Annotated in this window: 58 protein-coding genes and 1 pseudogene (2 of these 59 running past the window's edge); 20 read left to right on the top strand and 39 right to left on the bottom strand. The window is 72.6% G+C overall.

Translation table 11 applies throughout. The features are described 5' to 3' along the window. The 14 genes from AB0C78_RS07755 to AB0C78_RS07690 all read right to left on the bottom strand — a co-directional run. Positions 1-728, bottom strand: the 5' portion of a protein-coding gene (locus AB0C78_RS07755) for a helix-turn-helix domain-containing protein (protein ID WP_360743293.1). The gene continues 493 nt to the left of window position 1, outside the view; only the first 728 of its 1,221 coding nucleotides appear in the window; the start codon lies at positions 726-728; its stop codon lies beyond the left edge, outside the window. Between the two features lie 226 nt (positions 729-954). Then, positions 955-1,743 (bottom strand): SAM-dependent methyltransferase, encoded by a 789-nt coding sequence (locus tag AB0C78_RS07750; protein WP_360743290.1) that lies wholly within the window; start codon positions 1,741-1,743, stop codon positions 955-957. A 92-nt stretch (positions 1,744-1,835) separates the two neighbouring features. After that, positions 1,836-2,393 carry a hypothetical protein gene (locus AB0C78_RS07745; RefSeq protein WP_360743287.1) on the bottom strand — a complete coding sequence of 186 codons (558 nt, stop codon included), beginning with the start codon at positions 2,391-2,393 and terminating at the stop codon, positions 1,836-1,838. 14 nt (positions 2,394-2,407) lie between these two features. Then, on the bottom strand, positions 2,408-2,938 hold the full coding sequence (locus tag AB0C78_RS07740) for a hypothetical protein (RefSeq protein WP_360743284.1): 531 nt from the start codon (positions 2,936-2,938) through the stop codon (positions 2,408-2,410). A gap of 14 nt (positions 2,939-2,952) precedes the next feature. Next, positions 2,953-3,459: a hypothetical protein gene (locus AB0C78_RS07735; protein WP_360743281.1), complete on the bottom strand. Its 507-nt coding sequence runs from the start codon at positions 3,457-3,459 to the stop codon at positions 2,953-2,955. Next, positions 3,456-4,019, bottom strand: coding sequence for a hypothetical protein (locus AB0C78_RS07730; RefSeq protein ID WP_360743278.1), 564 nt, complete (start codon positions 4,017-4,019; stop codon positions 3,456-3,458). The genes AB0C78_RS07735 and AB0C78_RS07730 overlap by 4 nt, the downstream gene beginning before the upstream one ends. After that, a complete protein-coding gene (locus AB0C78_RS07725; protein ID WP_360743275.1) occupies positions 4,019-5,278 on the bottom strand; it encodes an MlaD family protein in 1,260 nt (419 codons plus the stop codon). Before AB0C78_RS07725 ends, AB0C78_RS07730 begins: the two co-directional genes overlap by 1 nt. A gap of 4 nt (positions 5,279-5,282) precedes the next feature. After that, complete coding sequence (locus AB0C78_RS07720) at positions 5,283-6,431, bottom strand: MlaD family protein (RefSeq protein ID WP_360743272.1); 1,149 nt, start codon at positions 6,429-6,431, stop codon at positions 5,283-5,285. Beyond that, a complete protein-coding gene (locus AB0C78_RS07715; protein WP_360743269.1) occupies positions 6,428-7,462 on the bottom strand; it encodes an MCE family protein in 1,035 nt (344 codons plus the stop codon). Before AB0C78_RS07715 ends, AB0C78_RS07720 begins: the two co-directional genes overlap by 4 nt. Beyond that, the gene (locus tag AB0C78_RS07710) at positions 7,462-8,484 is read right to left on the bottom strand and encodes an MCE family protein (protein WP_360743266.1); all 1,023 of its coding nucleotides are present in this window, start codon (positions 8,482-8,484) and stop codon (positions 7,462-7,464) included. Before AB0C78_RS07710 ends, AB0C78_RS07715 begins: the two co-directional genes overlap by 1 nt. Continuing rightward, a complete protein-coding gene (locus tag AB0C78_RS07705) occupies positions 8,481-9,521 on the bottom strand; it encodes an MCE family protein (RefSeq protein WP_360743263.1) in 1,041 nt (346 codons plus the stop codon). The genes AB0C78_RS07710 and AB0C78_RS07705 overlap by 4 nt, the downstream gene beginning before the upstream one ends. Further along, positions 9,518-10,804 carry an MCE family protein gene (locus AB0C78_RS07700; protein WP_360743260.1) on the bottom strand — a complete coding sequence of 429 codons (1,287 nt, stop codon included), beginning with the start codon at positions 10,802-10,804 and terminating at the stop codon, positions 9,518-9,520. The genes AB0C78_RS07705 and AB0C78_RS07700 overlap by 4 nt, the downstream gene beginning before the upstream one ends. Continuing rightward, complete coding sequence (locus tag AB0C78_RS07695) at positions 10,801-11,637, bottom strand: ABC transporter permease (RefSeq protein ID WP_151545729.1); 837 nt, start codon at positions 11,635-11,637, stop codon at positions 10,801-10,803. Before AB0C78_RS07695 ends, AB0C78_RS07700 begins: the two co-directional genes overlap by 4 nt. A gap of 1 nt (position 11,638) precedes the next feature. Then, positions 11,639-12,370 (bottom strand): ABC transporter permease, encoded by a 732-nt coding sequence (locus AB0C78_RS07690; RefSeq protein ID WP_151545734.1) that lies wholly within the window; start codon positions 12,368-12,370, stop codon positions 11,639-11,641. A 296-nt stretch (positions 12,371-12,666) separates the two neighbouring features. Here AB0C78_RS07690 and AB0C78_RS07685 point away from each other — a divergent pair, with 296 nt between their 5' ends. Further along, positions 12,667-13,065, top strand: coding sequence for a hypothetical protein (locus tag AB0C78_RS07685; protein ID WP_360743257.1), 399 nt, complete (start codon positions 12,667-12,669; stop codon positions 13,063-13,065). 18 nt (positions 13,066-13,083) lie between these two features. Here the strand turns inward: AB0C78_RS07685 and AB0C78_RS07680 are convergent, their stop codons facing one another. From AB0C78_RS07680 to AB0C78_RS07650, 7 genes are all read right to left on the bottom strand, one after another. Then, on the bottom strand, positions 13,084-13,695 hold the full coding sequence (locus tag AB0C78_RS07680; protein ID WP_360743254.1) for a hypothetical protein: 612 nt from the start codon (positions 13,693-13,695) through the stop codon (positions 13,084-13,086). 23 nt (positions 13,696-13,718) lie between these two features. Then, entirely contained in the window at positions 13,719-14,252 is a 534-nt protein-coding gene (locus AB0C78_RS07675) for a hypothetical protein (RefSeq protein ID WP_360743251.1), read from the bottom strand. Positions 14,253-14,263: 11 nt separating this feature from the next. Further along, positions 14,264-15,505 carry a lipase family protein gene (locus AB0C78_RS07670; protein WP_360743248.1) on the bottom strand — a complete coding sequence of 414 codons (1,242 nt, stop codon included), beginning with the start codon at positions 15,503-15,505 and terminating at the stop codon, positions 14,264-14,266. 83 nt (positions 15,506-15,588) lie between these two features. After that, the gene (locus AB0C78_RS07665) at positions 15,589-16,731 is read right to left on the bottom strand and encodes a DUF6801 domain-containing protein (RefSeq protein ID WP_360743245.1); all 1,143 of its coding nucleotides are present in this window, start codon (positions 16,729-16,731) and stop codon (positions 15,589-15,591) included. 153 nt (positions 16,732-16,884) lie between these two features. Beyond that, positions 16,885-19,503 carry a DUF6801 domain-containing protein gene (locus AB0C78_RS07660; RefSeq protein ID WP_360743242.1) on the bottom strand — a complete coding sequence of 873 codons (2,619 nt, stop codon included), beginning with the start codon at positions 19,501-19,503 and terminating at the stop codon, positions 16,885-16,887. A 193-nt stretch (positions 19,504-19,696) separates the two neighbouring features. Further along, a complete protein-coding gene (locus tag AB0C78_RS07655) occupies positions 19,697-20,323 on the bottom strand; it encodes a hypothetical protein (RefSeq protein ID WP_360743240.1) in 627 nt (208 codons plus the stop codon). Positions 20,324-20,599: 276 nt separating this feature from the next. Next, positions 20,600-21,931 carry a DUF6801 domain-containing protein gene (locus tag AB0C78_RS07650; protein ID WP_360743237.1) on the bottom strand — a complete coding sequence of 444 codons (1,332 nt, stop codon included), beginning with the start codon at positions 21,929-21,931 and terminating at the stop codon, positions 20,600-20,602. Positions 21,932-22,271: 340 nt separating this feature from the next. On the opposite strand from AB0C78_RS07650, the gene AB0C78_RS07645 reads away from it, so the two are divergent. Continuing rightward, on the top strand, positions 22,272-22,694 hold the full coding sequence (locus AB0C78_RS07645; RefSeq protein WP_360743234.1) for a hypothetical protein: 423 nt from the start codon (positions 22,272-22,274) through the stop codon (positions 22,692-22,694). Between the two features lie 6 nt (positions 22,695-22,700). Here AB0C78_RS07645 and AB0C78_RS07640 read toward each other — a convergent pair whose 3' ends face one another. Beyond that, positions 22,701-23,657, bottom strand: coding sequence for an alpha/beta hydrolase (locus AB0C78_RS07640; protein ID WP_360743231.1), 957 nt, complete (start codon positions 23,655-23,657; stop codon positions 22,701-22,703). Between the two features lie 309 nt (positions 23,658-23,966). Here AB0C78_RS07640 and AB0C78_RS07635 point away from each other — a divergent pair. Continuing rightward, positions 23,967-24,107, top strand: a pseudogene (locus tag AB0C78_RS07635) (DivIVA domain-containing protein); the annotation flags it as partial. Positions 24,108-24,156: 49 nt separating this feature from the next. On the opposite strand, the gene AB0C78_RS07630 reads toward AB0C78_RS07635, so the two are convergent. The 3 genes from AB0C78_RS07630 to AB0C78_RS07620 form a co-directional block, all read right to left on the bottom strand. Further along, entirely contained in the window at positions 24,157-25,281 is a 1,125-nt protein-coding gene (locus AB0C78_RS07630; protein WP_360743228.1) for a hypothetical protein, read from the bottom strand. A 57-nt stretch (positions 25,282-25,338) separates the two neighbouring features. Next, a complete protein-coding gene (locus tag AB0C78_RS07625) occupies positions 25,339-25,590 on the bottom strand; it encodes a hypothetical protein (protein WP_360743225.1) in 252 nt (83 codons plus the stop codon). A gap of 219 nt (positions 25,591-25,809) precedes the next feature. Then, positions 25,810-26,214: an ATP-binding protein gene (locus AB0C78_RS07620; protein ID WP_360743376.1), complete on the bottom strand. Its 405-nt coding sequence runs from the start codon at positions 26,212-26,214 to the stop codon at positions 25,810-25,812. A 116-nt stretch (positions 26,215-26,330) separates the two neighbouring features. Between AB0C78_RS07620 and AB0C78_RS07615 the strand changes: the two genes are divergently transcribed. The 6 genes from AB0C78_RS07615 (at position 26,331) to AB0C78_RS07590 (ending at position 28,450) form a co-directional block, all read left to right on the top strand. Next, positions 26,331-27,143 carry a helix-turn-helix transcriptional regulator gene (locus tag AB0C78_RS07615; RefSeq protein ID WP_360743222.1) on the top strand — a complete coding sequence of 271 codons (813 nt, stop codon included), beginning with the start codon at positions 26,331-26,333 and terminating at the stop codon, positions 27,141-27,143. Then, entirely contained in the window at positions 27,140-27,325 is a 186-nt protein-coding gene (locus tag AB0C78_RS07610; protein ID WP_360743219.1) for a DUF397 domain-containing protein, read from the top strand. The genes AB0C78_RS07615 and AB0C78_RS07610 overlap by 4 nt, the downstream gene beginning before the upstream one ends. Positions 27,326-27,432: 107 nt before the next feature. Further along, entirely contained in the window at positions 27,433-27,633 is a 201-nt protein-coding gene (locus AB0C78_RS07605) for a DUF397 domain-containing protein (protein ID WP_360743216.1), read from the top strand. A 107-nt stretch (positions 27,634-27,740) separates the two neighbouring features. Then, positions 27,741-27,941, top strand: a complete 201-nt coding sequence (locus tag AB0C78_RS07600; RefSeq protein WP_360743213.1) for a DUF397 domain-containing protein — start codon at positions 27,741-27,743, stop codon at positions 27,939-27,941. A 106-nt stretch (positions 27,942-28,047) separates the two neighbouring features. Then, a complete protein-coding gene (locus AB0C78_RS07595; protein ID WP_360743211.1) occupies positions 28,048-28,254 on the top strand; it encodes a DUF397 domain-containing protein in 207 nt (68 codons plus the stop codon). A 1-nt stretch (position 28,255) separates the two neighbouring features. Continuing rightward, positions 28,256-28,450: a DUF397 domain-containing protein gene (locus AB0C78_RS07590; RefSeq protein ID WP_360743208.1), complete on the top strand. Its 195-nt coding sequence runs from the start codon at positions 28,256-28,258 to the stop codon at positions 28,448-28,450. Positions 28,451-28,485: 35 nt separating this feature from the next. Here the strand turns inward: AB0C78_RS07590 and AB0C78_RS07585 are convergent, their stop codons facing one another. Further along, positions 28,486-28,677: a hypothetical protein gene (locus AB0C78_RS07585; RefSeq protein WP_360743205.1), complete on the bottom strand. Its 192-nt coding sequence runs from the start codon at positions 28,675-28,677 to the stop codon at positions 28,486-28,488. 202 nt (positions 28,678-28,879) lie between these two features. Here AB0C78_RS07585 and AB0C78_RS07580 point away from each other — a divergent pair, with 202 nt between their 5' ends. The 3 genes from AB0C78_RS07580 (at position 28,880) to AB0C78_RS07570 (ending at position 30,230) form a co-directional block, all read left to right on the top strand. Beyond that, complete coding sequence (locus AB0C78_RS07580) at positions 28,880-29,080, top strand: DUF397 domain-containing protein (protein ID WP_360743202.1); 201 nt, start codon at positions 28,880-28,882, stop codon at positions 29,078-29,080. A 144-nt stretch (positions 29,081-29,224) separates the two neighbouring features. Continuing rightward, positions 29,225-29,677, top strand: coding sequence for a GNAT family N-acetyltransferase (locus AB0C78_RS07575; protein WP_360743199.1), 453 nt, complete (start codon positions 29,225-29,227; stop codon positions 29,675-29,677). 160 nt (positions 29,678-29,837) lie between these two features. Then, the gene (locus tag AB0C78_RS07570) at positions 29,838-30,230 is read left to right on the top strand and encodes a hypothetical protein (RefSeq protein ID WP_360743196.1); all 393 of its coding nucleotides are present in this window, start codon (positions 29,838-29,840) and stop codon (positions 30,228-30,230) included. Positions 30,231-30,453: 223 nt separating this feature from the next. On the opposite strand, the gene AB0C78_RS07565 is transcribed toward AB0C78_RS07570, so the two are convergent. Further along, positions 30,454-31,170 (bottom strand): SDR family NAD(P)-dependent oxidoreductase, encoded by a 717-nt coding sequence (locus AB0C78_RS07565; RefSeq protein ID WP_360743193.1) that lies wholly within the window; start codon positions 31,168-31,170, stop codon positions 30,454-30,456. 169 nt (positions 31,171-31,339) lie between these two features. Between AB0C78_RS07565 and AB0C78_RS07560 the strand changes: the two genes are divergently transcribed. After that, positions 31,340-31,951: a helix-turn-helix domain-containing protein gene (locus AB0C78_RS07560; protein ID WP_360743191.1), complete on the top strand. Its 612-nt coding sequence runs from the start codon at positions 31,340-31,342 to the stop codon at positions 31,949-31,951. On the opposite strand, the gene AB0C78_RS07555 is transcribed toward AB0C78_RS07560, so the two are convergent. The 3 genes from AB0C78_RS07555 to AB0C78_RS07545 form a co-directional block, all read right to left on the bottom strand. Continuing rightward, a complete protein-coding gene (locus tag AB0C78_RS07555) occupies positions 31,935-33,680 on the bottom strand; it encodes a multicopper oxidase domain-containing protein (RefSeq protein WP_360743188.1) in 1,746 nt (581 codons plus the stop codon). The genes AB0C78_RS07560 and AB0C78_RS07555 overlap by 17 nt on opposite strands. 220 nt (positions 33,681-33,900) lie before the next feature. After that, complete coding sequence (locus tag AB0C78_RS07550) at positions 33,901-34,377, bottom strand: hypothetical protein (RefSeq protein WP_360743185.1); 477 nt, start codon at positions 34,375-34,377, stop codon at positions 33,901-33,903. After that, a complete protein-coding gene (locus AB0C78_RS07545) occupies positions 34,374-34,865 on the bottom strand; it encodes an RNA polymerase sigma factor (protein ID WP_360743182.1) in 492 nt (163 codons plus the stop codon). The genes AB0C78_RS07550 and AB0C78_RS07545 overlap by 4 nt, the downstream gene beginning before the upstream one ends. Positions 34,866-34,954: 89 nt before the next feature. Here AB0C78_RS07545 and AB0C78_RS07540 point away from each other — a divergent pair, with 89 nt between their 5' ends. Continuing rightward, positions 34,955-36,151 (top strand): FAD-dependent oxidoreductase, encoded by a 1,197-nt coding sequence (locus AB0C78_RS07540; RefSeq protein ID WP_360743179.1) that lies wholly within the window; start codon positions 34,955-34,957, stop codon positions 36,149-36,151. 59 nt (positions 36,152-36,210) lie between these two features. Here the strand turns inward: AB0C78_RS07540 and AB0C78_RS07535 are convergent, their stop codons facing one another. Further along, positions 36,211-36,873: a DNA alkylation repair protein gene (locus AB0C78_RS07535; RefSeq protein ID WP_360743373.1), complete on the bottom strand. Its 663-nt coding sequence runs from the start codon at positions 36,871-36,873 to the stop codon at positions 36,211-36,213. A 113-nt stretch (positions 36,874-36,986) separates the two neighbouring features. Next, the gene (locus tag AB0C78_RS07530; RefSeq protein WP_360743176.1) at positions 36,987-37,391 is read right to left on the bottom strand and encodes a PPOX class F420-dependent oxidoreductase; all 405 of its coding nucleotides are present in this window, start codon (positions 37,389-37,391) and stop codon (positions 36,987-36,989) included. Positions 37,392-37,708: 317 nt separating this feature from the next. Between AB0C78_RS07530 and AB0C78_RS07525 the strand changes: the two genes are divergently transcribed. Next, positions 37,709-39,772 (top strand): hypothetical protein, encoded by a 2,064-nt coding sequence (locus AB0C78_RS07525; RefSeq protein WP_360743173.1) that lies wholly within the window; start codon positions 37,709-37,711, stop codon positions 39,770-39,772. Between the two features lie 33 nt (positions 39,773-39,805). Here AB0C78_RS07525 and AB0C78_RS07520 read toward each other — a convergent pair whose 3' ends face one another. Both AB0C78_RS07520 and AB0C78_RS07515 read right to left on the bottom strand, forming a co-directional pair. Next, on the bottom strand, positions 39,806-40,645 hold the full coding sequence (locus AB0C78_RS07520) for a metal-dependent hydrolase (protein WP_360743170.1): 840 nt from the start codon (positions 40,643-40,645) through the stop codon (positions 39,806-39,808). Beyond that, positions 40,642-42,210, bottom strand: coding sequence for an NAD(P)/FAD-dependent oxidoreductase (locus AB0C78_RS07515; protein ID WP_360743167.1), 1,569 nt, complete (start codon positions 42,208-42,210; stop codon positions 40,642-40,644). Before AB0C78_RS07515 ends, AB0C78_RS07520 begins: the two co-directional genes overlap by 4 nt. Positions 42,211-42,376: 166 nt before the next feature. Between AB0C78_RS07515 and AB0C78_RS07510 the strand changes: the two genes are divergently transcribed. The 3 genes from AB0C78_RS07510 to AB0C78_RS07500 all read left to right on the top strand — a co-directional run bounded on the left by AB0C78_RS07510 (position 42,377) and on the right by AB0C78_RS07500 (position 45,992). Continuing rightward, the gene (locus AB0C78_RS07510) at positions 42,377-43,522 is read left to right on the top strand and encodes a serine hydrolase domain-containing protein (protein ID WP_360743164.1); all 1,146 of its coding nucleotides are present in this window, start codon (positions 42,377-42,379) and stop codon (positions 43,520-43,522) included. A 417-nt stretch (positions 43,523-43,939) separates the two neighbouring features. Next, positions 43,940-45,253, top strand: coding sequence for a helix-turn-helix domain-containing protein (locus AB0C78_RS07505; RefSeq protein ID WP_360743161.1), 1,314 nt, complete (start codon positions 43,940-43,942; stop codon positions 45,251-45,253). 169 nt (positions 45,254-45,422) lie between these two features. Then, positions 45,423-45,992: a DUF4232 domain-containing protein gene (locus tag AB0C78_RS07500; RefSeq protein WP_360743158.1), complete on the top strand. Its 570-nt coding sequence runs from the start codon at positions 45,423-45,425 to the stop codon at positions 45,990-45,992. A gap of 4 nt (positions 45,993-45,996) precedes the next feature. On the opposite strand, the gene AB0C78_RS07495 is transcribed toward AB0C78_RS07500, so the two are convergent. Beyond that, a complete protein-coding gene (locus AB0C78_RS07495) occupies positions 45,997-47,133 on the bottom strand; it encodes a hypothetical protein (protein WP_360743155.1) in 1,137 nt (378 codons plus the stop codon). A gap of 211 nt (positions 47,134-47,344) precedes the next feature. After that, on the bottom strand, positions 47,345-48,556 hold the full coding sequence (locus AB0C78_RS07490) for an acyl-CoA dehydrogenase family protein (RefSeq protein ID WP_360743152.1): 1,212 nt from the start codon (positions 48,554-48,556) through the stop codon (positions 47,345-47,347). A gap of 377 nt (positions 48,557-48,933) precedes the next feature. On the opposite strand from AB0C78_RS07490, the gene AB0C78_RS07485 reads away from it, so the two are divergent. Continuing rightward, a complete protein-coding gene (locus AB0C78_RS07485) occupies positions 48,934-49,335 on the top strand; it encodes an ATP-binding protein (RefSeq protein ID WP_360743370.1) in 402 nt (133 codons plus the stop codon). Here the strand turns inward: AB0C78_RS07485 and AB0C78_RS07480 are convergent. From AB0C78_RS07480 to AB0C78_RS07470, 3 genes are all read right to left on the bottom strand, one after another. Then, positions 49,319-50,923 (bottom strand): AMP-binding protein, encoded by a 1,605-nt coding sequence (locus AB0C78_RS07480; protein WP_360743149.1) that lies wholly within the window; start codon positions 50,921-50,923, stop codon positions 49,319-49,321. The two genes, AB0C78_RS07485 and AB0C78_RS07480, sit on opposite strands and share 17 nt — an antisense overlap. Before the next feature lie 101 nt (positions 50,924-51,024). Continuing rightward, on the bottom strand, positions 51,025-52,239 hold the full coding sequence (locus tag AB0C78_RS07475) for a helix-turn-helix domain-containing protein (protein WP_360743146.1): 1,215 nt from the start codon (positions 52,237-52,239) through the stop codon (positions 51,025-51,027). 206 nt (positions 52,240-52,445) lie between these two features. Then, complete coding sequence (locus tag AB0C78_RS07470) at positions 52,446-54,047, bottom strand: MDR family MFS transporter (protein WP_360743367.1); 1,602 nt, start codon at positions 54,045-54,047, stop codon at positions 52,446-52,448. 207 nt (positions 54,048-54,254) lie between these two features. Between AB0C78_RS07470 and AB0C78_RS07465 the strand changes: the two genes are divergently transcribed. Further along, positions 54,255-54,593, top strand: partial view of a TetR family transcriptional regulator gene (locus AB0C78_RS07465; protein WP_360743143.1) — the 5' portion only. The gene runs 258 nt beyond the window's last position; 339 of the gene's 597 nt are visible here — the first part of the coding sequence; it begins with the start codon at positions 54,255-54,257; its stop codon lies off the right edge, out of view.

The following is a 54,593-nucleotide window of genomic DNA, read 5'->3' as shown; positions in this document are numbered from 1 at the left end:
GGGATGAGCAGGCACGGCTCCGGCGCCGCGAAGTCGCAGAGCAGCCCGTCGGCGGCCGGGGCGGGCGTCCGGGCGCCGTGCTCGCGGCGCTGCCGGGCGACCGCGGCCGCGACGGTCGCGGGCAGCGGCCAGCGGGCCTCCGCGGCGAGCGCGGCGACCCGCGCCTCGTCGGCCGGCGGGTCGGCGAGCAGCAGGTGCAGCAGCCGGGCGCGGCGCCGCCGCTCGGCGGCGCGCAGCTCGCCGCCGTCCGCGCCGTCCGCGCGGGCCGCCACCTCCGCGGCGTACCCGGCGGCGATCACCTCCGCGACCGCGTCCATGTAGCAGAACTGGGCGTCGACGACGAGGCTGAGCGCGCCGAGGTCGAGGTCGAGGCCGCCCGGCACGGCCGCGAGCGTCCGCCACGCCGCGAGCGCGGACCGGCGCAGCGCCTGCTGCACCTCGACCGGGTCGCGGCCGTCGCGGGCGAGGTGCCGGCCGACCCGCAGGTAGAACGCCGCCACCCGCTCCCACCCGGCGCCGGGGTCCTCGACCAGGTCGCAGAAGTGCCGGATCCCCGCGGCGATCCCGGCGCGCGCCCGCCCGGCCTCCTCGTCGCCGAGCGGCGGGTCGCCGCGCCGCAACTCGTTCAGGACCTCGTCGGCCGCCCGGTCCACCTGCGGCCGCAGCCGTTCGGCCACCCATGCCGGGACGGCCTCGAAGGGCCGCACGTCCAATCCCGTTCGCACCACGCGTCGATCCCCCTGTCCCAGGCCCGCCGGTCGGCGGCGCTCCCAGGATCGCGGATCGCGGCCCGATTCCGATTGTCGCTGGAATAAACCGTTGGGGGCACTTTCATGGAGTCGACTGACAAAAGCGCGGGCCCGGTGACGAGCGCGTTTCGCATTTTCCGAATGACCGGTGAAATCGTCGCCCGGGCCCGTCCCGGACGGACCATTTCCTTCGCGCCGGGCCGGATCAGGGTCTCCGGGCGATGCCGGCGAGCATCTTCCCGCGCAGCTCGGGCCCGTCGACCCGCCACCGGGACGCCTCGACGAGCCCGGGCGGCAGCAGCGGCCAGTCGCCGAAGAACGCCTCGATGGACTCCCGGGTCCGGATGGTGACGCCCGCCGTCGCCGTCCGGTAGGGGTCGGTGATCTCGGCGAGCTCGGCGCCGGTGTAGCCCTCGGTGCTCGGCGTCGAGACGGCGAGGTACCCGCCGGGGGCGATGCGGTCGCGGTAGGCGGCCACGACGGCGTGCGGGTCGTCCTCGTCGGGGAGGAAGTGCAGGACCGCGAGCATCAGCACGGCGACCGGCTCACCGGGTTCGAACAGCTCGGCGACCTCGGGAAGGGCGAGCACCGCGTCCGGGTCGCGGATGTCGGCGTGGACCGCGGCGACCCCGGCCGGCTTGGCGCGCAGCGCGGCGTTGTGGGCGGCCACGAGCGGATCGTTGTCGACGTAGACGACGCGCGCGCCCGGATCGGCCGCCAGGGCGATCTCATGGACGTTGGGCGAGGTCGGCAGGCCGGTGCCGAGGTCGAGGAACCGGCGGACGCCCGCCTCGGCGAGGGCGCGGACGCCGCGTTCCAGGAAGCCCCGGTTCGCGCGGGCCATCATCCCCGCGAGCGGCTGCGCCTCCAGCAGCCTCGCGCCGGCCTCGCGGTCGGCCTCGAAATTGTCCTTGCCGCCGAGTAACCAGTCATAGATGCGCGCGGGGCTGGGACGCGTGACGTCCATGCCCACCGCCGGCCGTTCGCCGCTCATCCCCGCCGGGCCTCCTCTTCGCGCGGAACCGTCCCCCCGGACACACCGACGATAAACAGGAATGCGCGCCGGAGCCATCGCGCGGATCGCGGTCACCGATTCTGGAACGTGTCAATGCTCGTGATCCGCCATTGGCGGGAATGGCGGACGGCGGTGACGGCGAGCATGGCGGGGGACGTGGTGCTCTTGCCGTCGGCGACGCGGGTCGTCTGCTGGTCGGCGTAGACGAGCAGGCGGGCGCGGCCGTCGCGGAGGGTGATGACGGCGCTGTCGGTGACCTTGGTGCTGAGGACGGTCCGCTGCCGGGGCGCGTCGGCGCGGACGCGGCCCATCAGCGCGGCGTACTGGCGGACGGCGGCGCCGGTGAGGCAGGTGCGGGCGGCGGCGTCGGTGCGGCCGGGGTCGGTGTAGGTGTAGGAGAACAGCCGGCCGACCATGTCGGCGGCGGCGCCCTTGACCTCGCTGGTGGCGGCGCTGTCGGTGAGGGCGGCGTTCCGGGCGGCCGGGTCGGCGCGGACGTCGCGGGCCTGCCGGTACATCCAGATCCCGGACGCGGCGAGCAGCACGGCGAGCAGGCCGAGGACGGCGGGCGAGGCGGCGGCGGCCTTCCAGCGGGCGCCGCCGAGGATGGGGGTGGTGTGCGCGGCCATGGCGGGCCGTCCTCTCACGTCGTGCCCGTCGGGGCCTGGCCGAGGTCGCTGAGCCGCCAGCCGCCGGCGGTGCGGGCGAGGCGGCCTTCGAGGCGGTTCTGCTTGGTGACGGGGGCGCCGCCGGGCGGGGTGACGGTGGTCTCGACGGCGACGAGCACGCTCGCCTTGCCGGAGCGCTCGTCCAGTTCGGAGACCGCCGCGTCGAGGATCCTGGCGGTGGTGACGGTGCGGGCCTTGCGGACCCGGTCGGTGAACCCGGCGCGGTCCTGGGCGATCTGCCGGTGGAGGTCGCCGGTGGTGGAGTCGAGCCAGGTCTTCAGCCCGGCGTCGACGGTGCGGTAGTCGAGGGTGTTGAGGTTCTGGACGCCCTGCTCGGCGCTCTGCAGGACGTCGTCGCGGGTGCGGGAGTAGGCGTAGGCGCCGTCGTGGGCGGCGGTGTACCAGTTCCAGCCGGCCCAGGCGGCGAAGAGGGCGGCGAGGACGGCGAGGCACGCCGCCGTCCTCCGCACGGTGTCCGTGCTCTGCAGGCTGTCGGATTCCGGCATGGCGGGCCTCCGGGTCACGCGGACTTCAGCTCGGTGATGCGCCAGTGGCCGTCGTCGCGGTGCGCGGTGACGGTGAGCTGGGCGGCGGCGGGCGTCCCGTCGGGCTTTCCTGCGCGGGTGGCGGTCTGGTCGAGGAAGACCAGCAGCCGCGCGGTGTCGCCGACGAGCGAGATGACGCCGGCGCGGGTGACGCGGGTGGTGAGCGTGACGCGCTGGGCGGGCGCCTGCCGCGCGACCTGGCCGAAGAGCTTCGTGTACTGCGCGGCGGCGGACCCGGTGAGCACGTCGGACGCGGCGCGCCGGGCGGCGTCCACGTCGCCGGGCGTGTAGCTGAAGATGCGGCTGAGCGCGGTGGACACGTCGCCGGTGACGTCGGTGGTGGCGACGCCGTCGAGGACGGCGCGGTCGTGCGGGCTGCCGTCATCGCGGAGCCGTCCGGCGATGGGGTGCAGCAGGAGAGCGGCCAGGACGAGCCCGAGCGCGACCCCGAGCGGCTTGTAGAGGCCGAGGAGGCGGTTCATCGGGCACCGGCCGGGATCGAGGTGAGCGATTCGAGCTTCCAGCCGGCCGCGGTGCGGACGGCGCCGGCCTCGAAGCGCTTGCGCTGCAGGGTGGGCGCGCCGCCCTGCGGGGTGAGGGTGACCTGCACGGACGCGATGACCTGGGCCTTGCCGCCGGCGGTGTCGAGCGAGGTGACGGCGGCGCCGGTGACGGTCGCGGACGCGCTGGTCCGGGACGCGCCGATCTTCGCGCGGTTCGCGGGCTCGTCGCGCTGGAGCTGGTCGTGCAGCGGGCCGGTGGACGCGTCGAGCCACGCCTTGAGCCCGGCGGACGGGTCGGACCGGTCCATGGTGTTGAGCGCGGCGATCTCGCGGCTGCTGCTGCGCAGGACGAGGTCGCGTTCGCGTTCGGGGCCGCTCGCGCGGTCGCCGCCGGCCGGGAAGAGGGTGAAGGCCGTCCAGCCGAGGAAGGCGGCGGCGGCGAGGATCGCGGCCCAGCCGATGAGGCCCCACCCGGCGAGCAGGGGGCGGCGCTTGGGGCGGGGGCGGGGCCGGGGTTCGGCCTTCAGGGTGGCGGCCATCAGTGCCCTCCGTTCAGGCCGAGCAGGGCGCTCATCCCGGACGGCCCGGGCGCTACGCCGGGCAGCGCGAGCGCGCCCGGCAGGGCCGGGTTCGCCGGCGCGGCGGAAGCACCGCCGAGGACGGAGCCGGGGCGGACGGCGGCCGGGACGGGCGGGTGCGGGGCGTTGGCCGATCCGCGCACGTTGACCCCGCTGGACGCGGGCGCCGTGCAGCGGGCCGCGGTGTTGAGGGCGGGGCCGGGGGACGTGTCGAGCCCGTTGCGGTACCGCGTCCCGCCGTATCCGGACGTGCAGGGCAGCGGGTTGAAGAACGTGTTGACCATCCCGAACCTGAGGCGGCCGTCGTGCGCGACGGTCAGGCCCATGGACACCGCGTCGGGGAGCTTGGCGAGGAGCTGTTCGAGGCCGTCCGTGCGGGGCTGCAGGACGCGGGAGGTGGTGAGGAGGTTCGCGACGAGGACGCTCATCGACGGGTCGAGGTCGCGGACGAGGCCCTGGAACTCGCCGGCGGCGCCGGGCGCGGTGGTGACGAGCTTGCGGAACGCGGGGTCGGAGGCGCGGAGCTGCTGCGACAGCAGCCGGGCGTTGCGCCCGAACGCCTTCAGGGCGCCCGATTCCTCGTCCTGGGTGTTCAGGACGGTCTGGCTGTCGCCGATCAGGGAGCGGGTCGGCGCGATGTTCCGGTCGGCGGCCTCGGTGAGGGTGTGGCTGTTGTCCAGCAGGACCTGGAGGTTCGGGCCCTCGCCGGCGAACGCCCGGCCGAGCTCGGCGACGACCGTCCGCAGCGACCCGGTCGGGACGGACGCGGCGAGGTCGTTCACGCTGGTCAGCAGGTCGGTGACGGGCGCCGGGGTGGTGGCGGAGGAGCGCGGGATGACCGAGCCCGCGGCGAGGTACGGGCCGGTGCCGGTGCGGGGCCGCAGGTCGATGTACTGCTCGCCGATCGCGGAGCGGTTGGCGACGACGGCCTGGGTGTCGCGCGGCACCTTGGGCGCCGACTTGCGGATCCGCAGGTCGGCGATGACGCCGTCGCCGGTGAGGTCGAGGCCGCCGACGCGGCCGATCGAGGTGCCCCGGTAGGTGACGTCGGCGTTCTTCGCGAGGCCGCCCGCCTCGGGCAGGTCGACCTTGACGACGTAGTAGTCCTTCAGCCCGACGTATCCGCCGAGGTCGGCGTAGTTCAGGCCGACGTAGCAGATCGCGAGCGCGCCGACGATCAGGAAGACGATGTTCTTGATCCTGGTGCCGATGGTCAGCATCCGGTCAGCCCCCCTGCCCCGCCGGGCCGCCCGCGGGCGTGCCGTCGCCGCTGCTCGGCAGCGGCGTCACCGGCGGGACGATCTGGGTCCCCGGCTGCGCGGTGACCTGGAGATACACGTTGAGGTAGTCGCCCTTGACCGCGGGCAGGACGGCGTCGGTGAACGGGTAGGTGAGCAGGACCTGCAGCGCGTTCGGCAGGTCGTGCCCGGCGTCCGACAGCTTGCGCAGGGTCGGTTCGAGCGCCTTGAGGTCGGCGACGAGGTCCGCCTGGCTCCGCTTGACGGTCGTGACGGCGACGCCCGAAAGGTCGTTCAGCGAGTTCAGCATCCGGACGAGCGCGCCGCGCTGCTCCTCCAGCACCTTCAGGCCAGGCTCGATGTCGTCGAGAGCGACGCCTATCTGCCCTTGGCGCGCGCGCAGGGTGCCCGACAGCCGGTTGATGCCGTCCAGCGCGTCGGTGATGCCCTGCTTGTTGGCGTCGAGGTCGCCGACGAGCCTGCGCGCCTGCTCCAGCAGCGACCGGATCTGCGGCTCGTTGCCGTCGAGGGCCTTGTTCATCTCGGTGGTGATGGTGCGCAGCTGCGCGATCCCGCCGCCGTTGAGCAGCATCGACAGCGCGCCGAACACCTCCTCGACCTCTGGGTTCCGGTTGGTGCGCGACACCGGGATCACCGCACCGTCCGCGAGCCTTCCCGTGCTCGCGGACGGCGCGGGCCCGCCCGGCGCGGCACCGCCCGGCGCGGCGGCGCCCCCCGGGAGTCCGGTGCTCGCGGGTGCGGCGCTGAGCTGGACGAACTTCTCGCCCAGCAGGCTCGACTGCTGCAGCTGCGCGGACGCGTCCGCGGGCAGCCGCACATCGCCGTTGATCTTCATGGTGACCTCGGCGGTCCAGCCGCCGGGCGGCAGCGCCACCTTCACCACCCGGCCGACGGCGACGTCGTTGACCTTCACCGCGGACTGCGGGACGAGGTTCAGCACGTTCGCGAACTCCGCCTTCACCGTGTACGGGTGGTCGCCGAGGTCGGCGCCGCCGGGCAGCGGCAGGTCCTGGACGCCGCCGAACCCGGCCGGGCCGCAGCCGCCGAGCGTCGTCGCGGCGAGCGCGGCGAGCAGCGCCGCCGTCCTCGCCCGCCGGGCGTTCGCCCTGGTCATGGCGCTCCCTTCGGCGAGCCGGCACCGGGCGCGGCGGCGGGCGCGGCGCGTCCGGCGGCGGGCAGCGGCAGGCTCATCTCGGCGAGGTCGCCGCGGCCCATCAGCGTCCGGCTCTTCGGGTCGTAGGCGTTGAGGACGTTGGTGACGGCGAGCGGCAGGTCGTCGAGCGCCTCGGCGAGGGACCGGCGCTGGTCCACCAGCAGCTGCGTGATCTTCGCGAGCTTCTGCACGTTCGTGCTGATCTGCTCGCGGTTATCGTGGATGAACACCTTCACCTTGGCGAGCGCGGCGGCGAGCGCCTTGAGCGCCGCGTCGAGCTCGTCCCGGTCGTCGGCGAGGAACCCGGTCACGTCGGCGAGCTGCTGCTCGGCCTGCCGGACCTGCCCGTCGTTCGTCTTCAGCATCGAGGTGAACGTCGACAGGTTCGAGATCGTCGCGAACAGGTCCTTCTGCGAGCCGGACAGGGTCTTGGCGGCCTGCGCCATCCGCTCGGTCGTGGTGCGGATGTCCTGGCCGTTGCCCTGGAGGTTCTCGGCGCCGGTGCCGAGGACGCGGGACAGCGCGCCGTCCTTGTTCACGCCGCCCGGCCCGAGCTCCTTCGACAGCTTGGTGATGCTGGCGTAGATCTGGTCGAGCTCGACGGGCGTCGCGGTCCGTTCGACGGGGATCGTCGCGCCGGTCGCCATCTTCGGGCCGCCGGTGTAGGCGGGCGTCAGCTGGACGTACCGGTCCGCGACGAGGCTCGGCGCGATCGCGACGACGTTCGCGCCGGCCGGCACGTCGATCCCGTGGTCGACCGTCAGCACGGCCCTCACCTGCGTGCCCTCGGCCCGGACGGAGTTCACCGTGCCGGCCTTCACGCCGAGGATCCGCACGTCGGAGCCCTTGTAGACGCCGACGGCGTCGTGGAAGTAGACGGTGATCCGGGTCCCGGCCGGGGGCCGCAGGACGAGGAACGCGACGGTCGCGGCGGCGATGACGGCGAGCCCGGCGGCGACGAGCGACGCCGGCCCGGCGAGTTTGCGCAGCATCAGTGCCCGCCCTTCCTGGGCGGCATGCAGCCCTTCTCCGGTGTCGTCTTGGGCGCGTAGTCCTTCGGGACGAGCCCGCACAGGTACCCGTCGAGCCAGCGGCCGTTGCCCATGGAGTTGCCGAGCAGCCGCGTGTACGGGCCGGCGGTCCTCAGCGCCCGGTCGAGGCTGTCCTGGTTCCTCTGCAGCAGGTCGGTGACGCGGCCGAGCGAGCGCAGCGTCGGGTCGAGCTGCTTCTGGTTGTCGTCGACGAGCCCGCTGATCTGCTGCGAGAGCGACTGCGTCCCGACGAGCAGCCCGTGGATCGCCTCGCGGCGCCGGCCGATCTCGTCCAGCAGCAGGTTCCCGTCGCGCAGCAGCGCCTGGACGTCCTCGGTCTGGCCGGAGACCGTGCCGGTGATCTGCCGGGTGTTCGCCAGCAGCCGGGACAGCTGCGCGTCCCGCGATGAGATCGTCTTCGAGAGCGCGGACACGCCGCTCAGCGCCTGCCGGACGCTCGGCGCGGTGTGCGCGAACGCGCCGGAGATCGCGTCGAGGCTCTGCGCGAGCTTGACGGAGTCGAGTTGCCCGGTCGTCGTGGCGAGGTCCTGGAACGCCTGCGTCACGTCGTAGGGGGACGTGGTGCGGGTCAGCGGGATCGTCCGTCCGGGGTCCTGGCGGTGCGGGCCGAGCGGGTCGACGGCGAGGTACTTGTCGCCGAGCAGCGTCTTGATCGCGATCGCGACGGTGCTGGCGTCGCCGACCCACGTCCGCTTCACCCGGAACGTCACCGCGACCTTCGCGCCGTCCAGCCGGACCCCGGTGACCTCGCCGACCTTGACGCCGGCGACGCGGACCTCGTTGCCCGGCCGCAGCCCGGCGGCCTCGCCGAAGTCGGCCCGGTAGGTGGTGCCGCCGCCGATCAGCGGCAGGTCCTTGGCGTTGAACGCGGCGAGCCCGGCGGCGACGAGCAGCGCGATCGACACGATCGCGACGAGGACCGGGTTGCGCTCCCGGACCGGCTTCAGCCGCGGCCGCCTCATGATCCGCACCTCGCCGCGTCCGAGTGCACGCCGGTCGGCGCCGGGTGGGTCTCGCCCGGGTACTGCTGGTAGGTCACCCCGGTCACGGACGCCTCGCACATGTAGAAGTTCATCCACGACCCGTACGAGCCGATCCGGCCGATCGCCGCCATCTTCACCGGCAGCGTCCGCAGGAACTTCTCGACGGTCGGGGAGTCGTCGTTGAGGTTGGTGGACAGCCGCCCGAGCTGCGCGATGTCCTGCTTGAGCGGGGCGCGGCCCTCCTGGAGGAGGTCGGTGGTGGCGCCGGCGAGGTCGTCGAGGGCGCTGATCGCGTTCCCGATGGACGTCCGGTCTCCGGCGAGGCCGGACACGAGCCGCCGGAGCGTCGTGATGAGGTTCGACAGGTTGTCACCGCGCCCGTTGATCGTGTCGAGGACGGCGTTGAGGTTGTCGATGACCTGCCCGATCACCTGGTCCTTGTCGGCGATGCTGCTGGTCAGCGACCCGACCGTGGACAGCAGGTCCTCGACCGTGCCGCCCTCGCCCTGGAGCACCTGGACGATCGATCCGGCGAGCTGGTTGACGTCCTTCGGCGACAGCGCCTGGAACAGCGGCTGGAAGCCGTTGAACAGCTGCGTCAGGTTCAGTGCGGGGGCCGTCCGCTCGACGGGGATCGTCGCGCCGGGGTTCAGGACGCCGGCGTCGCCGGTACCGCGGCCGATTTCGAGGTACCGCTGGCCGATCAGGTTCAGGTACTTGATCGTCGCGGTGGACGAGGCGGGCAGCCGGTGCCCGCGGTCGACCTTGAAGGTGACGAGCGCCTGGCGGCGCCCGGCGACCCGGATCCCGCCGACCCGCCCGACCTGGACGCCGGCGATCCGCACGCTGTCGCCGTCGCGCAGCCCGGACGCGTCGGTGAACCGCGCCCGGTAGGTGACGGAGCCCCCGCCGCCGGTCTGCGCGATGGTGAGCGCCAGCATCCCGGTCGCCACGACCGTCACGACGACGAACGCGAGCGACTTCCACAGCGGGCCGAGCAGCCCTCTCCGGTTCATCGGATCCGCACCTCCGTGCCGCGGTAGACGGGCCCGAGGAGCACGCTGCTCCAGTCGGGCAGGTCCTCGGGGACCTCCTGGAGGCCGGGTGCCAGCAGCTCGTTGACCAGGCGGTTCTCCTCCGGGGAGTTCGGCAGGCCGAGCGCGCCTGGCGCGACGGCGACCGGGGTGGCCGCGTTCGGCGGCGCCGACCTCACGGTGGCGCCGGCCGGGTAGCAGTGCGGGCCGCTCTTGTCGGTGTAGCGGGGCGTGTCCTTGCCGGGGACGTAGCGGCCCTTGTTCTGGACGGTCGTCACGTCCACGTGCAGGCCGGGCCGCTTCGTCCCCTTGCCGAGGACCCTGTCCATCAGCGGGATGAAGTCGTTCAGCATCCGCAGCGTGCAGGGCATCTCGGGCGAGTACTTCTGGAGCACCTGCAGGGAGGCGCGGCTGTCGGCGGCGAGCGCGATGAAGTTCGCCGAGTTCTCGTGCAGGAAGTCCGACATGTCCTGCGAGGCTCCGGTGACGGTCGCGTACAGCCGGCTCAGGTCGTCCTTCTGCTGGACGATCGAGCGGGTCGTGTAGCTGAAGTCGTTGAGCGCCTGGAGGATGTCGGGCGCCGCCTCGCTGTAGTCGTTGCTGACGGCGACGAGCTCCCGGATGTCCCGGTTCAGCGCGGGCAGGCTCGGGTTGATCTTCTTGAGGTAGGCGTCGAGCTCCACCAGCGTCCTGCCGAGTTGCTCGCCGCGCCCGCTCAGCGCCTGCGACACCGCGGTCAGCGTCGCCGACAGCTGCGCCGGCTGGACGGCGGTGAGCAGCGGGTACAGGTTGTCCATCACCCGCTGGAGCTCGATCGCGTTGGACGAGCGGTCCTGGCTGATGGTGCTGCCCGCGGTGAGCCGCGCCGGGCTCGGCTGCGCGGGCGGGATCAGCGCGACGAACCGCTGCCCGAACAGCGTCGTCGGCAGCAGCTGCGCCGAGACGTTGCGCGGCAGCAGCCGCACCTTGTCCGGCTGGATCGCCAGCCTCAGCGTCGCGACGCCGCCGTCGGACGACACCGTCCGCACCTCGCCGACGACGACGCCGCGCAGCTTCACGTCCGCGTGCGGGTGCATCTCGCTGCCGGCGCTCGCCGTCTTGAGCGTCACCCAGCTGACCTTGGTGAACGCCTTGTCGTAGATCGCGATCGACAGCCAGACCAGCAGCGCCGGCACCAGCAGGAACGCGACCCCGGCGAGCCGCCGCCCGGCGACCGCCTCGCCGCCCGCCCGCTTGCGCATCCGGGCCTCGCGCCGGGCGTTCATCCGGCCACCTTCACCGTCGTGTTGGTGCCCCAGACCGCGAGGCTGAAGAAGAAGTCGCTCACGCTGATCAGCACGATCGAGGTCCGGACCGCGCGGCCGACGGCCTTCCCCACCCCCGCGGGGCCGCCGGCCGCGCGGTAGCCGTAGTAGCAGTGCGACAGGATCACGAGGACGCTGAAGACCAGCACCTTCAGGAACGACAGCACCACGTCCGTCGGCGACAGGAACAGCCCGAAGTAGTGGTCGTAGGTGCCCGCGGACTGCCCGTTCACCTTCACGGTGACCTCGCGGGACGCGAGGTACGCGCACAGCAGCCCGACCGCGTACAGCGGGACGATCGCGACCGCGCCCGCGATGATCCGGGTCGTCACGAGGTACGGCAGGCTCGGGATGCCCATCACCTCCAGGGCGTCCACCTCGTCGCTGATCCGCATCGCGCCGAGCTGCGCGGTGAACCCGGCGCCGACCGTCGCCGACAGCGCGAGGCCCGACACGACCGGCGCGATCTCCCGCGTGTTGATGTAGGCGGACGCGAACCCGGTGAACGCCGACGTCCCGATCTGCTGGAGCGCCGAGTAGCCCTGCATGCCGACGACGACGCCGGTCGCGAGGGTCATCGCGACCATCACGCCGATCGTGCCGCCGATCACGCCGAGGCCGCCGCTGCCGAACGCGACCTCCGACAGCAGCCGCTGCACCTCCTTGCGGTAGCGGTGCAGCGCGCGCGGCGTCCACAGCAGCGCCTTGACGTAGAAGGTGCCCTGGTCGCCGGGCTGGTCCAGCCACGCGAACCACCGGTTCGGGCCGCCCCTCACCACCGTCAGCAGGCTCACGTCAGCCTCCCTTCGGCGGGACGACCTGCAGGTAGATCCCGGTGATCACGAGGTTCATCAGGAACAGCAGCAGGAACGTGATGACGACGGACTGGTTGACGACGTCGCCGACGCCCTTCGGCCCGCCCTTCGGGTTCAGCCCCCGATATGCGGCGACCACCCCCGCGACGAACCCGAACAGCAGCGCCTTCGCCTCCCCCACGTAGATGTCGGGGAGCTGCGCCAGGGCGGAGAAACTCGCGACGTACGCGCCGGGCGTGCCGCCCTGCATCATGACGTTGAAGTAGTAGCCGCCCGCGACGCCGACGACCGAGACCAGCCCGTTCAGCAGCAGCGCGACCGCGACGCACGCCAGCACGCGCGGCACCACGAGCCGCTGGACGGGCGAGACGCCGAGCACCTCCATCGCGTCCAGCTCCTCGCGGATCGTCCGGGCGCCGATGTCCGCGCAGATCGTCGAGCCCGCCACCCCGGACACCAGCAGCGCCACGATCATCGGGCTGGCCTGCTGGATCACCACCAGCACGCTGGCGGCGCCGGTGAACGACTGCGCGCCGAACTGCTGGGTGAGCGAGCCGACCTGCAGCGAGGTCACCGCGCCGAACGGGATCGACACGAGCGCGGTCGGCAGGATCGTCACGCTGGCGATGAACCAGAACTGCTCGACGAACTCGCGGAACTGGAACGGCCGGCGGAACGACATGCCGAGCACGGTGGCGCCGAGCGCGAACATCCGCCCCGCCTGGCGCAGCGCGCTCAGCGGGAATTCGATGACCGGTGCCGCCACGGCCGGGCCTCCTTTCGCGTTCGCATGGTCCAGGAAAACTACTGGCGGGTAAATTCGATATGCAAGAAGGCGGGGAACGAAAATCGCCGGGCCCGCGCTCTTCTATCCCGCACTGACACATTCTCGATGATCATGAGCATTTATTTGGCATCGGACGACACGTTTCCCGGCCGCCGGGAGGGGGCGCGCGAACGGCGCGGAACGGCTATCGTCAAGGCCCCACCCCGCGGGAAGGAACCGAAGTGAACCGACGTCGTCTCGCAGTCCTGCTGCTCGCGCCGGCGCTCTCCCTCACCGCCTGCGGCGGTGGCGGCGGCGGCAAGAGCGCCTCGTCCTCCTCGTCCGCCCCGAACCCGGAGGTGAGCGTGGGCATCACCGTCCCGTCGAGCCCCGGAGGCTCCGGCGGCCCCGGCGGCGGGGGCGGTTCCGCGGGCGGTGGCACCGGCGGTTCCGGCACGCCCGGCGGCGCCGCGCCCTCCTCCGCGCCGACCAAGGTCGTCAACGACTTCGTCGCGTGCATGCGCGCGCACGGCGTCAAGGTCCCCGACGACGTGAGCCACTGGCAGCCGACCCCCGGCCCGGGCGACACCCACATGCAGGCCGCCCTGCTCGCCTGCATGAAGTCCGCCGGCGCGAAATGACGCCGGGCCCGCCGCCCGTCATACGCCCGGCTTCTTGCAGGGGGCGGCGCGGGTGAACGCGTCGCCGATCGCGGGGGACGCGCGCAGCGCCCTCGTCGGCGGCCGGTAGGCGCCGAGCCGGCGCATCGCCTTGCCCGCGTTCGCCTGCGCCGTCCGGAACGCGGGCGTGCCGACCCGGCCGGTGCGCAGCCCGGACGCCGCGTCCCGCAGCTGCCGCCCGGTGGTCTCCAGGTCCTTGAGCGTCGCGTCCAGCACGGTCCGGCCGTCCGCCATCGGCGGCGATCCGGCCTGCTGGAGGCGGGTGCGGACGGTGTCGAGGCGCTTCGCCATCCCGGTCATGTAGGCGGCGATCGCGCGCTCGGAGGCGGCGGCGTCCTGCGCCTTGATCTTGGGCAGCGGGGAGTCGGTGATGCCCGGCGGCATCGCGCGGCACACCCGCCCGGCCCAGGTGATCGTCGCCTTCGTCGCCTTCCGGCGCGGCTCCGCCTTCGTCGAGGCGGACGCGCCGGTCGCGGTCGGCGCGGCGGCGGCGGTGGTGCCCTTGCCGCCCCCGTCGTCACCGCTGCATCCGGCGAGCGGCGCGGTGGCGAGGGCCGCGAGGACGAGCCCGGCGATCGCGCGGCGTGCCATGGCGGTGCTCCTGACCTCGGCGTTCACAGCTGGTGCGTCTTGCAGGAGCCGGCCTGGTCGAACGCCTTGGCCAGGGCGGGGTCGGCGCGCAGGTCCTTGGTGGGGCCCTGGTAGGTCTGCACCTTCTGCATCGCCTGCCCCGCCTCGGTGACCGCGGCCTTGAACGACTTCACGTCGGTCACCTTGGCCTTCGCGAGGCCGGCGGACGCGGTCCGGACGGCCGACTCGGTGCCGCGCAGGTTGGCGAGCGCCGTGTTCAGCGCCGCCTGCCCGTTGTCGATGGGCGGCGCGCCCGCGCCCTGGAGCCGGGTCTCCATCGTCTGGAGGCGCTTGTCCATGGCGTCGAGGAAGCCGGCGAGGGCCTTGGCGGACTTCGCGCCGTTCTTCGGGTCGATCTGGGGGAAGCTCAGGCCGGCGCCGCTCGCGGTGACGCCGTCGCAGACCTTCCCGGCCCACGCGACCTCCGGCTTCGCCTTGTCTCCGCCGCCGCCGCAGCCGGCGGCGGCCGCGGCCGTCACGGACGCGAGCACGGTTCCGATGATCAATCGCCGAATCATCGAACTCTCCTTCAGGAACTCGGGGTGGTGGTGCAGTTCGAGGCCGCGGGCTTCCCGGCGAGCCGGTCCGCGATGAACGCCATGGCGTCCGCGTTTCCGCGGTAGACGAGCGTGATGTGGCTCAGGCCCTTCCAGACCTTCCAGGTGAGCGGCACGCCCTCGGTGCAGTACTGCTGGTGCAGCGCGTTCGCCTGGTTGAACGCGACGATCTCGTCGGCGTCGGAGTGGTATTGCAGGACGGGCACCTTGATGGGCGTTCCGCCGAGCCGGTTCTCGGTGACGCGGTCCGCCCACGGCTTCGTGCCCAGCGGGTTCGTCGTGAAGTAGTCGGAGACCTTCTTGCCCGGATAATCCAGCAGCAGTTCGAGGGTGCAGTCGTGCTGCTGCATTCCGGCGACGGCCGCCTTTCCGGCGTCGTTGAGATAGGAGTCCAGGTCCAGTTCCGGATAGGCGTTGTCGAGGCCGATCAGCGCGTCGAGGAGGAATCCGAACGGCTTCTTGCCGTCCAGGCCGAGCGCGACCAGCGCGAGGTTCGCGGGGACGCCGCCGCCGACCACGCCGACGAGGTTCAGGTCCGGCGCGTAGGTCGGCTGGAGCTGCCCCGCCCACATCGCGGCGCCGCCGCCCTGCGAGTAGCCGCGGAAGACGACCTTCGCGTCCTTCGACAGGCCCGCGTCGGGCAGCCGTTGCGCCGCGCGGACGGCGTCCATCAGGGCGGGCCCCATCGACTTCCCGGCGACGTAGGTGGTCTTCGGGTCGGCGTGGTAGCCCTCGTAGTCGGGGACGGCGACCGCGTACCCGGCCTGGAGCATCTCGTTCAGCGCGGACTGCTCGTAGAAGGCGCCCTCGTCGATGAACTTGGACGGCGCGCACTGGAACGCCGGGCCGCTCGTCCCGGGCCCCCAGCCGATGATCGGCGCCGTCGCCCGGTCCGCGCTCTTCGGGACGAGGATCGTGCCGGTGACGGCGTCCGGCTTCCCGAGCGCGTCCGTGGACAGGTACATGACCTGCCACGCGTCGGCCAGCCTGCGCGCGGTGGGCGGCCCGGCCTTCGACGGCCGGGACCGGATGACGTCGCCAGGCGCGCCCGCGGGCAGCGGGTCGGGCGGGGTGTAGAAGGCGTCGCCGGGCGGGGCGGGGTCGGACGCGGCGGCGGCCGGTCGGTCGGGCGCCGCGGCGGCGGCGGTCACGGCAGGGCCTGCGGCCAGCGCCGCCATCGCAACGAGCGTGACCAGGAGACATACATGGTGCATGCGGCGTACATGTTGCATGCGGCGCGCGGGGAGCGCGCGGCGAGCGGGACGGGTGCGGCGAGCGGGAGGGGTGCGGACCTGCATCAGCCCTGCTCCTTCGGCGTGAGGGTCAGGTCGGCCGTGTTGCCGGGGCCGGCGGTGAGCGAGCCGAGCAGCGGGGTCAGCGGGCCGCAGTCCTGGAGCGGGGGGAGCGTGAAGCCGGGGCTCGCGAGCCCGCCGCCCCGCGCCGGGTCGAAGGGGCCGCCGGAGGTCAGCGGGACGGTCGCGGGCCCGGCCGTCCGGCACTGGTCGCCGCCGCCGACCGGCAGCCCGAACACCTTGAACGACGCGACCCGCACGTCCAGCGCGGCGTCGGCGGCCAGCCCGTCGCCGGTCAGCCGGCCGGTGGTCGCGCCCGGCCGCCCGAACGCGACGTCCGCCGTGACGGGGAGGAACCCCCAGGCCTTGAGGTCGCCGGTGGCCGGGTCGAGGTCGAGGTCGCCGGTGACGTTCCCGGTGCCCGGGTCGATGTCGGTGCTGAGGGTGCCGTTCAGGGGGACGGTCCCGGCGGCCGCCTTGATGGCCGCCGTCCCCCGCACCGTGTAGTCGTGGTGGGTCGAGACGGGCGTGGAGTCGACGACGTCGAAGGTCGCGAGCACGTTGTCCTGGCCCGGGTCCTGCGTGCACTCGGACTCGAACGTGCCGAGCCCGGACGGGCCGCCGTCGCCGATCGTCGGCGTCAGCGTGAGGACGAGGTCGCCGACCCTGATCGTCCCCTTGCCGGTCTTGCGGAACGTCAGCGGGACGGTGGTGCCGCGCGCGTGGACGTCGAAGGCGCCCTCGGCGGGGACGGCGGTGGTGTCGAGTTTCGAGGTGACCGGCACCGGCAGGCCGGTCGGCACGTCCGGGACCGCGATGGACGCCTTGGCGAGCGCGGTCCCGCCGAGCTTCGCGGATCCGACGGCGGCCAGGCCGCGGGTCGAGCCGGCGCTGACGGTGGAGACGGAGTCGACCGTGAAGCCCGGCACCTGCTGCCCGCTGACCACGGTCTTCGGGACGTCGGTGTCGATCGTGACGGTGAGCGGCTCGGGGCCGATCAGCGGGAACACGCAGTGGTAGTTCAGGGTCAGCGAGACCGGCTCGGCGGCGGCGGGCGCCGCGGTCCCGGCGAGGGCGGCGGCACCGGACGCGAGCGCGACGGCGCACGCCACGGCCGCGCTCCCGGCCGTTCTCCTCGTGGCTCTCACTGCTGCCTCTCCTGCCGCTCGTCGTGCACGGGCTCTCGTCCCGCGGGGTGCTCGTCTCACGAGGGGGTCGTCCTGGACGGGGGTGGCCCCCGCCGCCGTCCCTGGTAGAGCGGCGGGGGCCGGAATCAGGACCGTTCGGTCACTGCCGGAGGATCACTTCTTCGGCGTGGCCTTCAGGTCGATCGTGTTCCCCGGGCCGGCGGCCAGCGCGCTGACGAGCGGGGTGAGGAAGCCGCAGCCGGTCAGGCTCGGCAGGGTGTAGCTGCCGGTGAGCGTCCCGCCGCCCGCCACGCTGAAGTTGGTGGACTTCAGCGGGATGTCGGCCGGGGCGCTCGTCTGGCAGGTGCTGCCGACGCCGAGGTCCATCCCGAACACCTTGATCGAGGGGATCTTGACGACGGTCTTGGTGTCGGTGCTGAGGGTGGAGCCCGACAGGGTGCCGGTCGTCTTGCCCTGCGGGGCGAAGGCGATGTCGGCGGTCGCCGGGATGAACCCGAACAGCGAGAACGTGCCGGTGGTCGGGTTCAGCGTCAGGTCCGCGGAGACCTTGCCGCTGCCGTCGACCGCGGCGTTGACCGCGCCGTTCAGCGCGACCTTGCCGTTCAGGCCCTTGATGGTCGACGACCCGGACAGCGTGTACGACGCGCCGCCGCCGGTCGGCTTGCCGGGCACGTTCACCGTGACCGGAGCGGACGCGGCGGACTCGTTGCCCGCGTTGTCCACGGCCGACACCGCGAACGTGTGGTCGCCCTGGGCCAGGCCGGAGACCTTGGTCGAGGTACCGGTGACCACGTCGGCGCCCTTCTTGCCGTCGACGGTCACGTAGTAGCCCTTGACGCCGGAGCCGCCGTCGTTGTCGGTCGAGGCGCCCCAGGACAGCGCCACCGAACCGTCGTCGGACCCGGTGCCCTTGACGTTCGCCGGCACGGACGGAGGGGTCTGGTCGGGGCCGGGGCCCGTGGAGACCTTCACCGTGATCGGAGTGGACGCCTCGGACTCGTTGCCCGCGTTGTCCACCGCCGACACCGCGAACGTGTGGTCACCGTCGGCCAGACCCGAAACGGTCGTGGACGTACCCGTCACCAGGTCGCCCTTCTTACCGTCCACCGTCACGTAGTAGCCCTTGACGCCGGAGCCGCCGTCGTTGTCGGTGGAGGCGTCCCAGGACACCGCCACCGAACCACCGGTCGCCGCGCCCTTCACATTCGCCGGAACGGACGGAGCGGTCTGGTCGGGGCCGGGGCCCGTGGAGACCTTCACCGTGATCGGAGCGGACGCGGTGGACTCGTTGCCCGCGTTGTCCACCGCCGACACCGCGAACGTGTGGTCACCGTCGGCCAGACCCGAAACGGTCGTGGACGTACCCGTCACCAGGTCGCCCTTCTTACCGTCCACCGTCACGTAGTAGCCCTTGACACCCGAACCACCGTCGTTGTCGGTGGAGGCGTCCCAGGACACCGCCACCGAACCACCGGTCGCCGCGCCCTTCACATTCGCCGGCACCGACGGAGCGATCGTGTCGGGGCCGGGGCCCGTGCCGCCGCCGTCCTTGATGGTGAAGCTGAACAGGGTGTTGTCCTGCCCGGACTTCAGGTGGCAGGTGAAGTCGCCGAGGTTCGCGGGGTTGCCGTCGGCGTCGTAGGTGGTGAAGTTCTGGATGTCGATGTCGTCCAGGGCGACCTTGCCGGCGCCGGTCTTGGTGAACGACAGCGCCGGGGCCTTGCCGGGCCCGTTGATGCTGACCGGGCCGGTCGCCGGGACGTTGGTCTTGTCCAGCTTCAGCGCCATCTGCAGCGGGACGGGGTTGGCCATCTCGGGCACCGTGATGGTCGGGTGCGCGAGGGCGGTCCCGTCCATCTGCACGGCGCCGAGCTGCTGGAGCCCGTTCTCGTTCACGTCGGCCGGAACGGTCGAGACCGACGTGACCTGGATGGCCTGGGAGATGAAGTCCTGCGTCGCGGTGTTGACCGGGACCTCGGTCGGGAAGTTCGACTTCACCTTGACCTGCAGGTCGCCGTCGCCCACGAGGGGGTACGGGCAGGTGTAGTCGAGGGTCTTCTCCGGCGAGCTCGGCAGGCCCGGGTCGAGCGCCTGCACCGGGTTCGGCGCCGGGTACTTGCCCGGGACCGGGTCCGGCTTCGGCGGGTTGGTCCCGTCGTCGATGAGGAACTGCTTCAGGACGTTGTTCTGCCCCGGCAGCTGCTTGCAGGACGCGTTGATCTGGCCGAGCCCGGTGGGCTTGCCGTCCGCGCCGAGCGGGGTGATCGCCAGGTCGAGGTTGCCGACCGTGATCTGCGCCCAGCCCGCCTTGTTGAACGTCAGCGGTACCTGCGTGCCGGTGGCGGTGATGTCGAACGGCCCCGAGTCGGGGACGTTCGCGTCGGCCAGCGTCATGTTCGGCTTCAGCGGCAGCCCGCTCGGGTACTGCGGCGCGACGAGCGACGCCTGCGCCTTCGCGGTGCCGGTCAGCTTCTTGGTGAGGGTTGTCCACAGGCCGAAGGTGGTGTCGCCGCTGACGGTCGACACCGCCTTGATGTTGATCGTGGGCGACGGGGTGTTCAGCGCGACCTTGTCCGGGATGTCGGTGGAGATCGCGACGCTGAGGTCCTGCTGCCCGATCAGCGGGTAGGTGCACTTGTACTTGAGCGTCAGCCCGGCGTCGGCGGACGCCGCCGGCGCCGCCACGATGCTCGCCATGGCGAGCATCAGGCCCGCCGTGGAGCCGAGGACCGTGCCGGTCCTGACTCTTCGGGAGATGTTCTTCGGTTTCACCTCGTACCTCTCGTGTGCGTGAGGCTGGGGGGATCGAGCGGGGCCGCGGACGGAGGTCCGCGACGCGCGGTGACGGGTCGGCCCCCGCCGGCGGGGAGGCGGGGGCGACGCCGTGGGCAGGCGCGGGGCCGGCCCTTCGCCCGTGGGCCGGGCGGAGGGGTCGGACGCGCCCTCGGGTCAGGCGAGGGCGGGCCTACGCCTTGGCGGTGAGGTTCAGCGAGATCGTGTTGCCGGACCCGGCGGTGAAGAGGCTGAGGATCCCCGTCAGCGGGCCGCAGTTGTCGATCGAGGACAGCGTGTAGTCGTCGGTCTTGAGCGTGCCGCCCTTGGACGGGATGAACTTCCCGTCCGACTTGAGGACGATGTCCGACGGCTGGGTGGTCTGGCACTGGTCGCCGCCGCCGATCGGGATGGCCCCGAACACGTTGAACGAGCCGAGCTTGACGAACATCTTGGAGTCCGTCGTGAGCTCGCTGTTGGCGTAGGTGCCGGTGGTCTTGCCCTGCTGGACGAAGGCGACGTCCGCGGTCACCGGCAGGATGCCGAGGATCTGGAAGCTGCCCTTGGTCGGGTTCAGCGTCAGGTCCGCCGTGACGTTGTCGGTCGGCTTGGTGACGTCGAGGTCGGCCTCGACGCCGCCGGTGAGGTCGGTGGTGCCGTTCGGCGCCTTGATGAACGACGACCCCTTCAGGTCGAAGGAGTAGTGGATCGGCGCGGCGGCCGAGGCCGGCATGGCCGACGCGATGGCGGCGGCGCTCAGCGCGACGGCCGCGCCGGCGAGCATCCCGCCTCTGCGCCGGGTGTTCTTCGTGGTCTTCACTGGTACCTCTCGATTCTCGAAACACGGCTATCCGATGTGCTGCTCACCCCCGATGCCGCATCACCTCCTGAGAACCGTTTCCACTGCGTTTCGCCGGTAAGTTACTCGTCGGGAACCGCATTCGTCATCGGACGCCGATGACAAATTCTGAGACGTTTCAATCGCCGCCTTACGCGGCCTTTATTGTCGAGTGACAATGCTCACACGCACGTGCTGACCAGGCATGACGCAGCTATTTCGGGCATGCCTGACCCCTGCCGCCGTACCGGACGGCCGTTATCGCTTCAGTTCTGGCATTGCCGGCGGGCAGGTCGCGGGCGCCCGGCCGCAGATCGTTCCCTGGCTGACCTTCAGATAGTTTCCGGGCCCGGAGACCGAGCCGGTGAAGAGCGGGTCCAGATTCTCTCCGGATCCGCATCCCCGGAAAGGCGGGATCTCGAAGGAACCGTCGAGCACGCCGCCCTTGACGATGTTGGTGATGTCGGCTCCGGGCGCGTCGCCGAGCTCGATGTCCGCAGGCCGGCTGGACCGGCACCCCGCGCCGACGTCCAGCGGCGTCCCGTTGACCTTCACGTCGTACAGCCGGATCGTGACCCGCATCCTGGTCTGGACGTGCTGCCGGGTCTGGCCCTTCACGTACGGCGCCGAGGTCTCCGTGCCGAGGCCGACCTGTTCCATCTCCATGGTGGCCGTCGTGGGCATGAAGCCGAACGTCAGGAAGCTCGCCTTCGAGCGCAGCGGCTCGTGGAAGCGGAAGCGGACGTCCGTCCCGGTCCCGGTGGGCAGGTTGGGGACGATGTTGTACTCGACGTTCGTCAGGGCGGGGGCCGGGTCCGCCGGGTCATTGAGGACGGTGGCGCCGCCGAGCTTGCGCACGTTCGCGAAGCCGTTCATGTAGACGCAGCCGGAGATCAGCCATCCGGGCTCCTTGAGGTCCTGGCAGCCCGGCGGGGACTCGCCGGGCGGCACCGCCGCGGTGCTCTTCGGGGGCTGCGCGGCGCCGGGGGCGGCGCCGTCCGCCGTGATCGGGACCGCCGCGAGGACACCGGCCCGCCCCTGCGCGGGGGTGCAGGCGACCGGGCTCTCCTCGGTGCCGCCGGCGGCGGGCGCGGGCGCCAGGCCGAGGTCGAGTCCGCCGAGGCCGAACGTGAGGGTGCCGGTGCGCCCGGCCGTCACGGCCTCGGGCTGCCCGGACGCGGTGAGGGTCACGTCGCCGTCGCCGGGGACGTCCGCGGGGTCGACGGTGAACGCGGGCCAGGCGGCCTTGGCGACCGTCCCGTTCTGCGTGGTCTGCGCCGCGACCCGCACGGTCCCGCCGACCTTGGCGGCGTCGAGGTCGGCGAGCGCGGCGCGCGGGACGGTCAGCGTCGCCGTGACCTTCCCCGGCCGCACCTGCCCGCCCGGCGCCGCCGACGCGGGGAACGCCGCCCGGTACCGGACGTCCACGTGCTGCGGCCCGGCGGGGAACGCGCACTGGTACGCCACGGTGACGTCGGCGTTCTGGGTGCCCGTGGCCGCGGCTCCGGCGCCGCCCAGGCCGGCGGCGAGCAGCGCGCCCGCCCCGGCCGTCGCCAGCAGGCGGCCGGCCCGACGTGCGCGAACACTCATCTCTCGACCACCCATCGGAAATCGTCCGTCCGGCCCGGCCGGCGGTCGCATTCCGCACCGGTCACGAGCCTGGCACCGGATGGGACCACGAAAGAACGCACCGGCACAAGACGGACCGGAAAATTGCTCACCCGGCGAGCAAGGAATACTCTTCTTCATACTCCGGTGAGCAGTCGCCGGCCTTCTGAAATGGTTGTCAACCGGCTGACAAGCGGGCGTTCCGGAACTTTATCCGAGTGATAACGCACACCCTTCCGGGCGGACGATAATGGCTTTTCTCCCGGCCGCCGCGCGGCCCGGGACCGCCGACGTCTCATCGGAAGGACCCGAGGTGAAGCCGATGCCAGCTCGTACCGGGCCGGCGGCGCTGCTGCTCGCCGCGACGCTGCTGCTCACCGCCGGCTGCGGCGGCGGGGACGGCGGCGGCGCCGCGTCCGCGCCGCCGCCGGTGTCCCTCGGTTCCCCCACGGCGCCGGACGGCTCGGCGTCGCCGGGTACCAGCACCGCGCCGGCGCCCACGCAGACGCCGACCGGCGCCGCGCCCACCTCCCCGCCCGCGGCGCCCAAGCCCGGCCCCAAAGTGACCAGGCCGACGACCGCGCCGTCCAAGACCGTCACCGCGTTCGCCCGGTGCATGCGCGCGCACGGCGTCGACGTCCCCGACGACGTCAGCGCCTGGACGCCCCCGCCCGGCGCCGACAAGACCAAGACCCAGACCGCGCTGCTGGCCTGCATGAAGGCGTTCCAGACGCCGGGGACGTGACGCCCGTCAGGCGGCGGTGCCGGTCGCGCGCGGGGTCGCGGAGCGGACGAAGGCGGCCACCTCGTCGATGGCCTGATGGCCTTCGGGGACGGCGCCGGCGAACGCGGCGAAGACGTGCACCTGGTTCTCCCAGATCTGCAGGCGGTGCGGGACCCCGGCGAGCGCGAGCCGTTCCGTCATGAGCTCCGCGTCGTAGCGGAGCGCCTCGCGGGAGCCCGCGACGATGAAGACCGGGGGCAGGCCCCTGAGGTCGCGGTCGCACGGGGACGGCAGCGGGCCGGGGTCCATCCCGGCGAGGAGGAGGCGGTTCAGCTTCTTCAGGCGGTGGACCGGCACGTAGGCGTCGCGGCGGGTGAACTCGTAGGACGCGCGGCCCTCGTGGTCGAGGTCCACCAGCGGCGACAGCGCGACGATCCCGGCCGGTCTCGGCAGGCCGTTCTCCATGGCGGTGAGGACGGTGGTGAAGGCGAGGAAGCCGCCCGCCGAGTCGCCCGCGATGACGATGTCCTGCGGGGCGAACCCCTGTTCCAGGAGCCATGCGTAGGCGTTGAGCGCATCCGCCATCGATATCGCGAGGGACGACCCGGGAAGCTGCCGGTAGGCGACGGAGAAGGCGACGCCGCCGGAGCGGGCCGCGATCCTCGCCACGAGACCGCGGTGGGTGCGCAGGCCGCAGCAGAAGAAGCCGCCGCCGTGCAGGTACAGGACGACGCGGCCGGGATCGGCGCCCTCGGGGCGGATCCACTCGCCGTGGAAGCCGTCCAGGTCGACGCGTTCGACGCGGGTGCCGCGGGCCGGGCGCATCAGCAGCGGGGCCGCCCAGTCCAGCACGACGGCGAGGCGCAGCATGAACCGGGTCAGCGGGCTGTAGAAGAACACCGGCCGGACGAACACCTTCATGAACAACGCGAACCTGCGCGCCTTCCCGCTGGTGCCGGGGCGATGCTCGATAACACGTTCCATTCGGACTCCTCAGCGCGGGGGCGTACCCAACCGACCGCCCGGAAAATGGACGCAGCGCAGCGTACAGCAGGAATCTCCGCGTCCCGGAAAATGCTCACCCGGCTTCAAGAAATCGGTTCGGAATCAGCACCCTTGCAACACCTTCGAGGAAACGCTCGCCCCGCCCGCGGCGGCCTGTGTTAAGTGGTGCGCATGGGCAAGAAGAGACCGGCGTGGCAGAGCCGGCCGACCGGCTTCGGCGGCGGCGCGGACGGCGTAGGTGGCACGGGCGGCGTGGACGGCGCGGGCGGCGTGCACGGCGAGCGGCGGATCACCCCGGAGACCGTCCGGAACCGGAAGTTCGCGACGACCCGCCTCACGCAGGGGTACGCGGTCGAGGAGGTCGACGCGTTCCTCGACGAGGTGACCAACGAGCTGGCGCGGCTGATCCGGGAGCGCGACGAGGCGCGGGCCGCCGCCCGGTGGCCGCCCCGCGAGGGGCAGTTCCCGTGACCGGTGCTCAGGCCCGGTCGCCCCGTCCGGTGGCCTCGTTCCGCATGGCCGCGTACCGCATCGCCGCCGCGCTCCGCGGAACCGCCGGCCGCGGCTCGGCGGCCCGCGACGGCTCCGGCTCGACGACCGGGGCGGACAGCATCGGCGCCCAGCCGGGCTCGGCGGCGCCCCGCTCGCGCAGCGGAGCGAACGGCGTCTGCGCGGGCGCGACGGCCTCCGGCGCCTGCTCCTCCACGGGATCCTCCCGCTCGTGGCGCGGGATCAGGAACACCGACGCCGCCGCGAGCACCAGGCCCACCGCCGACAGCAGGAACTTGCGCGGCGTCTCCGGCCACGGCTGCCCGTACACCATGATCCCGCCGAGCCAGAGCGACGCCTTCGACCCGACCGCCAGCATGATGATCACCACGGACAGCCGGCAGCGCTGCAGCCCGATCTGCGCCAGCCCCGCCCCGAGCAGCCCCGCGACGACGACGATGTACAGGTGCGGCGTGCGCAGCGCCTCCGGCCAGGCCGCCGGGTCGTGCCGCAGGATCCGGGCGATGGCCGCGCCGGAGCTCTCCGCGCACCCGACGAGCACCCCCGCGCCCAGCCCGAACGCGACGCCCGTGACGCGTTTGGCGTGCCGCCCGTCCACCGGGCTGTCGCGCACGACGAACAGCCACAGCGGGAACAGCAGCGAAGGGCCGATGAGCAGCGCGACCTTCCACAGCGGCGCGTGCGGGTCCCACGGCCCGGCCGGCCCGGCGTGGACCGTGCCGCGCAGCAGCCCGCCCGCGGCGGCGAACGCCAGCAGCGCCAGGACGAGCACCGCCAGCGCGCCCAGTTCGCCGGGCGTCACGCGCTCCCGGAAGTTCGTGACCGCGATGAGCAGCAGCACGACCATGACCGGCCCGTACATCGGCACCACCGCGCTGACCGGGATCCGCGCCAGCACGACGCTCTGCACGACCATCCCGCCGATCAGCAGCGCCAGCCCGGCGAGCCAGGCCGGGCTGGACGCCAGCGTCCACGTCGTGTGCAGGAACCGGGACCCGGTGAGCCGCGGCATCCGCCGCCCCGTGACCTTGAAGACCGTGAAACCCGCGACATAGGCGACCGGTGCCACCGTGGCCAGAGCAAGCGCCCCCATGGCCGCTCCTTTGAGTGAGGCCGATATTCGGCCAGTGTGCTTGTTAACACAGGGTTCTCACAAGGGAGCCGCCCGCGAAATCGCCGCCGCAGCGGAATCCACTCCGCTTTTTATAAAAAAGCGATAAAACCCCGGGCGGGCCCGGGCGTTCCGTTCAGCGGGCGACCGTGCCGGGCTCGTCGAGCCAGACACGGCCAGCGGCCCGTCCGCATGGAACGTCGCCGCCCACGGCACCACGATCAGCCCGCCCGGCTTGGTCTGCTCGACCCAGGCATACGGGACGGTATGCGCCGCCGCCGTGGCGATCACCCGATCGAACGGCGCATGGGACGCCGCTCATCCGCGCCATCATCGACGGCCCCGTCGAGGACGACGTGGGCCACATCCCGTCCTGCACCTTCGTGGCGATCGGCTCGTCCGCCGCCACGAGTTTTCCGGAATGAGGCCCGCCCGCCCGGCGATGCGGGGGAACAAGCGGCCGCCCCTGGGGGGACACGGGCGACGCCGGCCCGCCGGACGGGCGGGGGTCTAAAGGGCCAGCCGCGCCCAGACGACCTTGCCCGGGCCCCCGACCACGTGGCGGTAGCCGCAGCCACCGGATGCGAGGAACTGAACCATCATCAGGCCCCGGCCGTCCTCGGCTTCGAAGTCCGCCTCCGGGACGACCGGCGGCGCGTGCGACGGGTCCCACACCCGGAACTCGATCGCGTCGCCCAGCCGCGTCACCCACGCCTGGACCTCGTGCCCCTCGACGGCGTGCACCACGGCGTTCGACGCCAGCTCGGACATGATCGTCCGCCCGACGTAGTCGTGCTGCGGAAGCCCCCACTCCTCGCACGCCTGCGTGACGAGCGAGCGCGTCAGATACACGCTCTCCGGATAGGCGTGCCACCGAAGCGTGAACTCATCCCGCGAACACGAATTACCCCACATGCCCGAATTGCCGTTCATCGAATTTACCTTTCACTGCCGAACCCCTGGAACACCATGCCGCCTCGCCGTATCGTCAGAACCGTTCAACGGGCCAATCTGTACTTAATGGATCATGAATGACCTCAGCAAACGATCTCGACCCGGACAACAATCACTGGCACTGGCTGGCCGCTGACCTGCGGATATGGCGCCTAGAGCGGAATCTGACCCAGACGGACTTGGGCGAGCTTCTCGGCGTGACAAAAGCTCATGTTTCGAACTGGGAATCGGCTCGCGAAAACCTACCCCTGAAGCACGCCGAAACTCTGGACTACATTTGGCGCACTCGCGGGCACTTTGTCCGCCTTCGGCGACTTGCGGAGCGAGCACACGACCCGGGGTGGTGGGCGCAGTACACACCACTCGAGGCGAAGGCGTCCCGTGTGAGCTACTGGGCCCTCGCGATCATCCCCGGCCTCCTCCAGACGGAGGACTACGCCCACGCGCTGCTTGACGAGGGGCAGATCATCGAGGACGTCGAGGCAGCCGTGAACGCACGCATGGCCCGCCAAGAGGTCCTTCAGCGCGAGAAGCCGCCAGAGCTACGCGTCTTGATCAACGAGGCGGCACTGGATCAACCTGTCGGCGGGCCGGAGATCATGCGGAATCAGCTCGACCACCTGGTGAATCTCAGCCATAGACGTAACGTCATCCTTCGCACCGTGCCGCGTGCCGTAGGTGCGCACATTGGTCTCGACGGCTCTTTCACGATCCTGACCGGGCAGAGGTGGTCCGCCGCCTACATGGAGGCCAACACGGGTGGCAGACTGACGCATGAGCCCACGATGCTCGATGACTTCGCCAAGCGTTTCGACCTGATAGGCGCGGAAGCTCTGTCGGCGTCCGCCTCACGAAGTCACATCGCACGGATTATGGAGGCCATGCAGTGATCGAGTGGCGGAAGGCCAGCCGGAGCAACGCATCCGGCAACGAGTGCGTAGAGGTTGCCGTGCTCGCTGAGGGACGCGGGATCCGGGACAGCAAGGCGCCCGAAGCCGGGCACCTCACCCTCTCCCCCGACGACTTCACCCAGCTCATCCACCGCGTGAAGCGCGGCGACCTGAACATCTAACCCGCACGCCAACGCGCGCCGCCTCGCCTTCGACCTACCGTGACAAGCGGACCGGCCGAAGGCGAGGCCCGTCCAGGGACATCCACCAACCCGATGGAGAGCGCGCAGTGAACGAGCCGATTTGGCGCAAGTCGACCAGGAGCGGCACCGGCGGCGCCGGCGGGCAAGACTGCGTAGAGGTTGCCGCGCTCGCTGAGGGGCGGGGGCTCCGGGACAGCAAGGCGCCCGAAGCCGGGCACCTCACTCTCTCCCCCGGCGACTTCGCCCAGCTCATCCACCGCGTGAAGCGCGGCGACCTGAACATCTAACCCGCACGCCAACGCGCGCCGCCTCGCCTTCGACCTACCGTGACAAGCGGACCGGCCGAAGGCGAGGCCCGTCCAGGGACATCCACCAACCCGATGGAGAGCGCGCAGTGAACGAGCCGATTTGGCGGAAGTCCACCAGGAGCGGCACCGGCGGTGCTGGCGGCGAAGAGTGCGTGGAGGTTGCCGCGCTCGCCGAGGGACGCGGGATCCGCGACAGCAAGGCACCCGAAGCCGGGCACCTCACCCTCTCCGCCGACGACTTCACCCAACTCATCGACCGCGTGAAGCGCGGCGACCTGAACATCTAACCCGCACGCCAACGCGCGCCGCCTCGCCTTCGACCTACCGTGACAACGGACCGGCCGAAGGCGAGGCCCGTCCAGGGACATCCACCAACCCGATGGAGAGCGCGCAGTGAGCGAGCCCGTTTGGCGCAAATCCAGCCGCAGCGGTTCGGGCGCTGGCGGAGGTCAAGACTGCGTAGAGGTTGCCGCGCTCGCCAACGGGCGGGGGATCCGGGACAGCAAGGCGCCCGAAGCCGGGCACCTCACCCTCTCCCCCGACGACTTCACCCGCCTCATCGCCCACGCCAAGCGCGGCGGCCTGACATGGAGGCCATGAAGTGGCATCCCCTGTCAACTGGCGAAAGGCCAGCCGAAGCAGCACCACAGGCGGCGATTGCGTTGAGGTCGCGCACATCGGCGGCGCGATCGGTATGCGAGACAGTAAGGCGCCGGAGGCCGGGTACCTCACCGTCTCCTATAAGGGCTTCGCCCAGCTCATCGACCGGCTGAGGCGCGGCGACCTGGACCTCTAACCCCTACGGCCAACGCGCACCGCCTCGCCTTCGCCCTACCGTGACAACGGACCGGCCGAAGGCGAGGCCCGTCCCGGGCGGGCCTTGTGAAGTTCCTTGAGGTGGTGGCCGGCGACGTAGGCGTCCAGTTCGGCGCGCGCGCGAGCCTGCCGCTCGAGCTCGGCCAGTTCCGGGTTGCGGCGGTGCGCTTCGGCCTTGATGTCCTGCCAGCGGCGTCCGGTGCTCATCGTCCGGCCTCCTTGTCCTTCGCGGCCCGGTACTCGGCGTAGCGGGCTTCGGCCAGCTCATCGACCAGGTTAAGCGCGGCGACCTGGACCTCTAACCCCTTCGGCCAACGCGCGCCGCCTCGCCTTTGACCTACCGTGACAACGGACCGGCCGAAGGCGAGGCCCGTCCAGGGACATCCACCAACCCGATGGAGAGCGCGCAGTGAGCGAGCCCGTTTGGCGCAAATCCAGCCGCAGCGGTTCGGGCGCTGGCGGAGGTCAAGACTGTGTGGAAATCGCCTCCCTCGCAGGGGAGCGGGGGATCCGGGACAGCAAGGCGCCGGAAGCCGGGCACCTCACCCTCTCCCCCGACGACTTCGCCCAGCTCATCCACCGCGTGAAGCGCGGCGACCTGGACATCTAACCCGCACGCCAACGCGCGCCGCCTCGCCTTCGACCTGCCGTGAGCGGGTTCCATCACTGGCAGGGCGTGATCCGACCGGCTGCACCGTCTTGAAGGGGTTCCCTCTTGTCCGAGCCGAGCTCCCTTGAGGTGGGGGTCGCCCGCGTGAGCGACGTCGGGCTGCGGCCGGCCACGGCCGCCGACAGCGAGTTCTGCTTCCAGCTGCACAAGGCCGCGATGGGCGACTACGTCGCCGCGATCTGGGGGTGGGACGAGCAGGACCAGCGGGATTACCACGCGCGCGGGTTCGACCCCGGCCGCTGGCAGATCATCACCGCCGACGGGGCCGATATCGGCATGCTCAGCGTCGAGTACCGCGCTACCGAGGTCTACCTCGGCCGCATCGAGGTCCGTCCCGAGCATCAAGGACGCGGCATCGGCACCCGCCTCATCACCGCGCTCCTGGACGAGGCCGAGCAGCAGGGCAAGGACCTGGTCCTGGACGTGCTCGCGGTCAACCACCGTGCGCACGCCCTCTACCGGCGACTCGGCCTGCGGGAGGTGGCACGCGACGGCGACATCAGGATCAGGATGCGCTCCACCCGTCCGCCCGGGTGACCATCACGACCGGCACTTTCGAGCAGCTTCTGTGTCTTCCCCGGCGGTTTCGCCCGGCTCGTTGATCAGGTGAAGCGCGGTGGCCCGGGCATGTGACCTCTATGGGATACCGATCCGGCCGCCCTTGTGGCCGGGCGGGGGGCGGGCTTACCGTCCGGTCGTGAGTGCACGGTTGTGGGGGCTTGCCCTGCTCGTGGTGACGGTGGTCGCCGACTGGCTCGCCGTGGTGGTGGTCCTGACCATGACGAGAGGCGCCGTGGTCGTCGCACACGTCGATGACTGCAGCCAGGGTCGGGGAGGGATGTGCTCGGGAACGTGGACGGACGCGGGTGGCCGGCACAGGTCCGGTGAGATCCTCGGAGCGGGGTACTCCAGCGTCGGCCAGGACACGCGGGTGCATCTGGGGGCGCTCGGGCCGATCGCGCAGGGGGCCTGGGGGATGGTCGCCGGGCTCGTCTCCGTGGCCGCGGTGGCCGATCTCGCCTTGATCGTCGTGGCCTGGTGGTTCTGGCGCCGCAGGGACGTCGTGTCAGGGCATCGGGTCAGGGCGTGACGGGACGCCCAGGCCCACGTGGGGCATCCACATCCGGAGCGCCAGGGGGTACAGGCCGAGGATGAGCACCGGTGCCAGCCACCGGGAGAGCCGTGTCCGGTTGGCCGGCATGGTCAGGAGCACCAGCGCGGGCGTCGCCGATGCGGCGAAGGCCGCCGAGGAACCATGCGCACGTGCCCACAACGTAGACCGTCGCTCGGGGCCTCGGGCGGGTCGCCGGTGATCAGGTCACGGGTGCCGGGTGCGCGAACCGGCGCTCGAGCACCTTGGCCGCGCCGTCGCGCCAGAGCGCGGCAACGGACGCCGAGGCGGGATCGGGGAAGATGTCCTCTTCCCCGGCGTCGATCGCGTCGAAGACGGCGTGCGCGACCGATTCCGGGGACGCCTTCGGTACGTCGGCGCCCCGGGTCATGTCGGTGTCGACCGGACCCGGCAGGACGGCATGCACCCGTACGCCCAGCCCGGCCACCTGCGCGCGAAGCGACTGGGTCATGGAGAACGCGGCCGCCTTCGAGACGGAGTACGCCGGGATGACGAACGGCAGAGGGGCGAGGGAGTTCACCGACAGGATGTTCACGACGGCCCCTCGGGACCGGATCACCGCCGGCAGGAAGGCCCTGGTCACGGCGCTGGTGCCGAAGAGGTTGACGGCCAGATGGCGTTCGAGCACGGCGGGGTCGGTCAGGTCGTCGGGCAGCGCGATGCCGGCATTGTTGATCAGCATGTCCAGCGACCCGATCCGGCCGGCGGCCGCCTGGATCTGCGCCGTGCTGGTGACGTCGAGGTCCAGCGGCGTCACCCGGTCGTCCGGGTGGGCGAGCGGCCGGCGGGTCCCGGCGTACACCCGGGCGGCGCCCCTCGCCAGGGCCTCGTCCGCCAGCGCTCGGCCGATGCCGCGGTTGGCCCCGGTCACCAGGACCGTCTTGTCCTTCATGGTCATGCCTGGTGCTCCTGTCGTTCCGGTGTGATCGGGTCGTCGTCAGGGGACGAGGGCCGGCGGCCGTCTTCCTTGTTTGTTTATCGAGCGACAAACAAACCCTGGCACGGCCGTCCCGGCGCGGTCAAGGTAAAGTTGGTCGAACGACAAACAATTACGGAGGGGCAGCGCGATGGCGACTCGCGGCAGGCCGCGCACCTTCGACCCGGACACCGCCCTCCGCCAGGCGCTGGACGTGTTCTGGGAACGGGGCTACGAGGGCACCTCGCTGAGCGACCTCGCCCGGGCCATGGGCATCGCCTCGGCCAGCATCTACGCCTGTTTCGGCAGCAAGGAGCAGCTGTTCCGCAAGGTCATGGCGCTCTACGGCGCGACGTCCGGCGAGCGGCCGAGGCGCCCGCTGCGCGAGGAGCCGACCGCGCGCGCCGCCGTCCACGCCATGCTGCGCGCCACCGCCGACGAGATCACCCGCTCCGACGCCCCGCACTACTGCATGCTCGTCCTCGCCGCGCCGACCGGCGCCGTGGAGAACCACGACGTCCGGGAGTTCCTCGCCGGCCTGCGGCACGGCATGCGCGCCGAGATCAGGGACCGGCTCGCGCGGGGCGTCGCCGACGGCGACCTCGCCGCGCCGCCCGCCGGCCTCGACGCCATGGCCCGCTACTACGCCACCGTGGTGCAGGGCCTCTCCATCCAGGCCCGCGACGGCGCCACCCGCGCCGAGCTGGAAGCGGTCATCACCTGCGCGATGGCCGCCTGGGACACCCTCACGTCCGCTTCGTGACGATCGTCCACGGACGCATGAGGTCGTCGTCCTCGTGTTCGAGGATGTGGCAGTGCTGGATGTACGTCGCCGGGAACTCGGTGCCGCTGCCCGGAATCGACGCGATGCGGCCGGTCGGCGGGGCGAACTCGGCGGTGACGATGCGGGTCACCGATTCCGGATAGACCTTGACGGTGTCCTTCCAGGAATGCGCCTCGTCCGGGTCCGGGGGAATCGGCGGGCCGGTGACGTAGTGCTCTAGCACCGGCCTGTCCGCCGGGACGCGGCCGCCGTCGAGCCATTTCCGGAAGGCGTCCCGGTAGGCGGTCGCGTCGATCGGCTGCCTGTTCAGCACCTGGAAGTTCACGAGGTGGACGTGCATCGGGTGCGCCTCGTGGTTCGGGTTGACGTACTCCCAGATCTCGGACGAGCCCGCCGCGACGAAGTCCTCGGACGGCGCCATGAACGGCACGCCGTTGAACGTCATGCCGTGGAAGGCCGCCTTCTGGTGGACGACCCATTGCCGCCGCCGCGTACCGGGCTTCGGCCGGATCGGTTCGACGGGACGCAGCGCGAGTTCCTCGGGCGGCGTCGTCGGATCGCCGCCGTCCGGCATCGGCTCGATGACCCGGAACTGCATGACCTCGGAGATCTCCGGCCCGCCGCCGCCCGGGTAATGGACCGGCGCGTTGTAGTTCCGCAGGGTGACGGTCGTGCCCGGCGGGACCCGGCCGAAGTCGATGACCAGGTCGTACCGTTCCGCCGGCGAGATCAGGAAGTTCAGCATCCGCAGCGGGGCGCGGAACCCGCCGTCGGTGCCGATCAGCCAGAACGGCAGGAAGACCTCCGGGATCGCGTCCCCGTCGGCGTGGAACCGCAGCCGCCAGAAACGTTCGTTCGAGCCGTTGAGAATGCGCAGCCGGTAACGGCGCGGCTGGACGGCCAGGAAGGGATACGCCTTCCCGTTGACGACGGGGGTGTCCGCGCCTTCCGCATGGGCGAGGGGATAGGCGAGCGAGCCGTCCTCGTTGAACGTCCGGTCCTGCAGGATGAGGGGGATCTCGAATTCGCCGCGCGGCAGGCCGAGCCGTTCGTCGGCGGGATCGTCGACGAGCCAGAGCCCGGCGAGGCCCGCGTAGACGTTGAGGCTCGTGATCCCCATGGCGTGGTCGTGGTACCAGAGCATCGCCGAGCGCTCGCGGTTGGTGTACGCGCAAATCGCCTCGTTGGGCGCGGCCTTTCCCGGATCCAAGGTGGTGTAGAACGGGCCGCGCACGCCGCCGGGGCTGAACCATTGCATCGGTGCGCCGTCGGACTGCGGCGGGGTGAACCCGCCGTGCTGATGGACGACGTTCCACACATTGACGTCCGGCGGAAGGGACGGCATGCCGTGATAGCGCGGCGGCGCGAGCCGAGGGTCGCCTTCGCGGATCCGGTCGATCACGGACTGGAACATGTGGCGGTCGGCCGGCAACTCGGTGCGGTATTTCACGACCGCCGGACGCCCTTTGGTCGCGTTGACGGTCGGCCCGAGGTACCCCATACCGAGCGGCCGGTCAGGGTCGTGCGGATTCCCGGCCCAGTAACCCCACACGGGAGCCGGATCGAGATCCCGATGGAAACACCATTCGCTCTCCCGCATCGTGATCTCGTAATAGTCGGCGCCCGGGTACACGGACCGATCAGGAACGGCTGAGACCGGACGGGGCAGCGGGTCGACGAACTTCTCCAAGGGCGGAGTCACCGGCACATCGGCGCCTCCATACCCGTGCCCATGCCCGTGCCCGTGCCCGGGATCGTGAACCGGCGACGCGTCCGCCGGCCATGGCCGGAAAGCCCGGCGGAGGAGCAGGCCCGAGCCGCCGACGGCCCCGGCCACGAGGAAGCCCCTGCGCCCGACGACCTTCCCCATCCGTCCGTCCCCCCTGGCCGCCGCGCCGCAGGGTGGAGTGTCGCCGCGAAGATCGATCTCAAACGCCGGTGGCGAGCCTCTCGATCGTCCGGAGCTCCTCGTCGATCTTGGCCAGGGCGGCGTCGCGGTCCCGCGGCCCGTCCCCGCCGGGCGCGGCGTCCCGGACGCGCCGGTGCTCGAGATGCGCCAGCAGGGTCGCCCCGTCCAGCGGCCGGGCGGCGAAGGCGACGACGACCGCGTCCGACTGCATCAGGCACCAGCCCGGCCGGAGCCTCGCGTCCATCGGGTCCTCGCGGCCCGAGCCTTCCTCCACCAGCAGGCGCAGGAACTCGCCGCGCTCCTCGACGATCCGCAGGCGAGCGACGGCGGGCTCGTAGCGGGGGACGGTGTTCTCCAGGTCAGCGATGACCCGCCACACCGCGTCGAAGGGCGCGGCGATGCGGCGCCGCCTTACAACCGCGCCGGGCAGGCCGGCCTCCAGGACGGCGAGGCGGTCGATCGGGTCCATGCCGGGAAGCGCCACCGGATCGTTCACGAGTCCCACACCTCCCGGAACGCGGCCCTGGCCCGATGCAGCCGCGATTTCACCGTGCCCATCGGGATGTCCAGCGCCGCCGCGATCTCCTGCTCGCTGAGCCCCTCCCGGGTGCGCAGCACGAGCACCGCGCGCTGCGCCACCGGCAGGCGCGCCAGGGCGTCGTCGATGTCCACCAGCCCTTCGGGCGAGGGGTCGGAGCGATCCACGGCAGCCGCCTCCGCCGCGACCTCCCGGTCGCTCCGGTGCGCGAGCCGGACCGCCGTCCGGACGGTCACCGCCCGCGCCCACGTCATGATCGCCTCGGGGGCGCGCAGCGACGGCAGCCCCCGGAAGATCGCCAGCAGCGCCTCCTGCGCCGCGTCGTCCGCCGCGCCCGGGGCGATCCGCGCGCAGAGCCGGCGGACGTACGGGGCCAGCTCGTCGATGAGCCGGTCCAGCGCGAGCGCGTCGCCCTGCTGGGCGGCCGCGACGGTCTCCGGGTCCACGTCCCGCAGATTAGCCGGAACCTTCCGGGCGTCCCCCGCCACCTTCCCTACAGGAGGAACCACACGGAACACACAGAAAGGCCTGACCTGTGACACCAGACCTGACGATCGTCGGCGCGGGGCTCACCGGGCTCACCGCCGCCATCGAGGCCGCCGAGCAGGGCCGGCGGGTGGCCGTCGTCGAAGCGCACTCCCGGCCGGGCGGGCGGGCCCGCACGCTCGACGGCCCGTACCGCGCCAACACCGGACCGCACGCGTTCTACGTGGACGGGGAGTGGTGGGCCTGGCTGGAACGCCGCGGCCTCACCCCGCCCGTCGTGGCCCCGCCGCGCCGTCCCCGCCTCGTCCGGACCGGCGGGCGGCTCACCCCGTGGCCGGACGAACTCGGCGCGGCCATCTCCGCGCTGCCCGCCGAGGCACCGGACGACGAACCGTTCCGGGCCTGGCTGCTCCGGCACGTCGACGCGGCGACGGCCGAGGCGATCATCGGCGTGTGCTTCGTCTTCACCTTCGACCACGACCCCGGACGGCTGGCGGCCGGGTTCGTCCGGCGGCGGCTGCGCCGCGCGCTCGCGGGCGGCGTCCGGTACGTGACCGGCGGCTGGTCCACGCTCATCGACCTGCTCGCCGCCCGCGCCACCGCCCTCGGCGTGCGGACGAGCACCGGAACGCGGCTGCCCGCCCCGCCGGACGGCCCGGCGATCATCGCCACCGGCCTCGCCGCGGCGCGCCGGCTGACCGGCGACGCGTCGCTCGCCTGGACCGGCGCCCGCACCGCGACGTTCGACCTGGGCCTGCGCACCGGCGCGCCCGGCCCCGGCTGGTTCCGGCTGACGGACCTCGACGACCGGATCTACGTCGCCCGCTACAGCCTCGCCGACCCCACGCTCGCGCCGGACGGGCACGAGCTCGTCCAGATCGCCGCCGCCTGCGCCCCCGGCGAGCGCAAGAGCGACGCCGAACGGCGCGTGCACCGGCTCCTCGACGAGGCGTGGCCCGGCTGGCGCGCGGCGGTGGAGTGGCGGCGCGGCGCCGTGCGCACCGACTGCAGCGGGGCCCTGGACCTGCCCGGGACGACGTGGCGCGAGCGTCCCGCCGTCGGCCGCGGCGACACCCTCGCCGTCGCGACGGACCAGTCCGCCGCGCCCGGGCTGCTCGCCGAGGTCGGCGTCGCCGCCGCGCACCTGGCCCTCCAGCACCTCGACGGCACCTCCAGCGAGCCCGGATCCACCGCGACGGCGGGCTCGCCGCCCGCGGACCGGCCGATCGGGTCCGGGTCGCGGTGACCTGCGCCCGCCGGGCCGTCACGGGGCCGGCGGCGCCCCACCGCGCCGCCGGTTCCGTGCTATCGGGCCGTCGTCGGCGGCGTGCCGCCCTGGCGGCGCACCATCTCGCCGATCCAGATCGGCGCGTACGGCGACGTGCAGCCGGGCGACGTCGGGTAGTCCTTGAGCACCTCCAGGCGCTCGCCGATGCCGATCGCGCGGGCGCGGTGCTCGGCGTGCTCGATGCCGATCTGGGCGAGGCAGGTGTTCATCGCCCACTGCAGCCGGTCCGGGGCGTCCTTCATCCCCGCCTCGATGACGTCGAGCAGCCCCGCGAGGTCGAGGCCCTCCGGCTTCTTCACCACGCGGTCGGCGGTCAGCGCCCAGCCGGCCGCCGCGACCACCGGATCCGGGTCGCCGGACCACGCCACGCGCAGCTCCTCGGCGTGCGGGCTCTTCTTCACCGCGTAGTTCACGAGCCAGTCCTGGACCTTCGGCGTGCGCGCCTCGCGCATCATCGCGTCCAGCTCGGCGCGCTCGAACGCCTTCGGGCGGCAGATCAGGAGCGCCAGCAGCCGCGCCGCGCCGTCGCCGGTCGCCCAGAGCCCGCGCGCGAGGTCCTGCTGCGTCTTCAGCCGCTTCGCGAGCGCGCGCAGCTTTCCGAGGTTCACCCCATGGTCGTCGCCGTGCCGCTCGTTCACGGCGCGCGCCTTCGGATCCTCCAGCGCGGCCAGCTCGGCCATCACCTCGTCCACCGTCGTCCCGGCCACCTCGACCTCCCATGTCGCCCGGTGCCCGAGGATAGGACGTGTTCCAAGGTCAAGGGCCGGGTCCGAGGTCAGGGGCGGGTCCGAGGTCAGGGGCGGTGGACGGTGCGCCGGACGCGGCGGTCGCCGGTGAGCGGGCGGCCGTCCAGGTTGCAGCTCCACGACAGCAGCGGCGTGATCTTCATGTACGGGCGGGGCCCCGACGCGGTCTCGCGCTCGACGAGCTCCGCCTCCCCGTAGACGCGCAGGTACCGGGGCGACCACGGGTCCGTGCAGGGCACGTCGTCGACGACGATCGCGATCTTGGCGTTCCCGGACCGCACATTGCGGAACTTGCGGGTCCGCGCCGGGTCGCCGCCGCCCACGAACAGGTGCGTCCCGTCGAAGTCGAACCCGACCGGGGACACGTCCGGCTGCCCGTCCGGCCCGACGGTGGCGATCCGCGCCAGCCGCTGCGACCTCAGGTAGGCGACCTCTTCCTCGCTGAACGACACCGCTGATCCCCTCGCCCTCGGCACGACCTTGATCGGTCATTGTGCGGCACACCGTGATCATTCCGGAAGCCGGTACCGTCCGGGGCCGCGGCCGTCCGGCGGCCGCCCCGCCCCGCCCGAGGCCGGGGCGGCACTCGCCCGTTAACAATTTCTGCGCACCGGCCGCGTTAATCGCGCACCATTCCATAAGACGCCGATGCGGGCTTGAATTCCACGGCTCGCGGCGGCGAACATGCGAGCGGCGATCTCCGTCCACCGGTCCGCCATATTTCCTCCCCCGACGAAGGAGCCCGATGGCCGCCTGCTTTCGTTCCCCGATGAGCGCCGCTTATCTGACGCTTCTCGCGGCGGTTTCAGTGAGCTTCGCGGCACCGCCCGCCCATGCCCGGCCCGACCCCGCGGGCGGCGCCGGTCCACGGCCCGCCGTCACGCACGCGAAGCGGCTCGGAGTGTCGGAGCCGCTGCGGTCGATGAAGACCGTCGACCCCGAGAAGGCCGGCCCCGGCGACGACCGGGAGCAGGACGAACGGTCCCTGCCCGGAGCGAACCACGCGGCGGGTCCGCGCAGGGATCCGGTCCTGCAGGCCAAGGCATCGGCGGCATCGGCGCCGCGGGTGCTGCAGAGCTTCGACGGGGTGGGCGGCGCGGCCACGCCGCTCGATCCGAACATGGCGGTCGGCTACGACCAGGTCGTCGACGTCACCAACGTCGGATACCAGGTGTTCAGGAAGTCCGACGGCACGTCCCTGGCCGGGCCGGTCGCGCTGGGCGCGCTGTGGGCGGGCCACGCCTCGTGCGCGACCTCCCCGGTCGACCCCGTTGTCCGCTACGACGCCGACCAGGGCGGCTGGGTGCTGATGCAGTTCTCCCCGGAGAAGGACGCGGACGGGAACACCCTGGGCTGGGATCTGTGCTTCGCGGTCAGCAGGACATCGGACGCGACCGGCGCCTACAACCTTTACTCGTACCACTATTCGGATTACTACCCGGACTATCCCAAGCTCGGAATCTGGCCGGACGCGTTCTACGTGACGTACGGGAGATGGTCGAAGGCCGCCAACGCGTGGATGGGCCCGGGAGCCTGCGCGATGGACAAGGCCGCGATGTTCGCGGGAGCCGCGGAGGCACGGAGCGTCTGCTACGACATCGCCCCCGGCTACTGGGGTCTCTACCCCGCCGACCAGGACGGCCTGGCCGATCCCCCGGCGGGAGAACCGAACACCATGGTCGGCCTGTCCGGCGGCTCCACGTCCTCGCTGTACTACTACGAGTTCCACGTCGACTGGAGCGACCCCGAGAACAGGTCGACGTTCACGTCGACGCCCACCGCGCTCCCCGTCCAGCCCTGGAACAAGGCCGAATGCGGAACGGAACGCAATGCCTGCGTACCGCAGCCGGGCACCGACACGAAGCTGGAAGGCCTGGGCGACCGGCTCATGTACCGCCTCGCGTACCGGAACTTCGGCGATCACGAATCGCTCGTCATCAACCAGACGGTCGCCACCGGCTCGGCCCCCGGCTCGCCCTTCGGGGTGCGCTGGTACGAGCTGCGCCGGGGTGCCGGCGGGACGCTCTCGGTCCATCAGCAGGGCACGTACGCCCCCGACGCCACGTACCGGTTCATGGGGTCGGCCGCGATGGACGAGGCCGGGAACATGGCGCTCGGCTACTCGGCGTCCAGCGGCTCGGTGCACCCCTCGGTCCGCTTCACCGGACGGCGCGCCGGTGACCCGCTCGGGCAGATGACCATGGACGAGGGCACGATCCAGGACGGCTCCGGGTCCACCACCGGCACCGGGGAAGGGCCCGGACGGTGGGGCGACTACAGCTCCATGAACGTCGACCCCGTCGACGGCTGCACCTTCTGGTACACCAACGCCTACCTGACCGAGGACGGCGGGCCCGCGCACACGCGGATCGGGAGCTTCCAGCTGCCCGGCTGCGCCGTTCGCAACAACGGGTTCGAGACGGGAGACCTCTCGGACTGGACGAGCACCGGACCGGCCACGGGGGTGACGGCCTCGGGCGCGCACTCGGGAACCTACGCCGCGCAGCTCGGCCGCTCGACGGCGACCACCGGCGACTCCTCGATCGCGCAGACCGTCACGGTGCCCTACGGCGCCCACTGGGTGTCGTTCTGGTACAAGATCAACTGCTTGGACACCGTCCAGTACGACTGGGCCACCGTGACGGTCCGGGACACCGGCACCGGCGCGACCACCACCGCCCTGCCGAGGACCTGCACCAACGACGGCACATGGCGGCAGGCGTACGTCCAGGTCACCGGCGGCCACACCTATCAGCTGACCATGGCGAACCATGACGACGGCGCCGACGTCGATCCCACCTACACCCTGTTCGACGACATCGACCTGGCCTGAACGCGGGTCGACCTGGCCTGAACGCGCTGCGGGCTACTTGAGCTTCGCGGTGAGGGCGCCTTCGGTGCCGAAGAGCTCCTCGCGCCAGCGTTCGAGCAGCTCGGTGTTGTCGAGGTCGTCGGGGTGGAAGCCCGGCTTGTTGTAGGCGCGCAGGCGGCGGACGACCTCGGGCGCCAGGAACGGCGAGTGCCGCAGCCCGGCGATGCTGCGCAGCAGCCGTCCCGGCCGGTAGGCGGCGCGGTCGGTCGCGAGGGAGACGAGCGTGCCGGTGACGACCAGCAGCAGGAACCCCGCGCTGATCCACCGCATCGTCCGGATCCGGGTGCGCTCGCTGCCGCCGACGTGCCGGAAGACGTCGAATGCGACGGCCTTGTGCTCGGACTCCTCCAGCGCGTGCCACAGCAGCACCGACCGGACCTCGGTGTCGCCGAGCAGCGCCTGCGCGCGCGGGCTGGTGAGCAGCACCTCGGCGAGGGTGGCCGTGTAGTGCTCCAGCCCGGCGGTGAACCCGAGCCGGACGATCGGCGGCAGGAACCGGTCGGCGAGGCCGAGGTCGCGCCGCACGACGGCGGAGAAATGGCGGGTCGGGTAGCCCATGTCGTGCAGCGCCCGGTTGAGGCGGTCGTGCTCGCGGCCGTGGACGACCTCCTGCCCGATGAACCCGCGGACCTGCTCGGCGAGGTCCGGGTCGGTGATGCGGTCGCGGTAGTGCCGGACGGACCGGACGAAGAAGTCCTCGCCCGGCGGGAACGTCGCCGACAGCAGGGCGACGACATGGCTCATGACCAGGTCGCCGTCCACGTAGTGGCGGCGCATCGAGCCCTTCGGGTGGTCGAAGGCGACCCTGCGGGTGCGGATGGTGCGCTCTGTCATGCGGGCCTCGTCTCGGACGCGGGGGACGCGGGGGACGCGGGGTCTCCGAGCGCCGTGCCGTCGAGCGCGGTCGTCTCGGGGACCGTGTAGGCGTAGTCGTCCAGGGGGAACGTGCGGGCGGCGCGCGCGGCCTGCGCTGCGCTCGTCGGCCGCAGGTAGGGCGTGTCGCCGTGGTGGTCGAAGTAGTAGCTGTTCGCGGTGGCGCAGCCGTTGGTCGCCCACAGCGAGCCGGCGAGCCGGACGCGCATCCGGTTCGTCCAGCGCTCGGTCGGCCCGGGCCGCACCTCGACCGCGGTGGCGCCGCGGCGGCGGGCCTCCTGGATCACGCGCACGACGTGCGCCGACGTCGTCTCGACGAGCTGGTGCCAGGTGCCGCCGACCCAGCCGTACGGCCCGAACATCATGAAGTGGTTCGGCAGCCCGGGGATGCTGATCCCCTCGTAGGAGGCGAGCCGGTGCTCGGTGTAGAACGTCGCGAGGTCGAAGCCGTCGCGGCCGCGTACCGGCGTCCGGCGGAACACCTCCGGGTCGCTGGCCAGGCGGAACCCGGTCGCGAGGACGATCGCGTCGACCTCCCGCTCGCGGCCGCCGGCGGTGCGGACGCCGGCCGGGGTGACGCGGTCGATGGCGTCGGTGATGAGCGAGACGCCGGGCCGGTTGAACGTCCTGAGGTAGGTGTTGGAGACGGACGGGCGCTTGCAGCCGAGGCCGTAGCGGGGGGTGAGCTTCCGGCGCGTCTCAGGGTCCTTGACCTGCGTCCGGTACCAGACGGATCGGGCGAGGCGGGCGCCGCCGTGCGCGATCCACGGCGCCCTGCCGTGCCCGACGACCAGGTCGATCAGCACCATCTCGACGCCTCGCGTCGCGATCCGCCGCACCGCCTCCTGGACGCGCGGCGCCCGCCGGAACAGCCGCCGCAGCGGGCGCGGGATCGGCGCGTCCAGCTTGGGGCCGACCCAGATCGGGGTGCGCTGGTAGACGTCCAGCCGGGCGGCGCGCCGCGCGATCTCCGGGACGATCTGGACGGCGCTGGCGCCCGTCCCGATGACCGCGACCCGCTTTCCGGTCAGGTCGCATCCGGGGTCCCAGGCGGACGAGCGCAGCACCGTGCCGGTGAAGTCGTCGATGCCGGGGATGCCGGCCGGCTTGGGGTCGACGAACGCGCCGATCGCGCTGACGACGAACCGCGCGGTGAGCTCGCCGGCGGGCGTCCGGAGCCGCCAGAACCGGCCGTCCTCGTCCCAGATCCGCTCGGTGACCTCGGTGTCCAGCCGGACGTGGCGGCGCACGCCGTAGCGGTCGGCGAGCCCGTCGAGGTACTCCTTCACCTCGGCGCCAGGCGCGAACACCCGGCTCCAGCGCGGGTTGAGGGCGAAGCTGAACTGGTAGGCCTGCGCGGGCACGTCCACGCCGACGCCGGGATAGACGTTGTCGCGCCACGTCCCGCCGATGTCACCGGCGCGCTCCAGCACGATGAAGTCGCCGATGCCCGCGCGCTGGAGCGCGATCGCCATCCCGATGCCGCTCAGCCCGGCCCCGATGATCGCGACCTCGGTGTCCGGCACGACCGACCTCCCGTTATTGGAAACACCGTCGAATATAACTCGCGATGGCGCCCGGCGGGAGGTGTCGGTAGGTACACCTCCGAGAGGGTGTCCAGGGCCAATGTGGGCCGGTCCCGGGGCCGGAAGTCTGGGTGGCGTCAGCTTCCGAGCCGCTGAGGAGAACCCGATGGCCCGCATGATGGTCCGCGTCCTGTCCACCGCGCTGGCCGGCGCCGCGCTCACCGCCGCCGCCGTCCCCGCCGCGAACGCCGCGAGCTTCACAAAGGCCGCCGATCGCCCCGGGAACGGCAAGGGGCTGGACGCGAAGGTGCAGGAGCGCGCCGACAAGCTCGTCGCGGACGGGGTGCCCGGCGTGATCGTCCTGACGCGGCGCGGCGGCCGCGTCTCGCACGTCACCGCCGGCGTCGCGGACAAGGCGACCGGCGCGCCGATGGACGCCCGCCTGCTGTTCCGCGTCGCCAGCGTCACCAAGACGTTCACCTCGACGGTCGTGCTGCAGCTCGCCGCCGAGCACCGGCTGTCCCTGGACGACACGGTCGAGAAGTGGCTGCCCGGCCTGGTCCGCGCGAACGGCAACGACGGATCGAGGATCACCGTCCGGCAGCTGCTCGCGCAGACCAGCGGCCTCAACGACTACACGCCCGACCCGCGGGTGATGTCCGACCCGTCCCGGACCTGGGAGCCCGCCGAGCTGATCGCGATCGCGACGGAGAAGCCGCCGCTGTACGCGCCGGGGACGAGCTGGAACTACTCCAACACCAACTACATCCTCGCCGGTCTGATCATCGAGAAGGCGACCGGGCACCCCGTCGGCACGGAGTTCCAGCGGCGCATCTTCACCCCGCTGCACCTGCGCCACACCTACTACCCGACGACGGACCCCGGCTTCCCCGGCCCGTACGTCCACGGCTACTACGCCGACTACGGCGACGTCAGCACGCAGATCAGCCCGTCGAGCGCCCGGACGTCCGGCGGCATCGTCAGCACGGTCGACGACGTGGCGCGCTTCCACCGCGCCCTGTTCACCGGACGGCTGCTCCCGGCGAAGCAGATGCGCGAGATGCGGACCGTCCAGCCCGTCAACGACGACGGCGTGGTGGAGGACTACGGCCTCGGCGCCGCCCGTATCACGTTCTCCTGCGGGTACGGCTGGGGCCACGACGGCGGCTTCCCCGGCTACCGGACGTGGACGTACACGAGCGCCGACGGCCGCCGCCAGGCGATCATCACCTACAACGAGTCCAAGTTCGAGTACGACAAGACGTTCCGCGCCGACCTCGCCAAGGCCGCCGAGACGGCCTTCTGCGGCTGACCGCGCCGGGCGCTCCGCGGCGGCCGCCTCGTCCGGACGGACGGGGCGGCCGCTGAATCTGAATCTTCTTCTAACAACCGGCGATAAATAATCGGGGAACCGCCTGATATTCGGCACTTTCCCGACGGCCAGCAGGTCAGGCGCCTACAGCACGCTCCGCGCGTTCGGTTATAAGCAGATGAGCAGCGGCCACCGTGATTTGTTCTTTTGCTCTACAGAACGCCCCCGGTGCCCCTGCGTACCGTCGAAACGTCCTGGACCGCAGGCGGCCGGCGCGCGGGGGTCCCCGCTCGGCGCGTCCCACCCCCGCCCGCGGTCTCGAACTACCGCCGCCCGCGCCTGCCGGGTCGGGAGGGGCGACCCCACCCCGACCCCCCGCTCCCCGGCCCGCGCGGAACGCGGTGACGGAGGTGTCCGATGACCAGAACCCTCGACCCTGGAGGTCTCGCCGAGCGCTCGTCCGCGCTCCCGCCGCGGCTCGCCCGCATCATGCGCCCCGAACTGCCCAGCCTCGCCGAGGAGATCGTCGCCGAGATCCGGCGCGCCATCCCCGAGTACGCCCGCCCCATCGACGGGCCGTACGGGCACGTGCTGCGGATCAGCGTCGAGCACAGCCTCTCGGCGTTCGTCGACCGGGTCGCCGCACCGCCCGGCGCACTCCCCGGCGCGCTCCCCGGCGCGCTGCCCGGCACGCCGCCGGGCGCGTCCGCCGTCAACGACGGCTCCGCCGGCACCGCACGCATGCTCGGCCAGTACGAGGCGCACGAGGGCCGCAGCATGGACAGCCTGCAGGCCGCCTACCGGATCGGCGGCCAGGTCGCGTGGCGGCGCGTCATGAAGGTCGCGCCCCGCCACGACATCTCCTCCGCCGTCATGTCCCGCCTCGCCGACGCGCTGTTCGTCTACCTCGACGAGCTCGCCGCGCTGTCGCTGGAGGGCTACCTGGAGGCCAAGGCCCGCCCCATCCCCGCGATGGACGACCGGCGCCGCCGCCTCCTGCACCGCCTCGTCGAGGAACCGGGCGGCGACGTCGCCGAGGCGGCCGAGACCGCCGGCTGGACCGTTCCGGCCGAGGTCACCCTGGTCGCCGTCGAACCCGAGGCCCGCTGCGTGTGGACCGCGCTGGACGAGGACGTCCTCGCGGACCTCGAATGCGCCGCCCCGCACCTGCTGATGCCCGGCCCGTTCACCGCCGCGCGCCGCGCGATGCTGGCCGCGGCCGTCCCGGGCCGCCGCGTCGCGGTCGGCCTCACCATGCCGCCCGCGCAGGCCGCCGACTCGCTGCGGTGGGCGCGGCAGGCCCTGTCCCTCGCCCTCGACGGCGTCTTCGACGACGAGCCCGTCGTCCTGTGCGAGGAGAACCTCGTCACCCTCTGGCTGCTGTCCGATCCGGCGCTGGTCGAGCAGCTGACCCGCCGCCGCCTCGGCATCCTCGACGGCATGACCCCCGGCCAGCAGGACCGGCTCACCGAGACCCTGCGGACCTGGCTGGTCACCCGCGGCACCGCCGCCGAGATCGCCGAGCTGCTGCACATCCACCCGCAGACCGTCCGGTACCGGATGCGCAAGATCGAGCAGACCTTCGGCGAGGAGCTGGAGGACCCGGAGGCCCGGTTCGGCATCGAGGTCGCGCTGCGCGCCGCGTTCCTGCGCTCGCGGCGCCCGTCCCCCGGGCCGCGCCGCCCCAGCCCCGTCTCCCATCCCGCCCCGCGGCTCCGCCGCCTCAAGTAGAAGATCGCTGGCCCGGTCCGGTGCGCGCGCCGCGCCGGACCGGGCCGGGCCTGCGGCCGGTATGTGCCGATGTCGTGCGGATGCGTTCCGCCGCGAGGGTGCCGCGTTGATCGTCTGGAATGATGGCCCGGTGGACGGGTTTTCGGGGGATTTGCGACGGTTTGCCGTGGTGGTGGGGGTACTCGCCGCCGTAGCGAGCGCCGCCGCGTGCGGGACGGAGTCCGGCACCGCGTCCGGAGTCCCGCCCGCGACCGGCGCGCCGTCCGGCGGGCCGTCCCCGGCGCCGACCATCGCCTCGCCGACGCCGAACCCCTCGACGGCCTGCTCCGCCGACGGCGTCAGCCTCTCCATGGACCGGCCCGACGCCGCCATGGGACTGCGCGCGACCTGGGTCGAACTCCGCAACTGCGGCACGCGGCCGTACCGGCTGAACGGCTACCCGGCCCTGCGCGTCCTCGACGGGAACCGGCAGCCGTTCGACGTCCGGACCGTCAAGGGCACGCGCCAGATCAAGGACGCGGGGCCGAAGCCGGTGACCATCAAGCCCGGCAAGGCGGCCCGCATCGGGATCGTGTGGCGCAACCTCGTGACCGAGTCGGCGATCCCGGCCGTCAACGGCAGCTACCTGGAGGTCCGCCCGGCGCCGGGGCGGCCCGTCCTCGTCGTCCCGGCCAACGGGCCCCTCGACCTCGGCAACACCGGCCGCCTGGAGACCACCGCCTGGACGCCCGTCCCGTGACCGTTCACCCGTTCGCGGGGAAGCGGACCTGCCCGTCCGGCGGCTGGACGGGCCGGACGATCGGCCACCCGGCCGGCGGCGGGCTCGCCGGCGGAGTGCCCGGACGCGCGGACGGGCCGTCCGGGAACCGGGCGGGCGACCTGGCGTAGCGGCCGGTCGCGCGCGGCGCCGTCCACTCCACCTGGCGTGCAGGTTCGGCGCGGCGGACCGGGCGCGGCGCGGAGCGCTGCTCGTGGCGGGGGAAGGCCAGCAGCGCCAGGACGGCGAACAGCACGCCCGCGACCCTCAGCAGGAACAGCGCCGGCGCGTGCGGCCACGGCTCCCCGTACAGCAGGGTCGCCGACAGCAGCAGGTGCGTCTTCGCGGTCACGGTCACGACCGTGACGATGATCGTCAGCCGGCAGCGCTGCAGGCCGATGGACAGCAGGCCGAGCCCGAGCACGCCCGCCAGCACGAACAGGTACGGGTGCGGGGTCGCCAGCACCGCCGCGCCGCGGTGCCCGGCCAGCATCATCGCCATGCCCTGCCCGAACACCTCCGTGGCGCCGAGCAGGACGCCCGCGCCGAGCCCGTAGGCGATGCCGGTGATCGGCCGCGCGTGGCGCCCGGCGACCGGCCGGTCCCGGACGAAGAACATCCACAGCGGCAGCCCCAGCGACGGGACGAAGACCAGCCCCGCCTTCCACAGCGGCAGCGCCTGCGCCGCCGCGGCGCCGTCCGGCCGGTGCAGGGCGGCGGCGAGCGTCTCGCCCCGCGCGGGCAGCACCGACAGCGCCGCGGTGATCATCGCGGCGACGGTGATGGCGACGGCCAGCCACTCGCGGGACGTGGGCCGCTCGCCGAACCCGCTCATCCCGACGACGAGGAGCAGCGCGAGGCTCAGCCCGTAGGCGGGCAGCGCCGCGACCACCGGCAGGCCGATCAGCCCGCCCGCGAACAGCGCGAACCCCGCCAGGATGACGCCGACCCCGGCGACCCAGCGGGGGCTGCGCAGCAGCAGCGCCGCGCCGTGCAGCGGCCGCCGGCCGCCGATCGGGCCGATCCGCCCGACGGCGGTCTTGAACAGGACGAACGCGATGAAGTAGACGGCTTGCGCGGTGCAGGCGAGGACGGCGGCCCACGCGATCTCAGTGCTGTTCACGGGTGCACCTCCGGGGGTGGGCCCCGCATCCGGAGCCAGAGGCGGCCCCCGGCGGGCGGCACCCCCTGTACGGCCGGCCGCCGGGCAACGAACGCTGACGTAACGGATGGTGACACGGCGGGAGCGTCCGGCGATTGCGCCCTGGACACGGAGAATCCGCCGTTTTTGTGCGCCCGGGTGAGTGGCGACCGGACCGGCCCGCCGCGCGGGGTCAGCGGACCGGGAGGCCGGTGACGGCGCGGCCGATGACGAGCCGCTGGATCTCGCTGGTCCCCTCGAAGATCGTGAAGATCTTCGCGTCGCGGTGCATGCGCTCCACCGGGTAGTCGCGGGTGTAGCCGTTGCCGCCGAGGATCTGGATCGCCTCGTCGGTCACCCGCACCGCCGTCTCGCTCGCCACCAGCTTCGCCATCGACCCCTCGGCGTTGTCGAACGGCATGCCCCGCGCCGCCATCCACGCCGCCCGCCACACCAGCAGCCGCGACGCGTCGATCGCCGTCTTGCAGTCCGCGAGCTTGAACGCGATGGCCTGGAAGTCGCCGATCTTCTTGCCGAACTGCTCGCGCTCCCGCGCGTAGTCCAGCGCGTACTCGTAGGCGGCGCGCGCGATCCCGACCGCCGACGCGCCCACCGCCGGACGGGTCGCCTCGAACGTCTTCATCGACACCTGCCCGCGCCCCCGGCGGCCCTCCCGTGCGCGCGCGAGCCGCTCGTCCAGCCGCTCCTTGCCGCCGACCAGGCAGCGGCCCGGCACCCGCACGTCCCGCAGCACCACCTCCGCGGTGTGCGACGCCCGGATGCCGTGCTTGCGGAACTTCTGCCCCTGCTCCAGCCCCGGCGTCCCCGGCGGGACGACGAAGCTCGCCTGCCCCCGCGACCCGAGCTCCCGGTCCACGGACGCGACGACGACGTGGACGCCCGCGATGCCGCCGTTCGTCGCCCACGTCTTCGTGCCGTTCAGCACCCACTCGTCCTTCGCCCCGTCGTACACGGCGGTGGTGCGGATCGCCGACACGTCGCTGCCCGCGTTCGGCTCCGACGAGCAGAACGCCGCGACCGCGACGTCGTCCGGGGTGCCGAACATCGCCGGCAGCCACTCCTCGACCTGCTCGGGCGTCCCGCTGGTCGCGACGGCCGCCGCCGCGAGCCCGGTGCCCGCGATCGCCTCCCCGATGCCGCCGTCGCCCCAGAACAGCTCCTCGAACGCGACGGGAATGCCGAGGCCCGACGCCGACAGCGACTGCGCGGCGAAGAAGTCCAGCGAGTACAGCCCGATCCGGGCCGCCTCCTCCAGGATCGGCCAGGGCGTCTCCTCCCGCTCGTCCCACTCCGCCGCCGCGGGCCGGATCACGTCCTTCGCGAACCCGTGCACCCAGTCGCGGACCTGGAGGAGCTCCTCGTCGAGGTCCAGAGAGAACGTCATAGCCCGACCCTTCGCCGTCCGTCGCGTGACGCCGACGCTAGGGGGCGCGCGCGGCCCCGCGCCGTACGTTCGGACGATCAGTTCACCGCCCGGTTCTGCGGGCGGATGAGTGGTGCACGCCCCGCCGTTCACCATTTTCGCAACGCGGCGATGGCACGGTGATCCATACCGTAGGCTCCCGCGGAGGGGTCGATGACCGGGCGTTGGACCGGTCCCGGCCGGGGTACGCGCGTCCCCGACGCGGCGCGCGGCGCCCGGTCCGGCGGGCGCGTCCCGGAAAGACGCGGATCGACTCGTCCGGCGCATTGCCTGATCACGCACCGCAGGTGAATGATTGCAGTGCGCTTCCGATTCGATGTGGTGATGCGGTGACTGGGATGGAACGGCTCGGCGAACCGTTCGGCTTCGCCGGCGACCCGGCGGAGGGCCGGCGCGCGCGGCGGACCGTGCGCGAGCTGGCCGCGAAGGTCGTCGCGCGGGACGAGCTGCTCGACGACGTCGAACTGATGGCCGCCGAGGCGATCGCCAACGCCGTCCTGCACGGCAGCGGCGCCATCACCGTCGCGGTCGAGACCGACGGGCGGCGGCTGCGCGTCGAGGTGTCCGACGAGGGCCCCGTCCAGGACGACCTGCACGGCCGCCGCCGCATCGACCACGGCCGCGGCCTCACCGTCATCGACGCCCTCGCCGACGAGTGGGGCCTCGACCAGACCCCCCGCCGCACCCGCCTCTGGTTCGAGATCACCCAGGGGGACGGCCCCGTCAGCCGGGCGGGGTGAGGGCACGGCGGAGGACCTTGCCGGTGGGGTTGCGGGGCAGGGCGTCCAGGAAGTGGACGTCGCGGGGGACGGCGAAGCGGGCCAGGCGGTCCCGGACGTGCGCACGGACGGTGTCGGCGTCGAGCGCCGCGCCGTCGCGGACCACGACGAAGGCGGCGGCCCGCTGCCCGAACTCCGCGTCCGGCACGCCGGTCACCGCCACCTCGCGGACCTGCGGCAGCGTCGCGATGGCCTCCTCGATCGCGCTGGGGAAGACGTTCTCGCCACCGGAGACGATCATGTCGTCGTCGCGGCCGTCCACGAACAGCCGCCCGTCGGCGTCGAGGTGGCCGAGGTCGCCGAGGCTCATCAGGCCGTCCCGCATCTCCTTGCCGCCGCCGCCGGTGTAGCCGGCGAAGAGCAGCTCGTTCGCGGCGAAGATGCGCCCGGTCGTGCCGGGCGGGACGGGGCGGCCGTCGTCGTCGTAGATCGCGACGCGGGTGCCGGGCGGCGGGGTGCCCGCGGTGTCGGGGTGGGCGCGCAGGTCGGCGGGGGTGGCGATGGTGACCCAGGACGCCTCCGTCGACCCGTACAGGTTGTAGAGGACGTCGCCGAACGCGTCCATGAACGCGGTCGCGAGCGTCGCGGGCAGCGCCGACCCGCTGACGGCGGCGATCCGCAGCGCGGACGCGTCGTGCTTCGCGCGGACGGTGTCCGGCAGCTCCATGATCCGCTGGAGCATGACGGGGACGGCGACGAGCGCCGTCGCGCCGGTCGCCTCCACCTGGCGCAGCGTCGCCTCCGGGTCGAACCGGGCGCGCAGCACGATCGTCGCGCGCAGCGACACCGCGATCTGCAGCATCGCGTATCCCCAGGTGTGGAAGAGCGGCGCCTCGATGAACATCCGCTCGTGCACCCGGTACGGGATGCGGGACAGGATCGACGCGAGCGGCTGCAGGCCGGGCCGGGAGCGGCGGTCGGCGCCCTTCGGGCGGCCCGTCGTGCCGGAGCTGAGCACGATCGTCCGGCCGGTGCGTTCCGGCGGCTCCACCGGCCCGGCGGGCGCCGTCGCGATGAGCGTCTCCAGCTCCGCGTCCGGCGACCCGGCGGTCACGGCCCGGACCCGCTTCGGCAGCGCGGACAGGAACGCGCCGAACTCCGCGTCCGCGATCACCACGCCGGCCTCCTGCTGCCGGACGACCGCGACGAGCTGCTCGGTGCTCATCCCGGTGTTCAGCATGATCAGGTCCGCGCCGGCCTTGCCGCACGCGGCGAGCGTCTCGACCATGCCGCGGTGGTTGCGGCACAGCACCGCGACGCGCGGCTCCGCGTCCATCCGGCGGAGCGCGGCGGCGAGCCGGTCGGTGCGGGCGTCGACCTGCGCGTACGTCAGCTCGCCGTGGTCGTCGACGATCGCGGTGACGTCGGGGTCGCGGGCGGCGGCGGACGCGACCGTCCCGCCGAGCAGGGTGCCCCACCGGCGCAGCGCGCCGAGCTGGCGGGCGACGCGGAGCGGCGGTCCGGGGCGCCACAGCCCGCTGCGGACGAACATCTCGCCCGCCCGCGCGGCCGACGCGGTGCGCCGCCCGAACTCCGATCGTCCGCTCATCTGCCGCTCCCGGTCCGACGCGATCCAGTGGGGCTTCGACCGTACGGACGGCGGCCCGCGCGGCTCTTGCGACTCAACCCAGGTGTTCCGGGGTGCGCTTGTCAGGCTCCTGACAACGCGCCGGTGCGGGCCCGCGCGTTGAGGATCATCTCCAGCTCCAGGCAGCGGCGCGGATCCTGGAGGTCGGAGCCGAACAGCTCCTCCAGGTGCCGCAGCCGGTACCGGACGGTCTGCGGGTGCACGTGCAGCCGGTTGCCGGCCTCGGTGGCGTTGAAGTTGTTCTCCAGCAGCGACAGCAGCGTCTCGGCGAGCCGGTCCGCCTGCGCGGGGGTGAGGGCGCGCAGCGGCGCGAGCCGCGAGTCGGCGGCGTGCGCGATGAGGTCCTCCGCCGTGAAGATCACCAGCAGCGGGACGTGGTCCATGCAGCGGACGACGGCGGTGCCGTCGATGTGCCCGCGCCGGGTGACGGCGAGCGCGTGCCGGGCCCAGCGCATCGACTCGGCGGCCCGCGCGGGCGGCACGGTCGGGCCGACCACCACGATCCAGTCGCGCAGCAGCGCCTCGGTGAGCCGGGCGCGCCCGGGGCCGTCCGGGTCGGGCACCACGAGCGCGGGCTCCGGGCCGGCGAGGTCGGCGAGCACGTCCGGCGGCGCGGGGAACGGGCCGTCCGGGCCGGGGTCGGTGCGGGGGTGCAGCGCGACGGCGGCGACGGTGCGCGGGGTGCGCCAGCGGGCGCCGCGGGCGGCGTCGGCGATCTCGTCCTCGCCCGCGCCGGACAGCAGCAGCGACAGCAGCCGGGCGCGGCGGCGGCGCAGCGCGTCCTCGCCGGCCGCGCCCCGGTCCGGCCGCTCGGCCTCCCAGCCGCGGACGGCCTCGGCGGCGGCCGCGTCCATGTAGGCGAACTGCGCGTCGGCGATCAGGCCGAGCGTCTCCCGGTCGACCTCCAGGGACTCGGCGAGCGCGATCAGGGTCCGCCAGGCGGCGCGCGCGGTGCGGCGCAGCGCCCGGTGCGTCTCCTCCAGGTCGTGGCCGCGGACCGCGAGGTCGCGGCCGAGCGCGCGGTGCGCGGCGGCGACCCGGTCCCAGGCCGCGCGGGGGTCGTCGACGAGGTCGAGGAAGTGCCCGAGCCCCGCGACGATCTCGGCGCGGATCTCCGCGGCGGCGCGCCCGTCGCCGGGCGGGACGCCGCCGGGCCCGCCGCGGCGGACGTCGGCGAGGACCTCGCCGGCGGCGCCGGCGACGAGCGGCCGCATGCGGTGCGCCAGCCGCCGGGGGATCTGCTCGAACGGACGGACGTCCAGCACGGCCTGCGACATCGAACGCTCCTCGGCTCGATGGAACCTTGTGATACTCCAAGTCCCACAAGGATGGCGCATCGGCCCGCCCATTGGTTGTCAGGATGGTGAGCAAACGCCCCGCCGACCCCGCGCCATCTTGCTAAGTCGTTGAAGAATGACCACTTCACAGCGACGGGCCGCCGCAGGGAACGCGGCGGCCCGTCGGCCCTTGACCCCGGTAGGTGCTATCGGCTTGCTGAACTCCCGGTCTCACTGGCGGCGGCGGGTACCGGCGCGACCGCGGCGACCTCGGCCTCGGCTCCGACCGCCTCGGCGGGCGCGTCGTCCGCCAGGTCGAGGCTGTCGCGCAGCGTCACCGGCTTGAGGAACGCCGCCGCGACGATCCCGACCACCGCGATCAGCGCGGAGAACAGGAAGATGTGCCCGGTCGCGTCGCCGTAGGCGGCCCGGACGATCTCCCGGATCGGGCCGGGCAGCGCGCCGACGTCCAGGTTCCCGGCGTCGCCGCCGCCCGCGGACGGGTTCACGCCGATGCGCGACAGCCCGTGCGCGATGTTGTCCGAGACCCGGTTCGCCAGGACGGCGCCGAGCACCGAGACCCCGATCGTCCCGCCGAGGGACCGGAAGAACGTGACGGTGCCGCTCGCCGCGCCGATCTCGTGCAGGTGCACCGAGTTCTGCACGACGAGGACGAGGTTCTGCATCGCCATGCCGACGCCCGCGCCGACCAGGAACATCCCGGCCCCGACGAACACCAGCGAGGTGTGCTGGTCGATGGTCGCCAGCGCCGCGAACCCGGCGGTGAGCACGACCGCGCCGGCGACGATGTAGGACTTGACCTTGCCGGTCCGGGTGGTGAGCCGTCCGACGATCGTGGACGAGCCGAGCACGCCGACCATCATCGGGATCGTGAGCAGGCCCGCCTCGGTCGGGCTGTAGCCGCGGCCGATCTGGAAGTACTGGCCGAGGAAGACCGCGCCGCCGAACATCGCCATGCCGACCGCGAGGCTGGCCAGGATGGCGAGCGCGGTGTTGCGGCGGGCGACGATGCCGAGCGGGACGATCGGCTCGGCGACCCGCGACTCGACCCACACCGCGACGGCGAGGATGAGCAGGCCCGCGCCGACCATCGCACCGGTCTGCCAGGACAGCCAGGCGAACTTGTCGCCGACGAACGTCACCCAGATGAGCAGCAGGCTGACGCCGCCGGCCAGCAGCGCCGCACCCCAGTAGTCGATCTTGACGTCGCCGCGCCGGACCACCGGCAGCTTCAGCGTCTTCTGCAGCAGCGCGAACGACACGACGGAGAACGGCACGCCGATGAGGAAGCACCAGCGCCAGCCGAGCCAGGACGTGTCGACGATCAGCCCGCCGAGCAGCGGGCCGCCGACGGTGGCGACGGCCATGACCGCGCCGAGGTAGCCGTAGTAGCGGCCGCGGTCGCGCGGGCTGATCATCGCCGCCATGACGATCTGGACGAGGATCTGCAGCGCGCCGACGCCGAGGCCCTGCACCGCCCGGAACACGATGAGCTGCGCGCTGTTCTGCGCGAACCCGGACGCGATCGAGGCGATGACGAAGATGACGATCGAGGCCTGGAGCAGCCTCTTCTTGTCGTAGAGGTCGGCGAGCTTGCCCCAGATCGGGGTGCTCGCGGTGGCGGTCAGCAGGGTCGCGGTGACGACCCAGGTGTACTGCGACTGGCTGCCCTTGAGCGCGCCGATGATCTGCGGCAGGGCGGTGGACACGACGGTCTCGCTCAGCATCGCGACGAAGAGCACCAGCAGCAGGCCGCTGAGCGCCTCGAAGATCGATCTGCGCGACATCGTCGCGGACGGCGCCGGCGGGGCCGGCGGGGCCGCGCCGGCGGCGGGCACGGAATCGGCGGACACGGTCAAGGGACGCCTCCGGGGTGATGAGCAGGAACGCCCTCTACAAGGCGTCAGCGGCCCACTTTATTCCCACTGCGCAAGTTTTCGCGTCGAGAAAATTTTCCCCCACGGGACGGGCGGGGGCCCGTAGAGTTGGACAGCATGGACACCACGGCCGGCGGCGGCCTGCGCGAGCGCAAGAAGGAGGCGACGCGCATGGCCCTGCACGAGGCCGCGATGCGCCTCGCCATCGAGCACGGGCTGGACGCCGTCACGGTCGAGGCCATCGCCGACGCCGCCGGCGTGTCCCGCCGGACCTTCTCCAACTACTTCGACGGCAAGGAGGACGCCCTCCTCTACGGCGACGAGCAGCGCATGCGCGCCCTCCTCGGCCACTTCGCCGCCCGCCCGCCCGGCGAGACGTCCTGGACCGCGCTGCGCGCCGCGTTCCACGACCTGTCCGGCGAGATCGGCGAGCCCGACCCGCGCTGGGCGGCGCAG

The sequence above is a fragment of the Actinomadura sp. NPDC048394 genome (assembly GCF_040651755.1).
Lineage (GTDB): Bacteria > Actinomycetota > Actinomycetes > Streptosporangiales > Streptosporangiaceae > Spirillospora > Spirillospora montaniterrae.
The sequence above is the reverse complement of the archived record's forward strand: the minus strand, read 5'-3'. Positions and strand labels throughout refer to the sequence as shown.

Excerpts from the sequence above, each read along its gene's own strand:
- AB0C78_RS07750 (WP_360743290.1), bottom strand. The coding sequence starts at position 1,743 with ATGAGCGGCGAACGGCCGGCGGTGGGCATGGACGTCACGCGTCCCAGC.
- AB0C78_RS07745 (WP_360743287.1), bottom strand. The coding sequence starts at position 2,393 with ATGGCCGCGCACACCACCCCCATCCTCGGCGGCGCCCGCTGGAAGGCC.
- AB0C78_RS07740 (WP_360743284.1), bottom strand. The coding sequence starts at position 2,938 with ATGCCGGAATCCGACAGCCTGCAGAGCACGGACACCGTGCGGAGGACG.
- AB0C78_RS07735 (WP_360743281.1), bottom strand. The coding sequence starts at position 3,459 with ATGAACCGCCTCCTCGGCCTCTACAAGCCGCTCGGGGTCGCGCTCGGG.
- AB0C78_RS07730 (WP_360743278.1), bottom strand. The coding sequence starts at position 4,019 with ATGGCCGCCACCCTGAAGGCCGAACCCCGGCCCCGCCCCCGCCCCAAG.
- AB0C78_RS07725 (WP_360743275.1), bottom strand. The coding sequence starts at position 5,278 with ATGCTGACCATCGGCACCAGGATCAAGAACATCGTCTTCCTGATCGTC.
- AB0C78_RS07720 (WP_360743272.1), bottom strand. The coding sequence starts at position 6,431 with ATGACCAGGGCGAACGCCCGGCGGGCGAGGACGGCGGCGCTGCTCGCC.
- AB0C78_RS07715 (WP_360743269.1), bottom strand. The coding sequence starts at position 7,462 with ATGCTGCGCAAACTCGCCGGGCCGGCGTCGCTCGTCGCCGCCGGGCTC.
- AB0C78_RS07710 (WP_360743266.1), bottom strand. The coding sequence starts at position 8,484 with ATGAGGCGGCCGCGGCTGAAGCCGGTCCGGGAGCGCAACCCGGTCCTC.
- AB0C78_RS07705 (WP_360743263.1), bottom strand. The coding sequence starts at position 9,521 with ATGAACCGGAGAGGGCTGCTCGGCCCGCTGTGGAAGTCGCTCGCGTTC.
- AB0C78_RS07700 (WP_360743260.1), bottom strand. The coding sequence starts at position 10,804 with ATGAACGCCCGGCGCGAGGCCCGGATGCGCAAGCGGGCGGGCGGCGAG.
- AB0C78_RS07690 (WP_151545734.1), bottom strand. The coding sequence starts at position 12,370 with ATGTTCGCGCTCGGCGCCACCGTGCTCGGCATGTCGTTCCGCCGGCCG.
- AB0C78_RS07680 (WP_360743254.1), bottom strand. The coding sequence starts at position 13,695 with ATGGCACGCCGCGCGATCGCCGGGCTCGTCCTCGCGGCCCTCGCCACC.
- AB0C78_RS07675 (WP_360743251.1), bottom strand. The coding sequence starts at position 14,252 with ATGATTCGGCGATTGATCATCGGAACCGTGCTCGCGTCCGTGACGGCC.
- AB0C78_RS07670 (WP_360743248.1), bottom strand. The coding sequence starts at position 15,505 with ATGCACCATGTATGTCTCCTGGTCACGCTCGTTGCGATGGCGGCGCTG.
- AB0C78_RS07650 (WP_360743237.1), bottom strand. The coding sequence starts at position 21,931 with ATGAGTGTTCGCGCACGTCGGGCCGGCCGCCTGCTGGCGACGGCCGGG.
- AB0C78_RS07645 (WP_360743234.1), top strand. The coding sequence starts at position 22,272 with ATGCCAGCTCGTACCGGGCCGGCGGCGCTGCTGCTCGCCGCGACGCTG.
- AB0C78_RS07640 (WP_360743231.1), bottom strand. The coding sequence starts at position 23,657 with ATGGAACGTGTTATCGAGCATCGCCCCGGCACCAGCGGGAAGGCGCGC.
- AB0C78_RS07630 (WP_360743228.1), bottom strand. The coding sequence starts at position 25,281 with ATGGGGGCGCTTGCTCTGGCCACGGTGGCACCGGTCGCCTATGTCGCG.
- AB0C78_RS07620 (WP_360743376.1), bottom strand. The coding sequence starts at position 26,214 with ATGTGGGGTAATTCGTGTTCGCGGGATGAGTTCACGCTTCGGTGGCAC.
- AB0C78_RS07615 (WP_360743222.1), top strand. The coding sequence starts at position 26,331 with ATGACCTCAGCAAACGATCTCGACCCGGACAACAATCACTGGCACTGG.
- AB0C78_RS07585 (WP_360743205.1), bottom strand. The coding sequence starts at position 28,677 with ATGAGCACCGGACGCCGCTGGCAGGACATCAAGGCCGAAGCGCACCGC.
- AB0C78_RS07565 (WP_360743193.1), bottom strand. The coding sequence starts at position 31,170 with ATGACCATGAAGGACAAGACGGTCCTGGTGACCGGGGCCAACCGCGGC.
- AB0C78_RS07560 (WP_360743191.1), top strand. The coding sequence starts at position 31,340 with ATGGCGACTCGCGGCAGGCCGCGCACCTTCGACCCGGACACCGCCCTC.
- AB0C78_RS07535 (WP_360743373.1), bottom strand. The coding sequence starts at position 36,873 with ATGGCCGAGCTGGCCGCGCTGGAGGATCCGAAGGCGCGCGCCGTGAAC.
- AB0C78_RS07525 (WP_360743173.1), top strand. The coding sequence starts at position 37,709 with ATGAGCGCCGCTTATCTGACGCTTCTCGCGGCGGTTTCAGTGAGCTTC.
- AB0C78_RS07520 (WP_360743170.1), bottom strand. The coding sequence starts at position 40,645 with ATGACAGAGCGCACCATCCGCACCCGCAGGGTCGCCTTCGACCACCCG.
- AB0C78_RS07510 (WP_360743164.1), top strand. The coding sequence starts at position 42,377 with ATGGCCCGCATGATGGTCCGCGTCCTGTCCACCGCGCTGGCCGGCGCC.
- AB0C78_RS07505 (WP_360743161.1), top strand. The coding sequence starts at position 43,940 with ATGACCAGAACCCTCGACCCTGGAGGTCTCGCCGAGCGCTCGTCCGCG.
- AB0C78_RS07490 (WP_360743152.1), bottom strand. The coding sequence starts at position 48,556 with ATGACGTTCTCTCTGGACCTCGACGAGGAGCTCCTCCAGGTCCGCGAC.
- AB0C78_RS07485 (WP_360743370.1), top strand. The coding sequence starts at position 48,934 with ATGGAACGGCTCGGCGAACCGTTCGGCTTCGCCGGCGACCCGGCGGAG.
- AB0C78_RS07480 (WP_360743149.1), bottom strand. The coding sequence starts at position 50,923 with ATGAGCGGACGATCGGAGTTCGGGCGGCGCACCGCGTCGGCCGCGCGG.
- AB0C78_RS07475 (WP_360743146.1), bottom strand. The coding sequence starts at position 52,239 with ATGTCGCAGGCCGTGCTGGACGTCCGTCCGTTCGAGCAGATCCCCCGG.
- AB0C78_RS07470 (WP_360743367.1), bottom strand. The coding sequence starts at position 54,047 with ATGTCGCGCAGATCGATCTTCGAGGCGCTCAGCGGCCTGCTGCTGGTG.